Origin of the sequence: Streptomyces kunmingensis (assembly GCF_039533535.1) — a bacterium.
Taxonomy (GTDB): domain Bacteria; phylum Actinomycetota; class Actinomycetes; order Streptomycetales; family Streptomycetaceae; genus Streptomyces; species Streptomyces kunmingensis.
This window is the reverse complement of sequence record NZ_BAAATS010000010.1, coordinates 130,074-180,612: the sequence shown is the minus strand read 5'-3', so window position 1 is coordinate 180,612 and position 50,539 is coordinate 130,074. Positions and strand designations below refer to the sequence as shown.

Genomic DNA, 50,539 nt, shown 5'->3' with positions numbered 1-50,539 from the left:
GGGGGGGGGCCGGGACGTGAGCGGAGGGGCTGGGACGTGAGCGGCGGGGCCGGGGTGTCAGGCGGAAGGGCCGGGGTTCGGGCTCAGGGGTTGGGCTCGTAGTTCCTTGATGGCTCTGCGGCGGGCCAGGCGGTGTTGGCGGCGGATCTGGGCCTCCTGGTAGCGGCGGCGGTCGCGGTCGGTCTCCGGGATGACCGGGGGGACCGTGCGGGGCTTGCCGTCGGCGTCGACCGCAGCGAAGACCAGGTACGCGGAGCCGACCTGCTGGGCGGGCGTCGACTCGTTCCAGCGTTCGGCCAGGACCCGGACGCCTACCTCCATCGAGGTCCGGCCGACCCAGTTGACCTGGGCTTTCACATGCACGAGGTCGCCCACGCGGACCGGCTCCAGGAACGCCATCTCGTCCATGGACGCCGTCACGGCCGGGCCGCCCGAGTGCCGGCCGGCCACCGCGCCCGCCGCGTCGTCCACGAGTTTCATGATCACACCGCCGTGCACCGTACCGAGGAGGTTGGTGTCGTTGTGCGTCATGATGTGCGACAACGTCGTGCGGGAAGCTGCGGTCGGCTTGCCCGGAATGTCGGATTCCGCGCCGTGGGCCTGGTCTGTCATGCCGCCTACCCTATGCGCGGCCGGATTGTGTCAGCTCTGCAACAGCCATGGCCCGATTTCCCGACCGCTCTTGTAAGGCACACAGGCGTGCACGGCAAACTGGTTCCATGAGCGATTGGCCCGAGGGGCGGAGCGACCGGCAGGGCGGCGGCGGCCGTGGCGGCTACGGCCGTGGCAGCGCGAACGCACGCCCTGAAGGCGCGCGTGTCATGCCACATGTGCAGCGCCCCGTCCCGCAGCAGCAGCCCGGCTACGACAACGACGCGTACGAGCCGTCCTACGACAGCGGCTACAACACGGGGCAGGTCTACGGGCAGCCCAGCCGCGCCGGCGGTGGAGACGGGGGCGGTGACGGTTACGGGCCGCCCGGCGGGCGTCCCGCGCGCCCGGCGCCGAACTGGCGCAAGCGCATCAAGTGGACGGCGATCACCGTGGTCACCGTGGTCGTGGTGACGAGCGTCTCCACGTACTTCTGGGCCGACTCCAAGCTCCACCGGGACGTCGACCTGTCCAAGGTCATCGAGCGGCCCGAGGCGGGCGACGGCACCAACTACCTGATCGTCGGCACCGACAGCCGCGAGGGCATGTCCGACGAGCAGAAGAAGGAGCTGCACACCGGCTCCGCCGAGGGCAAGCGCACGGACACGATGATGATCCTGCACGTCGGGGGCAACGGGGACACTCTTGTCTCGCTGCCGCGTGACTCGAACGTCACGATCCCGAGCTTCAAGGGCGCCGAGTCCGGCAAGCTCTACCCCGGTACGGGCCGCCAGGTGAAGCTGAACGCCGCCTACGCGGAGGACGGGCCCGAGCTGCTTGTGCGCACCGTCGAGTCCAACACCGGGCTGCACATCGACCACTACGCGGAGATCGGCTTCGGCGGGTTCGCGAGCATCGTGGATGCGGTCGGCGGCGTGGAGATGAACCTGAAGGAAGGGTTCAAGGACAAGTGGTCCGGCGCCGACTTCAAGGCCGGCAAGCAGACCCTGAGCGGCCAGCAGGCCCTCGCCTTCGTCCGTACGCGCCATGCCTTCGCCGCGTCCGACCTTCAGCGCACCAAGAACCAGCAGGCGTTCCTCGCGGCCCTCGCCCACAAGGTGGCGTCGCCGTCGACGGTCATGAACCCGTTCAAGCTCTACCCGACGCTCGGTGCGGGCCTGGACTCGCTCGTCGTCGACAAGGACATGAGCCTGTGGAACCTGGCCTCCATGTTCATGGCGATGAAGTCGGTGTCCGGCGGCGACGGTGACGGCAAGTCCATGAACATGCCGACGAGCGGTTCGGTCGGCGGCAACCTGGTGTGGGACAAGACCAAGGTGAAGCAGCTCGTCGATCAGTTCAACAACGACGAGAAGGTCACCGTCTCCGGCAACTGACCTCTGGGGCCGTCACCCGTTCCCGTAGTCCTCGACGTAAGTGGCGATGAGGGCGAGGAGGGCGTCGGCCCTGTTCCGGTCCTCCTGTTGGGCAAGCAGGGCCTCGTCGGCGCCCCTGAGCCGGGCCACGGCGGCGGGCTCGCCGTCCACAAGGTCGTCGACCACCGGCTGCGTGACGAGGTCCAGGCACTCGCTGAGCAGCCGACGGGTGGCGGGCGCGGGCGGCCCGGGATCGGGATCGCGGTACGGGCTGGTCAGGTACCGCGCCGGGTCGGTGATGCTCCAGCCGACGACGGTGCCGTGCTGGACGAGAAGTGCCACGTCCGGTGCGATCCCGATGCGGGCCTCCAATGGCTCGTCGAGGACGTCGAGGTCGCGCAGGCAGGTGAGCACGGTGTCCCCCGGGCCACGGCAGAGGTCCTCGGTAACCTCCAGGCGGAAGTCCCGCGCCTCGTCCGCGCGCAGGCCGCCCGGACGGACGAGGGGCAGGTCCGGGACGCGGGCGCATTCCTCGGGGTCGGCGCTCTCGTGGGGCAACTGGAACTGCACACCGACCAGTTGTCGGTCGGCCGGGTCGAACTTCGCCTCGTCGGGCGCGTCCCACAGCCAGTCCTGGCTGCCGAAAGTGTCCAGCTGGAACTGTTCCTGCTCCCTGACGTCCCCGTACGGCGCGACGCGCACGCGCTGCCCCGCGAAATCAAAGCGCGGGGTGAGGGGCAAAGGTTCTCCCGTCACCGTCGCGGTCCAGTTGTCATCAAGGGTGAGTTTCACAGTGGATGCCGCCTCATCGAATCCGTTCGGCCGGAGCCACGAAGCCGTTCCAGCCCGGATCGCCTGGCCGAGCGGGTCGCGCTTGAAGAAGACAGTGCCGCCCAACGCGTCGGTGCGCGCGGCCGGTTGGCCACCACATCGTCGACGATGCGGGCGCCCAGCAGCGCCGCGTAGTCCATGGGTCGATCGCGACCTGTGCGCAGCTCCGCGAACCGGGCGAGTGCCGCCTCGTCCGTGAATCCGCACACCCACCGCACCCCACCCGACCGCGCCGACCAGAGTCCGCTTCCGGACATCGGGATCAGCAGAACCGACGTCCAAGGTGTCGGGTGAGGTTCCCGGGGCGGCCGGTGCCCGCCCCTCACACACACGCACGCCCCCGTCGGCATGGGCAGGGGCGTGCGTGCTCGTTCGACGGGTGCGGGTTACGGCAGGTTGCGGGCCATGACGATGCGCTGGACCTGGTTCGTGCCCTCGTAGATCTGGGTGATCTTCGCGTCGCGCATCATGCGCTCGACCGGGTAGTCGCGGGTGTAGCCGTAGCCGCCGAGGAGCTGGACGGCGTCCGTGGTGACCTCCATGGCGACGTCCGAGGCGAAGCACTTGGCCGCGGCGCCCTGGAAGGTGAGGTCCCCCTCTCGACCTCCGGCGGCGACGCGCTCGGACTTGGCGGCCGCCGCGTACGTGAGCTGGCGGGCGGCCTCGATCTTCATCGCCATGTCGGCGAGCATGAACTGGATGCCCTGGAAGTCGGCGATCGCCTTGCCGAACTGCTTGCGCTCCTGGACGTAGCCCTTGGCGTAGTCGAGGGCGCCCTGCGCGACACCGAGCGCCTGCGCGGCGATCGTGATGCGGGTGTGGTCGAGGGTCTTCATCGCCGTGGCGAAGCCGGTGCCCTCCTCGCCGATCATGCGGTCGGCGGGGATGCGGACGTTGTCGAAGTAGACCTCGCGGGTCGGCGAGCCCTTGATGCCGAGCTTCTTCTCCGGGGCGCCGAAGGAGACACCCGGATCCGACTTCTCGACGACGAAGGCGCTGATGCCCTTCGAGCGCTTGTCCGGGTCGGTGACGGCCATGACCGTGTAGTACTCGGAGACGCCCGCGTTGGTGATCCAGCGCTTCACGCCGTTCAGCACCCAGAAGTCGCCGTCGCGCACGGCACGCGTCTTCATGCCGGCCGCGTCCGAACCGGCGTCCGGCTCGCTGAGCGCGTACGAGAACATCGCGTCGCCCTTGGCAAGCGGGCCCAGGTACTTCTTCTTCAGCTCCTCGGAGCCGGAGAGGATGACGGGCAGCGAGCCCAGCTTGTTCACGGCCGGGATCAGGGAGGACGAGACGCAGGCGCGGGCGACCTCCTCGATCACGATGACCGTGGCGAGCGCGTCGGCGCCGGAGCCGCCGTACTCCTCGGGTACGTGCACGGCGTGCAGGTCGGAGGCGACGAGGGCGTCGAGCGCCTCTTGCGGGAAGCGGGCCTCCTCGTCGACCGCGGCGGCGTGCGGCGCGATCTTCGTCTCGGCCAGCGCGCGGATGGCCTCGCGGAGCATGTCGTGCTCCTCGGACGGGCGGTACAGGTCGAACTCCGGGGTGGAAGCCGATCCGGCCAAGGTGACTCACGCTCCAAGCGATGCTAATTACCGTTAAGTAACCCGAATTTTAGATCTCGCCGCACGCCAGGGATACGTGAGCTGTGCGACAGCGGGAAAGTTGCCCGCTGAGGGCCGTGCGCATGCCCCGGATATGCTCGTCCGGCGCACGCAGCACCGACCCCTCTGGAGCCCCCTTATGGCCCTCAAGATCACCGTGATCGGTACCGGCTACCTCGGTGCCACACATGCCGCGGCCATGGCCGAGCTCGGTTTCGAGGTGCTCGGCCTGGACGTCGTGCCCGAGAAGATCGAGATGCTCACGCGGGGCGAGGTCCCGATGTACGAGCCCGGTCTCGAGGAGTTGCTGCGCAAGCACGTCGCCGGGATCGAGGGCTCCACCGGGCGGCTGCGCTTCACGATGGACTTCGCCGAGGCCGCGGCCTTCGGCGACGTGCACTTCGTGTGTGTGAACACGCCGCAGAAGCACGGCGAGTACGCGTGCGACATGAGCTACGTGGACTCCGCCTTCTCCTCCCTCGCCCCGCACGTACAGCCGGGCGCGCTCGTCGTCGGCAAGTCGACCGTGCCGGTCGGCTCCGCGCAGCGGCTCGCCGCGCTGCTGCCCGAGGGCGTGGAGCTGGCGTGGAACCCGGAGTTCCTGCGCGAGGGCTTCGCCGTCAACGACACGCTGCACCCGGACCGCATCGTGATCGGCGTCGGCAGCGAGCGTGCCGAGAAGCTGCTGCGGGACGTGTACGCGACGCCGCTCGGCGAGGGCACACCGCTCGTGGTGACGGACTTCCCCACGGCCGAGCTGGTCAAGACGGCGGCGAACTCCTTCCTGGCCACCAAGATCTCCTTCATCAACGCGATGGCCGAGGTCTGCGAGGCCGCGGGCGGCGACGTCGCGAAGCTGGCCGAGGCGATCGGCTATGACGACCGGATCGGGCACAAGTTCCTGCGGGCCGGGATCGGGTTCGGCGGCGGCTGTCTGCCGAAGGACATCCGGGCGTTCATGGCGCGCGCCGGTGAGCTCGGCGCCGACCAGGCGCTGACCTTCCTGCGCGAGATCGACTCCGTCAACATGCGGCGGCGCGGGGCGATGGTGGAGATGGCCCGCGAGGCGCTCGGCGGCGGCGCGTTCCTGGGCAAGCGGGTCGCCGTGCTCGGCGCCGCGTTCAAGCCGGACTCCGACGACGTACGGGACTCGCCCGCGCTGAACGTGGCCGGGCAGATCCACCTCCAGGGCGGCCAGGTCACCGTGTACGACCCGAAGGGCATGGCGAACGCGCGGCGGCTCTTCCCGACGCTCGGGTACGCGGACTCCGCCCTCGAGGCGGTGCGGGGTGCGGATGTCGTGCTGCATCTGACGGAGTGGCGGGAGTTCCGGGAGCTGGACCCGGCGGAGCTCGGCGCTGTCGCTTCGGCGCGGGTGATGTTGGACGGGCGCAATGCGTTGGACGCTGCCGCTTGGCGGGAGGCCGGGTGGTCTTATCGGGCAATGGGGCGGCCCTCCGCGTAGGGATACGACCTCACGCTCTCGTCTGCCCTGTGCTGTCCGAGCGCGACCGGCCGTGCGTCGTGGCTGGTCGCGCAGTTCCCCGCGCCCCTGAAGGCGCGGCCCTACTTCGCTCGGTAGCGGCGCATTTTTGCCCGGGCTCCGCAGACCGCCATGGAGCACCAGCGGCCTCGGCCTGCCGGGCTGCGGTCGTAGAAGGCCCATCGGCAGTCCTCGGCCTCGCACGCCTTGAGGCGGGTCCAGGTACCGGCTGCCGTGGCTTCGGCGATGGCCGCCGCGACCCGGGAGAGCAGCGACGCGTCGTCGTGCAGCGGGACCAGGGCCGCCGAGCCGTCGCGGTCGTCGACCAGTACCCGCAGCGGGGCCTTCGCGAGCAGTTCGCCGAGCGGGGTCACCGCGCGGTGCGGCGGGTGGCCCGCGTGGGCCAGGCACGTCGCGCGCAGGGACTCGCGCAGTTCGCGCGCGTCGTCGACCCCGTCCGCCGTGATGCCGAAGCGCTCACGGACCTTCGCGGAGCCCAGCGTGTCGGCGCCCGTCGTGATGTCTTGCAACGTGTTCACCAGGGCCTCGATCAGGGCCAGGCCGCCCGGTGCCGACGCACGCTCATTCATGGTTGCGACGTTACCTGTTGTACGGCACCATGCGGTAACGGCGTTACCGGTAGAAGCCCTATAGGGGTAACTCAAGGAGAAACCATGGCCATCGCCAAGCTCGATGTCGTCGCCCTGGACTGTCCGGAACCGCGTGTGCTCGCCGATTTCTACGCGGCGGTTCTCGGCGGCACCGTCGCCCACACCGAGGAGGACGGTGACTGGCTCGTCCTGAAGGTGCCGGGCGGGCAGCTGGCGTTCCAGAGGTCGCCCGGGTACGTGCCGCCCGTCTGGCCCTCGACCGACCACGGGCAGCAGTTCCACCTGGACCTGACCGTCGAGGACCTGGACAAGGGGGAGAAGGAGGTCCTCGCGCTCGGTGCGACGGTCCTCGACAACGAGGACCGCTCCCGTTCCTGGCGGGTCTACGCCGACCCGGTCGGGCACCCGTTCTGCCTCTGCGCCGGCTGAGCCGGGCCGCGGCCGGGGGCCGTCAGTACGTCGCCGTCGACGGGCCCCGGCGCCGCCGCGCGGCCCGCGCGGTGAACTCGGTGCCGCGCAGCACCCGTTGGGCGTTGCCCCAGGTGAGCAGCGCGAGGTCCGTCTCGGGCCAGCCGCGGTCGGCGAGCTCCGCGATCAGCGCCGGGTAGCCGGCGGGGTCGGCGAGCCCTTCGGGGTGCGCGTCCCCGGTGTCGAACATCCCGGAGAGCCCGACCGTCTCGGGGCCCGCGACACGGCGTACGTGGTCCAGATGGTCCGCCACGTCGCGCAGGGCGGGCCCTGTCCGGTCCGCCGAGCAGGGCACCAGGCACAGGCCGCGGCCCTCGCGGAGCGCCACCAGGAGCTCGTCGGAGGCGTTGTCCGGGTGGCTGTTGAGGGCGCGGGCGCCGGAGCGCGTGAGGATCGCCGGGGCCTTGGAGATGTCCAGGACGCGGGCGGCGGTCGCCGGGTGCGCGCCGGTGAGGTCGATGAGCATGCCGAGCCGGTTCAGCTCCCGGACCATCTCTTCGCCGAAGCGCGTCAGGCCGGTGTCCTGCGGCGCCCACTGCGCGCCGCGCAGCGAGAGGATGCGCAGCCCCAGTGCGTGCAGACCGCGCAGGGTGCCGAGCGAGTCGCCCGCGGCGGCGGCCGGGGCCGGGCCGATGAGGACGGCGATCCGGCCGTGCGCGCGGGCGTCCGCGGTCTCCGAGGCGGAGCGGGCCAGGCGCAGACCCTCCGGGTAGCGGGCCACGACGTGGTTGACGAGGTCGATCTGTTCCAGCGCCGAGGTGACCGGCCGGTCGGCGGTGACGTCCAGCGCCCACAGCTGGGCGCCGGCCCCGCCCGCGTGCAGCCGCGGCAGATCGGTCTCGACGGCGCACTCGCCCAGTTCGAGGTCGAACCAGGACAGCCTGCGCAGGATGCCGGGCAGACCGCAGTAGCCGTCCGCCACCGGATGGCGGGCGAGCAGGCCGCGGACCGATACCGGAGCGGGTTCGTCGGCCTGCGATTCCGGTTCGTCGACGAGCAGAGCCACTTCGTCGACGTGCGGATCGGCACCGTCGAGGGGCGCGACCGGGGCGGACGGGCGGTCGAGGTCGCCCACTTCCGTAGTGGCGTTCAGTTCGTCCTGCAGGTCTGCCATGACAGGGCTCCGGCCAGAAATGGTGGGGACAGGCGTTGCCCCACCGTGGCACGCGGACGGATCCCCTACGCGGCGAGCGGCTCCGTTAGAGGGAGCTGGTGCGCCGAACGAGGCAGGCGCTCAGCCGTCCAACTGCTCCAGTGTCGCGTTCGACGGGCCGCGCTTCGCCTGGAGGTCCCGCGCCACGTCCTCCGCGTCGCCCAGGACCCGCACCGCGTTGCTCCAGGTGAGCTTCGCGAGGTCGGCCCTGGACCAGCCGCGGGTGAGGAGCTCGGCGATCAGGTTCGGGTAGCCGGAGACGTCGTCGAGGCCGTCCGGGGTGAACGCCGTGCCGTCGTAGTCGCCGCCGATGCCGAGGTGGTCGACGCCCGCGACCTCGCGCATGTGGTCGAGGTGGTCGGCGACCGTCGAGACGGTGGCGACCGGGCGCGGCGTGGCCTCCTCGAAGGCGCGGTGCAGCTTCATCGCCTCGGGCGAGGAGTCGAGGTGGTGGAAGCCGTGCGCGCGCAGGTTGTCGTCGGCGGCGGCGGTCCAGTCGACGGCGGCCTGGAGGACGAACTTCGGCACGAACGTCACCATCGCCACTCCCCCGTTGCCGGGGAGCCGCTCCAGGACGTCGTCCGGGATGTTGCGCGGGTGGTCGCAGACGGCACGGGCCGAGGAGTGCGAGAAGATCACCGGCGCCGTCGACGTGTCGAGGGCGGCGCGCATCGTCGAGGCTGCCACGTGCGACAGGTCGACGAGCATGCCCTCGCGGTTCATCTCCCGGACGACCTCGCGGCCGAACGCGGAGAGGCCGCCGACGCCCGGCTCGTCCGTCGCCGAGTCCGCCCACGCGATGTTGTCGTTGTGGGTGAGCGTCATGTAGCGCACACCGAGCGCGTACAGCGCCCGCAGCGTGGCCAGGGAGTTGTTGATCGAGTGGCCGCCCTCGGCGCCCTTGAGCGAGGCGATACGGCCTTCCGCGCGGGCCGCTTCCATGTCGACGGCGGTCAGGGCGGCCCGCAAGTCGTCCGGGTAGCGCGCGATCAGCTGGTCGACGCAGTCGATCTGTTCGAGGGTGGCGCTGACCGCCGCGTCCCCGGTCAGGTCGGTGCGTACGTACACCGACCAGAACTGGGCGCCGACACCGCCGGAGCGCAGCCGGGCCAGGTCCGTGTGCAGGTGGGCGCTCTGGTCGGCGGCGATGTCGCGTGCGTCGATGTCGTACGTGACCTGCTCGCGCAGCGCCCACGGCAGGTCGTTGTGCCCGTCGACGACGGGGAACTCGGTGAGTATCTCCCGGGCCCGCGTCAGTGCGTCCGTCATACCGCTCGTCCCCCCGCTCACTTGCCGAAGCCGAAACCGGCGCCGGCGCTCTCGACCTTGTTCCGCAGCCGCTTGCCCTTCTCGGTGGCCTGGTCGTTCAGCTCCTGCTGGAACTCCCGCATCCGGCCGAGCAGTTCCTCGTCGTGCGCGGCGAGCATGCGCGCGGCGAGCAGCCCCGCGTTGCGCGCGCCGCCGACCGAGACGGTGGCGACCGGGACGCCTGCGGGCATCTGCACGATGGAGAGCAGCGAGTCCATGCCGTCGAGGTACTTCAGCGGTACGGGCACGCCGATGACCGGCAGCGGCGTCACCGAGGCGAGCATGCCGGGCAGGTGGGCGGCGCCGCCCGCGCCCGCGATGATCGCCTTCAGGCCGCGCTCGGCGGCGTGCTCCCCGTAGGAGATCATCTCGTGCGGCATGCGGTGCGCGGAGACGACGTCGACCTCGTAGGGGATCTCGAACTCGGCGAGGGCCTTCGCCGCCGCCTCCATGACGGGCCAGTCGGAGTCCGACCCCATGACGATGCCGACGACGGGACCGGACTGGCTCGCGGCGCTCATTCGGTGATCGTGCCCTTCAGGTATCCGGCTGCGTGACGGGCGCGGTCGAGGACCTCGTCCAGGTCGTCGCCGTAGGTGTTGACGTGGCCGACCTTGCGGCCGGGCTTCACGTCCTTGCCGTACATGTGGATCTTGAGCTGCGGGTCGCGGGCCATGCAGTGCAGGTACGCGCTGTACATGTCCGGGTAGTCGCCGCCCAGGACGTTCGCCATGACCGTCCACTTCGCGCGCGGGCGCGGGTCGCCGAGCGGCAGGTCGAGGACGGCGCGGACGTGGTTGGCGAACTGCGAGGTGATCGCGCCGTCCTGCGTCCAGTGGCCGGAGTTGTGCGGGCGCATCGCCAGTTCGTTGACGAGGATGCGGCCGTCGGGGGTCTCGAAGAGTTCGACGGCGAGGTGGCCGACGACGTCGAGCTCCTTGGCGACGCGCAGCGCCAGTTCCTGGGCCTCGCCCGCGAGGGCTTCGTCCAGGTCGGGCGCCGGGGCGATCACCGTGTCGCACACGCCGTCGACCTGCTGGGACTCGACGACGGGGTAGGCGACGGCCTGGCCGTGCGGCGAGCGCACGACGTTGGCCGCGAGCTCCCGTACGAAGCCGACCTTCTCCTCGGCCAGGACCGGCACGCCCGCCTTGAACGGCTCGGTCGCGTCCGCCTCGGAGCGCACGACCCACACGCCCTTGCCGTCGTAGCCGCCGCGCACCGTCTTGAGGACGACGGGGAAACCATCGCCCTCAGCGGCGAACGCGGCGACGTCCGCCGCGTCGCGCACGATGCGGTGGCGGGGACACGGCACGCCGAGCGCGGTGAGCTTCGCGCGCATCTCGCCCTTGTCCTGGGCGTAGAGCAGCGCGTGCGGACCGGGGCGCACGGGGATGCCGTCCGCCTCCAGGGCCCGCAGGTGCTCGGTCGGCACGTGTTCGTGATCGAAGGTGATCACGTCACAGCCGCGCGCGAACTCACGCAGCGTGTCCAGGTCGCGATAGTCGCCTACGACGACTTCGCCGACGACCTGCGCCGCGGAATCCAGTGGGGTGTCACTGAGGAGCTTGAACTTGATGCCGAGCGGGATGCCTGCCTCGTGTGTCATACGAGCGAGCTGGCCGCCGCCGACCATGCCGACTACCGGGAACGTCACGCCCCCAGGGTATCGGCCGTTCGACCGGCACCCGCACGGCGCCTGTCTTGTAGGAACGTCCACAGACGCTGTCCACAGGCGCCTTCGGGAGTGCGTGGTTAGCATGGCTGAGTCGGTTCTCACGGGCCGCGCGACCACATTCACGGGGACGACGGGGGCTGAGGCGACCACTATGAAGGCGACCACCGGCCGACGATCCGGTACGGAGAACAGCGGTCCGGGCCGTATCGGGGCCCTGCGGCTGCGCTTCGACGCCCTGGCCCGCGAGATCGCCAAGTTCGGTGTCGTCGGCGCGCTGGGCGTCCTCGTGAACTTCGGCGTCTTCAACCTGATGCGGCACGGCACGGACCTCCAGGTCGTGCGGGCCAGCGTGATCGCGACCGTCGTCGCCATCGTCTTCAACTACGTGGGGTTCCGGTACTTCACCTACCGCGACCGCGACAAGAGCGGACGTGCGAAGGAACTCACACTGTTCCTCCTGTTCAGCGTCGTCGGCCTGGTGATCGAGAACGGTGTCCTGTACGTGGCGACGTACGCCTTCCACTGGGACAGCCAGCTGCAGAGCAACATCTTCAAGTTCCTCGGCATGGGCCTCGCGACCCTGTTCCGCTTCTGGTCGTACCGGACCTGGGTCTTCAAGGCGCTGCCCGCCCGGGAGACCGTGGCCCGTGCGGAATCGTTCCTGGACGAGTCGGACGCGCCGCCGCCCGTGCACCGAGTGAAGCCGTAGGGTCCTGCCCGGTCAGGGCCCGGTCAGGGCCCGGCCGGTCAGCGGATCGTGCCGGCGTCCTCGTCCTTCGCGGACTTCTTCAGCGGCGTCCGCGACAGGAACAGGCCGAATACCGGCGGGGCCGCCTGGAGCATTTCGAGGCGGCCGCCGTCGGCCTCCGCGAGGTCGCGGGCGACGGCGAGGCCGATGCCCGTCGAGTTGCGGCCGCTGATGGTCCGCTCGAAGATCCGCGAACCCAGCTCGGGCGGGACGCCCGGCCCCTCGTCCGTGACCTCGATCACCGCCTGGTTGCCGGTGACACGGGTGCGCAGGGCCACGGTGCCGCCCCCGTGCATCAGCGAGTTCTCAATCAGCGCGGCGAGGACCTGGGCGACCGCGCCCGGCGTGCCGACCGCAGTGAGATGCCGCTTGCCGGAGGAGACGATGGCGCGGCCCGCGCTGCGGTAGGCCGGACGCCACTCCTCCAGCTGCTGCTTGATGACCTCGTCCAGGTCGAAGGTGACGGCCGAACCGGTGCGCGGGTCACGGGAGTTGGTGAGCAGCCGCTCGACGACGTCGGTGAGCCGCTCGACCTGCGCGAGCGCGATCGTCGCCTCTTCCTTCACCTCGGCCAGGTCGTCGGTCATGGTGATCTCCTCGAGCCGCATCGAGAGCGCGGTGAGAGGCGTACGCAGCTGGTGCGAGGCGTCGGCGGCGAGGCGCCGCTCGGCGGTCAGCATGCGGGCGATGCGCTCGGCGGAGCCGTCGAGGACATCGGCGACGCGGTCCAGCTCGGGGACGCCGTAGCGCTTGTGCCGCGGGCGCGGGTCGCCGGAGCCGAGGCGCTCCGCGGTGGAGGCCAGGTCGGTGAGCGGGGAGGCGAGGCGGTTGGCCTGGCGGACGGCGAGCAGTACGGCGGCGACGACCGCGAGCAGCGCCACGCCCGCGATGATCAGCAGGGTCCGGCCGACCTCGCGGGTGACCGCGGAGCGGGGCTCCTCGACGGTGACCTTCTCGCCGCGCTCGCCGACGGCGGTGTACGTGATGACGTCGCCGTCGGGTTTGCCGCCGAGCTCGATGGGGCCGCGGCCGGGAATGTCGACGACCGCGTAACGGTCCTCGATGGCGACCTGGTCGGCGAGGATGCCGCCGTTGACCTGCTCGCCGCTGAGCAGTCGGCTGTCCACGATGGAGGCGAGGCGGACCGCCTCCGATTCGACGCGGTCCTGGGCGCTGTTGCTGATGGTGCGGGTCTCCACGATGACCAGGCTGACGCCGAATACGGCGATCACTACCAGGACCACGGCGAGGGTGGAGTTGATTAGTCGGCGGCGCATGCTTTTAGTGTCCCGGATCCGGGCTCGGCGCCTATGTCACCGTCACGGGGCGCCGCCCCGGACCCCGCTCCTCAAGCGCCGGAGGGGCTGAAGATGGCCTACCGCCGCAGGGGCTGAGGACGGCCGACCGCCGGAGGGGCTGAGAATGGCGGGCTGAAACGGGTCAGCTCTTCTCGAATCTGAAGCCGACTCCTCGTACCGTCGCGATGTACCTGGGGTTCGCCGCGTCGTCGCCCAGTTTTTTGCGGAGCCAGGAGATGTGCATGTCCAGCGTCTTGGTGGAGGACCACCAGGTCGTGTCCCACACCTCGCGCATCAGCTGGTCGCGCGTGACGACCCGGCCCGCGTCGCGTACGAGGACCCGCAGCAGGTCGAACTCCTTCGCCGTGAGCTGCAGTTCCTCGTCGCCCATCCAGGCGCGGTGCGACTCGACGTCGATGCGCACGCCGTGCGTGGCCGGGGTCTCCTTGGGCTCGGCGGAGCCGCGCCGCAGCAGGGCCCGGACGCGGGCGAGCAGTTCGGCCAGGCGGAACGGCTTGGTGACGTAGTCGTCGGCGCCGGCGTCGAGGCCGACGACCGTGTCCACCTCGTCGGCGCGCGCGGTGAGGATCAGGATCGGCACCGTGTGCCCCTCGGCGCGCAGCCGGCGGGCGACTTCGAGGCCGTCCATCCCGGGCAGGCCCAGGTCGAGGACGACGAGGTCGATGCTTCCCTGCAGTCCGGCGTCGACGGCCGTGGGGCCGTCCTCCCGGACTTCGACCTCGTAACCCTCCCGGCGCAGGGCGCGAGCCAGCGGCTCCGAGATGGACGCGTCGTCCTCGGCGAGCAGTACACGGGTCATGGAGTGATGGTAGTCCGCACCGGAGGACGCCTGTGGGGTGATCCGCCAGAGCGCCCGGCCGGACCGAGCGGAAGCTCTGCCTCCGGGTTCGCGTCCTGCGGCTGTGGGGTGCGATCCTTGGTAACTCCTTCGAATCAGCGCGACGGTTCCACGAAGGCCTGTGATCCATCTCTCAAGTCCTTCCATATGCGGCACTGTCGTGTCGTATGGTGACGGAACGCCTGATGCACTAATGGGGGACCTTAGGAGCGCACTGCGCACCGAAGGTCCCTTTCCTGTGTGAGCTGACCGCGGTCAGCGATGAAAGGAACGACCTGTGGCCGGGCCTCGCGTGTAAGGAAGCGCGCCGGGGTGTGGATCTCGGGTCCGCCGTACCGCGTCCCGTGCGACAACCTCGTACGGGCGATCCCCGTGGGCGTGGGGAGGACGGTAGGACTCCGGTGCCGGCCGACCCCCCACCCGGGCGCACGCTCCACCCCACAAAGGGAGCGGCGGCGTCCCGAGCGAGCAAGGAACCACCATGGCGTCCAGCCTGACGAAGGAAGCCACGGCGCCTGTCGCCGGCGGCAAGACCTTCCTTGGCCACCCCCTCGGCCTGGCCTTTCTGTTTCTGACGGAGATGTGGGAGCGCTACAGCTTCTACGGGATGCGGGCACTGCTCGTTCTGTACCTGTCGGCCGCTGTGATCGACGGCGGTCTCGGCCTCACGTTCGCGACCGCGACCGCGATCTACTCGGTCTACAACGCCATGGTGTACCTGCTCGCGCTGCCGGGCGGCTGGCTCGGCGACCGGGTCTGGGGCCCGCGCAAGACCACCGCGGTCGGCGGCGCGATCATCATGGTCGGCCACTTCACGCTGGCCCTGCCGTCGGCCGGGACGTTCTACGCCGGCCTGGCCCTCATCGCCATCGGCTCGGGTCTGCTCAAGGCCAACATCTCCACGATGGTCGGCCAGCTCTACCCGGACAAGAACGACCCGCGTCGTGACGGCGGCTTCTCGATCTTCTACATGGCGATCAACCTCGGTGCCTTCGTGGCGCCGCTGACGATCGGCACGGTCGGCCAGAAGGTCAACTGGCACCTCGGCTTCGCGATGGCGGGCGTGGGCATGGCCCTCGGCCTGATGTGCTTCGTCTTCGGCTTCCGTTTCCTGTCGTCCGAGTCCACCGTCGTCCCCTCTCCGATGTCCGCGGCCGAGAAGTCCGCGCTCTGGAAGAAGGCCGGCCTCTGGGCCGCTCTGGCCGTCGTGTTCTACGGCATCGTCGGTGGCGGCGGCTGGTTCACCGTGAACTGGATGCTGTGGCCGCTCACCGTCCTCGGTCTGGTGCTGCCGGTCTGGTACCTGGTCAAGATGAAGCGCGACCGCGAGCTGAGCAACACCGAGCAGTCCCGGGTCTCCGCGTACATCTGGTTCTTCATCGTGGCCGCCGTGTTCTGGGGCATCTACGACCAGACCGGTTCGACGCTGACGCTGTTCGCCAATGACCACACCGCGAACACCCTGTTCGGCTTCGAGTTCCCGTCGAGCTGGTTCCAGTCGCTGAACCCGCTGTACGTGATGGCGTTCGCGCCGGTCGCCGCGTGGGCGTGGATCGCGCTCAACAAGCGCGGCAAGGAGCCCAGCACCATCTCGAAGTTCGCCAACGGCGTCTTCCTGATCGGCCTGTCCTTCTTCGTGATGATGCTGGCCCAGGCGGCGGCCACCGGCGACACGAAGGTCACGCCGCTGTGGCTGTGCGCGGTCTACCTGATCCAGACCATCGGTGAGCTGACGCTCTCCCCGGTCGGCCTCTCGCTCACCACCAAGCTGGCGCCGCAGAAGTACAGCTCCCAGATGATGGGTGTGTGGTTCCTCGCCGTCACCGCGGGCGACTCCGTCATCGCGCTCCTCCAGCTGATCGGCGCCCCGACCGACAGCCAGTGGTGGTTCGCCTCGCAGGGTGCGATCGCGGTCCTCGCCGGTGTCGCGGTCTTCATGTTCCGCCGCAAGGTCAAGCCGCTGATGGGCGGCGTGCACTGACCGGATCCGCGCGGTCCGTCTGACAGCCGAAGGGGCCGGCCACACCGTGAGGTGTGACCGGCCCCTTCGGCTGTCCGCGCTGTGACAGAGGCTCTAGGCCTTGCAGTGCGTGTCGAACAGCCAGTGCGCCATGGAGCAGCCGAGCGCGTAACCGGTGCCGCCGCTCTGCCACTGGCCCGGGCTGTCCTCGCCATAGCCGGCCGCGCCGGCCGTGCCGGCCAGTCCGAACGTCAGTCCCGCCGTCAACAACGCGGCCACTCCGGCCTTCTGCAGCTTGCGCATCGCTGTTCCCCTTTGCCTTGCGCATACGTGTGGTCCCCCGCCGGGCACAGGCTCTGCCGTTCTCCCGTCGGGCCTGACGACATTCGCATACGCGCACGGTTTCAGGCAAGGGTGTTCGAGGAGTATTCGCAGGTCCAGAGCATGGATGCTCCGTTTCCAGAGTTGGCGATTCGCTCGTACCGCCTATGACAAGACGTCACCTTCCCCGTGCCGCGCGGCGCTTCGGCAGGAACGTGAAGACCGCTCCGCCCAGCAGGATCACCGTGCCGGCCACCAGGCCGAGGGCGCGCAGGGCGCCGTCGTTCGAGGCACCCGTCTCGGCGAGGCCCCCACCCGTGGCGTCGGAGCCGCCGGCGGAGTTGCCCGTCGAGCCGCCCGCGGAGCCGGAGCCCGAGCCGCCGGTCGCGCCGCCCTCCACCGCCGTCGTGTCGATCTCCAGGGAGACCTCCGTCTTGGTCGGCGTACAGGTGGTGGTCGTGCCAAGGGCCTTCACGGTGAGGACGCCCGGCGACAGGGTCGACTTGCCGTCGGCGCCCGGCTTGTACGTGCCCGTCAGGTCCGGGATCGTCATCGGGTCACCGGACTTGATGGGGTCCTTGTTGGTCGGGCCCTCCACGTTCACGGTGCCCTTGTCGGCGCCGCCCAGCTTGACCGCCATCGACGGTTTGACCGAGTCGGCCGGGATGTCGGCGGGGCTGTCCATCACGGACGCCCCGAACTTGACGGTCAGGGCGTAGTTCCCGCCGTCCTTCTTCGCGTTGATCTGCACCGGGGAGGTGGCGTTCTTGTCGCCGATGGGGGTCTTGCAGGCGTAGGGGATCGACACTTCCTTGCCGGTGAAGTCGGTCTTGCCGTCGCCACCGCCGGTGCTGCCACCCGCGCTGCCGCTGGTGCTGCCACCGGTACTGCCACCGGTACTGCCGCTGGTACTGCCACCGGTGCTGCCGCTGGTCGTGGTGCCGCCCGCTGTGGTGCCACCCGTGGCCGTGCCGCCCGCTGCCGTCCCGCCGGTGCTCGCGCCGCCGCCGTCCGTGACCTTGATGGTCACGGCGGGCTCGACCGTCTCCTTGGGCGTGCACTTGGTGTCGGTGGAGATCGGCTTGTTGACGTTGATGGTGTACGCGTCCGGGGTCAGCGTCACGTCCCCGGCCTTGGTCAGTTTCAGCTTGCCGGTCATGTCGGACAGCACCATCGGGCTGTTCTTCGGGATCGCCGGGTTCTTCCGCGGCCCTTCCATCTTGAGGTCGCCGGTCTGCGCGCCGCCCAGCTTCACCGTGCCGGTGGGCTGCACGGTGTCGGCGTCGAGGTCGAGGACGTCCGGGTTCTTCGAGGCGGCCTGGGTCGTCTTCCAGACCACGTCGATCTCGTCGCCGACCTTGGCGGTCGCCGGGGCCGTGATGTCGGCGACCGTGGTGCCCTCGACCGGGGGCAGCCCCGAGATGGCGGGCGGGATGCACTCCGTCTTGAAGGAGGACTCGGCCGCATGCGCCGGGGCGGCGGCCAGCCACAGGCCCGCTCCGGACAGGATCAGGGCGCAGCCGGCCGCACCGGCTCTCCGTTGCCTGCTCACGTGGTTCCTTTCGTCGTCTGGCTGTTGTCGGACGGTGCGGAGAGCTGACCGGCCGTGGGACCGCCCGGACCGGTGTCCGGGGTGAACCAGGGCAGGGTGTTCGTGGTGGACTCGGCAGGATCCGCGGGGCCCTGCCCGGGCGCGGACCGCGGCCGTACGGGACCGGGGGCGCCGGGTGCGCGCCGCGGGAGCCGGGCCCTCGGCAGGCGCTCGGTGGGTTCGGAGGGCCGCTGGGCGCCGCGGTGCCGTCCCTGTGCGTACCGGTCGCGCGGGCGCAGCCGGTCCACGACCGCCATGCCGATGCGGAAGACGGCGGCCGGGACGATGACGCAGAGCAGGATCCAGAAGAGCGTGACGCCCCAGGGGCGGCCGACGCCCCAGGGCTGTTCGGCCAGCACCTTGCCGCCGTACTTCAGCGAGACCAGGTAGCTGCCGTGGTCGCCGGCGCCCAGCTCGACGGGCAGCTCGATCCGCGCCTTGCGGCCGGGCTCGATGGTGCCGCGCCACTGCTGTTCCTCGTAGGCGGGCGCGAACACGCCGTGGGAGGTGCCGAGGTGGAAGACGGGGTCCCTGACCGGGGCCGGGCCGACGTTGCCCACGGTGAAGGTGAACGTCCGTGCGGGCGGGGCGCCGAACCATGTGAGGAGGCCGCTCGATCCGTCGAGCCGGGTGTCGGTGACCATGGACAGCTGCCCGTTGCCGGACTCGGCGGGCAGGGCCTTCACCGGGTGACCGGCGACCTTGAGCGCGGCGTCCTTCTGCGCCTTCGCGCTGCCGGTCACGGTCGCCACGTGGACGACGCACGGGCAGGGCGCGGGCGGTTCGACGACCGGGAGCTTCTTCTCGAACGTCCCGCGGGCGTCGGTGGTGACGGCTCGCCCGCCCGCGTTGGCGCAGGAGTTGGTGCCGCCGATGACGCCGCGGGCGGGGCTCGACCGGCCGCAGATCAGCATCATCAGCAGCGTCCTCGGACGCCAGCCGGCGCCCTTGACGGTGACCGAACCCCCGGTGCCCGCCTGGGACTTGGAGAGGGTGACGGTGGGGTCGTCGGCGGCCGCGGACCACGGTGCCGTACTCGCGAGGAGCGCGGCGAGCAGGGCGAGGACGGTCAGCAGGCGCGTGGCCGGTGCGCTGCGGCGGTTCATGGCGCACTCCTTGGGTTGCCGGTGCCTTGCCGCCCACGAGACAGACGTCGACGGCGTACGAGGAAGAGGGCGGCGCAGCCGGTGCCCGCGAGCGTGGCGAGGGCTCCGGCGAGCGGTCCCCAGGGCACGAACCGGGCCGTCGCCGTCGCCGTGTCCCGCGCGCCGCCGTCCGCGGTGACGGTCACCCGTACGTCGACGGCGTCGAGCGCGGGGGCGTCGTGCCAGGGCTCGGTGAGGCTGACCCGGCGGCCGGGCAGCAGCTCCACCGGCAGGGTGCGCGCTCTCCTGTCCAGGACACTGCCGAGGAGGCCGTCGGCTTTGACCGCGAGGCGGGGCGTGAGCGTCGTGTTGCCACGGTTCACGACGTCGTACGCGATCCGGTCCCCGGCGACGATCCGTACGTGCTCGACGGTGAGCGCCGAGAGGGTGGGTCCGCTGACCCGCAGGTGCACGCTGACCCCGGACGTGCGGCCGGCTCCGGACGCCACGATCGCGCCGGGGTGGTCACCCGGGGTCGCGCCCGCCGGCACGGTGACCGTGAACGGGACCTCGGCGCGGGTGCGGGCCGGGACCTTCACGGACTTCTCGGCGAACGTGATCCAGGCACCGGTGTCCTTGGCCTGCCTACGGCCCGCGTCGGCGCCGCGCAGGGTGATCCGCACGGGCTCGGCGCCCGGATTGGTGACGGCCACGTTGTCCTCCAGAACGGTGCCGGGGGCGCCCTCCGCGTAGATGTACGGCCGCCCGCCCCGAGCCTCGGCCCCCGCGGAGGGCGCAACCGTCCACGAGGCAGAAGCGGCAACCCCCTGCCCACCCCCACCGCCACCCGCAATGAGCAGCACAGCCCCCAAAATCAAGCCCCTCCGGCGCTTGAGGAGCGCGGTCCGGGGCAGAACCGGGGGCAGGGCCCGGAGCAGAGCCCCGCAACCTCCCCCGATCAAGCCCCTCCGGCGCTTGAGGAGCGGGGTCCGGGGCGGAGCCCCGTGGCCTGCACGCCAGCGGGCCCGAACTCTCCAGGGCGAGTGCAACGTCATCGTGGTTGCTCGCGCAAGTTCCCCGCGCCCCTCAGCGGGGCGCCCCCTGATGCCGCCGGGTCAGCCACAACACCCCACCCGCTCCGGCCAGGAGAACCGTTCCGCCCAGCGTGCCGAGCGCAATCGCCGAGTCCTCCGACCCGGTCTGCGGAAGCTGGCTGTCCCCCGACGGGCCCGACCGGGACCCACCCGAGCCACCGGCCCCGCCCGCACCCGCACCCTTCACGTCCAGTTCCAGCGACGGCTTCGGACTGTTGCCCGGCGTACACGTCGTCGTCGTACCCAGCGCCTTGATGGTGAGGACCCCGGCCGTGAACGTCACCTTCCCGCTCTTCTTCGGCGTGTACGTACCGGACAGGTCGCTGATCTTGATGGGGCTGTTGGCGGGGATGGCCTCTGAGTTGGCCGGCCCCGAGACCGCGAGGCTGCCGCTCTCCGCGCCGCCCAGCTTGATCACCGCGCTGGGATTCATCGCACCCTTGCCGAGCTCGACCGGGCTGGAGGAGACGCCCTTCTGGAAGGACATCGTGATCTTGTAGCCGCTGCCGCTCTCGACGCTCTTCATGTCGATCGGGGAGACGGCACTCTTGTCGCCGATCGGCGTTTTGCACTTGTAGTTGACGTCTTGGACCGTGGCGTGCGCTGCGGGGGCGGCCATCAGCACCGCCGAGCCGGCCAGTGCCGCGCTGAGCGCGAACGCGGCGGTTCGTTTCTGGTACGTCCGGTACGACACCTCGAGATCCCTTCGAGCCGACGGTTGCTGACGGTTCATCAGATGCGGGTGGCTCAAGGTACGCCCGGGGCCTTACCGAGGGAAGACAAAGAGCACGCCGGATCGAAGACGATCCGGCGTGCTCTGAACAGCGTGAAAAAAGGGGCCGTGGCCGGCCCGGCGAAGGCTCAGGCGGGGCTGCCCAGCTCCGCCCATACGGTCTTGCCCGCGACTCCGGGCGTGCGCACGACCCCCCAGTCCAGGCAGAGGCGCTGGACGATGAACATGCCGTGGCCGCCGGGGCGTCCCGCCCGGTGCGGGGTGCGCGGCTCGGGCTGACCGGCGCCGTGGTCGGCGACCTCGATGCGCAGCACCTTGTTGTCGAGGGAGACGGTCAGCATGTCCGGGCCCTCGGCATGCAGGCAGGCATTGGTGACCAGCTCGGAGACGACGAGCAGCACGTCCTCCGCGGCGGCACGGCGGTCCGCGCTCGGCGCCGGCAGCCACCCCCACTCGTGCAGCGCGTCACGGGAGAAGTCGCGGGCCAGCGGCACGATGCCGCTCGCCCCCGCGAGGCTCAGCGTGCGGACCTGACGGCCCCCGGGAGCCGGGACATCGCCGGACTCGGGGCCGTGGTCGCCCGGCGAGTAAGGCCGGGTGGCACTCATCAGCACTTCACCTCACCGATTTACCAATACAGCTTCAGGACTCAGGGTTGCAGGGGCGGTCGGGTGTCTCCTGCCCGGCCGAACGACGAGAACACCCATCGATTCGGTGCGGACCCTGTGACGCTGATAACGCCTCGATCACGTAGAGACAACTGGAGCGTAACTTCTACGGCCCGGGGGCAGGGGGTCATCCGCTCACTCCGCGGCGAGCGCCGCTGCCAGGGATTCGTGCACGGTGAAGACGGCCTCCGCGCCGGTGATCTCGAAGACCCGGGCCACCACCGGCAGCATCCCGGCCAGATGGACTCCGCCGCCCGCGGCCTCGGCCTTGAGGCGGGCTCCGAGCAGCACATTCAGACCCGTCGAGTCGCAGAACTCCAGGCCCGCGCAGTCCACCACCAGCCGGGAACACCCGCCGACCAGGCATTCTTCGAGGGGTTCGCGCAGCAGATCGGCGGTGTGGTGATCGAGCTCACCCACCGGAGTCACGACGGCGCTGGCGCCCTCTTGCCGCACCTCGACCAGAAGCCGGCCCCGATGCGCGCTGCCGACTGTCCCGCGGTCCATGACGTCTCTCTCTCGCTGCCTTCGACGTGCCGATTGACGCCCTCGAACACTACGCCTTCTCTACACCTCTTGGCACCCGAACAACCCCTAAGAATCGGACATTTAGGGACATAGCGCACTTGCGGCCCGGTGAGGAAAGCGGGTAGGCCTAGTAAGGACAGAAAACGAACTCGCGGGCTTTGGAGGCGCCGCACTCCCGACAGTGCACGTATTGGCATCGGCAGCCATATGCCGAGAACGATGGAGGACATCATGTCACCCCGGCTCGACGAATCGCGTACTGACCAGGCGACGTCGACAACCCCACCGGAACGCCACTCCGACCAAGAGTCCGACGCTCTGGAAGGACTTGACGGGCTCCCCGAGATCCCGCCGTTCGCCGAGGTGGGAGCGCTCGACGCCCGCGCCCTCTCCAAGACGCTCTTCGAGCGCCTTGAGTCCCTCGAAGAGGGCACCCACGAATACTCCTACGTCCGTAACACGCTGGTGGAACTGAACCTCGCCCTGGTGAAGTTCGCAGCCTCCCGGTTCCGCTCCCGCAGCGAGCCGATGGAGGACATCATCCAGGTCGGGACCATCGGCCTGATCAAGGCGATCGACCGCTTCGAGCTGAGCCGTGGCGTCGAGTTCCCCACCTTCGCGATGCCAACCATCGTCGGTGAGATCAAGCGCTTCTTCCGCGACACGTCCTGGTCGGTACGGGTGCCCCGGCGCCTCCAGGAACTCCGTCTCGACCTCGCCAAGGCGGGCGACGAGCTCGCCCAGCAGCTCGACCGGGCCCCCACGGTGGCCGAGCTCGCCGAGCGCCTGGGCCTGTCGAACGACGAGGTGGTGGAGGGCATGGCGGCGTCGAACGCGTACACCGCCAGCTCGCTCGACGCCCAGCCCGAGGAGGACGACTCCGAGGGTGCGCTCGCGGACCGCATCGGCTACGAGGACGTCGGCCTGGAGGGCATCGAGTACATCGAGTCCCTGAAGCCGCTGATCGCCGAACTCCCGCCGCGCGACCGCAAGATCCTCTCGCTGCGGTTCGTCGCCAACATGACTCAGTCCGAGATCGGTGACGAGCTGGGCATCTCGCAGATGCACGTGTCGCGGCTCCTGTCCCGCACCCTCGTCAAGCTCCGCAAGGGGCTGACGGTCGAGGAGTGAGTCCCCAAGGCTTCGAAGGGCCCGCCGGTTGTCGCTGACGACAACGGACGGGCCCTTCCCTTTTCCTGACCGGCTCTCCTGACCGGCTCTCCTGACCGACGCCAGTCTTCGTGACCGACGTCAGCCCGGTACGTCCATGCGCTGCGTGCCGATGACCGACAGCAGGCGCAGGGCCTCCTCCGACGGTGAGCCCGGTGCGGCGGTGTAGATGACCACCCGCTGGTCGCGGTCCGTGATGTCGAGGATGTCGCAGTTCACCGCGACGGGGCCGACCGCGGGGTGCTCGAAGGTCTTGCAGAGGGTGGGGCGCGCGGTCACCTCGTGGTCGGCCCACAGGCGGGCGAACTCCTCGCTGCCGTCGAGCAGTTCGGCGACCAGGGACCGCACCTCCGGGTCCTCGGGGTAGCGGGCCGCCGTGGCCCGCAGGTGATGGACCGCCGTCCTGCTGAACTCCTCCGCGTCCGAGACCCCGTACAGCCGCCCGCCGTCCTGGTACGGGCCCAGGAACGCCCGCCGTACGAGGTTGCGGTCCCTGCGGCCCAGGACGGAGAAGTCCTCCATCAGAGCGGCGGCCAGCGCGTTCCAGGCGATGATCTCGTACGTCGCCGACATCACCAGGGCCGCCGACACCGGGAGCCTGTCCAGCAGGTCGACGATGCTCTGCCGCACCTCGCGCGAGGGACCCGGCCGCGGTCCCGGCGGCGTACCGGCCAGGTGGTGCAGGTGATCGCGCTCCGTGTCCGAGAGGCGCAGCGCGCGGGCGAGCTGCGCGAGGACCTCGCGGGACGGGTGCGGGGCGCGGGCCTGCTCCAGGCGCGTGTAGTACTCCGTCGAGATGTACGCGAGCTGCGCCACCTCCTCGCGGCGCAGCCCCGGCGTGCGGCGGCGCGGCCCCACGGGGAGGCCGATGTCGGCGGGTGCGAGGCGCTCACGCCTGTTGCGCAGGAAGTCGGCCAGTTCGCGTCGGTTCACCGGCCCAGTGTGCGCGCGGGCCCGGCGCTCAGCCAGGTACCGCCGGTGCCTGGATCGGCTCGGCGGCCGGGCCCAGGCTCATCGGCATGGACACCAACACATCGACCCCCGCCGCCACCACCTCCGCCTCCGCCTCCGGCCTGCTCGCCGGCAAGGTGGCCTTCGTCAGCGGTGCCGGCCGCGGCATCGGCGCGGCGTCCGCCCGGCTCTTCGCCGCGGAGGGGGCCCGGGTGCTGCTCGCGGCACGGACGGAGAGCCAGCTGAAGAAGGTCGTCGCGGAGATCCGGGAGGCGGGCGGCACCGCCGACCACGTCGTGTGCGATCTCGCCGACGGTGACAGCGTCCGGGGCGCAGTCCAGCGGGCCGTGGAGCTGTACGGGCGCCTGGACGTCGCCTTCAACAACGGTGCCACGGGGCAGCGGCCCGGCCCGATGGACCAGCTCTCCGAGGCCGACTTCGACGACGTGTACACGGTGAATCTCAAGGGCCCGTGGCTCGCGATGACCGCCCAGGTCGCCGCCATCCGCGCCACCGCCGGGCGCGGCGCCATCGTCAACACCTCCAGTGTCGGCAGCCTGCTCGCCAACCCGGCGCTGCCCGCGTACGGCGCGGCGAAGCGGGCGGTCAACAGCCTCACCGCCTCGGCCGCGGTCACGTACGGCCCGGAGAACATCCGCGTCAACGCCGTCGCGCCCGGCACCACCCTCACGGAGATGATGCGCGAGTGGGACGACAGGTCTCCCGGCATCATCGACCACCTCAACTCCCAGACACCGCTGGGCCGCGCCGCCGCTCCGGACGAGATCGCCCAGGCCGCCGCGTGGCTCCTGAGCGACCGCGCCTCGTACGTCACCGGCACGGTCCTGCGGGTGGACGGGGGGATGTGGGCCTGAGCCGTGGCCCCGGGTTCAGCTGACGCGGGCGCCCCGGCGCCACACCTCGCTGACCAGCGGGACCCCCGGCCGGTACGCCAGGTGTACGTGGCTGGGGGCGTCCAGGAAGGCCAGGTCGGCGCGGGCCCCGGGTGCGAGGTGGCCCACGTCCGTGCGGCGGAGCGCCTTCGCGCCGCCCGCCGTGGCGGACCAGAGGGCCTCGTCCGGGGTCATGCCCATGTCCCGTACGGCCAGGGCGATGCAGAACGGGACCGACGACGTGAAGGACGAGCCCGGGTTGCAGTCCGTGGAGAGGGCGACCGTGGCGCCCGCGTCCAGGATGCGGCGGGCGTCCGGCCACTCGGCGCGGGTGGAGAACTCGGCGCCGGGGAGCAGGGTCGCCACCGTGTCGCTGTGGGCCAGGGCGTCGATGTCGTCGTCCGTCAGGTGCGTGCAGTGGTCCGCGCTCGCCGCGTCCAGTTCCACGGCCAGCTGGACTCCGGGGCCGTACGAGAGCTGGTTGGCGTGGATGCGGGGGTGCAGACCCTTCGCCTTGCCCGCTGTCAGGATCGCGCGGGCCTGGTCGCCGTCGAAGGCGCCCTTCTCGCAGAACACGTCGATCCAGCGGGCGTGCGGGGCGCAGGCGTCCAGCATCTCGCCGGTGACCAGGTCCACGTACGCGGCCGGGTCGTCGGCGAGGTCCGGGGAGACGATGTGCGCGCCGAGGTACGTGACCTCGTCGGTGTGGGCCGCCGCGATGCGCAGGGCGCGTTCCTCGTCGGCGGTCGTCAGGCCGTAGCCGGATTTGGTCTCGAAGGTCGTGGTGCCCTGGCGGAGCGCTTCCGCGAGGTAGTGGGTGAGGTTGGCTTCGAGGGCCTCGTCCGTCGCGGCGCGGGTGGCGGCCACCGTGGTGCGGATGCCTCCGGCGGAGTAGCTGCGGCCCTCCATGCGGGCGTTGAACTCGGCCGTGCGGTCGCCCGCGAAGACCAGGTGGGAGTGGCTGTCGACGAAGCCGGGGATCACTGTGCGGCCGGCCGCGTCGTGCGTCTTGTCCGTCGCCGGGACGTTCTTTGCCGGGCCCGCCCAGGCGATGGTGGAGCCGTCCAGCACCAGTGCGGCGTCTTTGATCTGGCCCAAGGGGCCCTCGCCCAGCTCGGGGTTGTTGGTGACGAGCGTGCCGATGTTGGTGATTGCCGTGGTGGTCATGGTTCCTCTCCGTCGCCGAGTGCGGGTCGATCGCCTGAACGGCTCGTCCTCAATCGCCGGACGGGCTGAGAATGCAGCCCCGCCGTCGGACGAGAGGCAGCGGGGTCCGGGGGCGGAGCCCCGTGTCAGTGCAGCGCTGCGAGGGCTTCCGACAGCGCCCTCGGCACGTCGCCGACCAACACATGCTGCCCGTCGCGGACGACCTCGCGGCCGGACGCGAGCACGTCCGTCACATCCTCCGCGCTCGCCGCGAACACCGCCGTCTCCGCGCCGAGGCGGGGCGCCGCCCCCGCCGTGCGGACCGAGTTCAGGTCCACCGTCACCAGGTCCGCCACCGCCCCGACCTCGATGACGCCCGCGTCCCGCCCGCCGAGGGCCGCGTGGCCGTCGACCGTGGCCGCGCGCAGAAGGGCCGCCGCCGTCCAGTGGCCGCGCGTCCGGGAACGCAGGCGCTCGTTGAGCTCCATCGCGCGTGCTTCCTCGAACGGGTCGATGACCGCGTGGCTGTCCGAGCCGAGAGAGAGCGGGGAACCCGCCTTCTGGAGGGCTACCGCGGGGCCGATGCCGTCCGCGAGGTCGCGTTCCGTCGTCGGGCACATGCAGGTGCCCGTGCCGGAGCCGCCGATGAGCGCGATGTCGGCCGGGGTGAGGTGGGTGTTGTGCACGCCGGTCGTGCGGGCGCTCAACACCCCGTGTTCCGCGAGAAGTTGCGTCGGTGTGCAGCCGTGGGCGGCCTGGCACGCGTCGTTCTCCGCGGTCTGCTCGGAGAGGTGGACGTGGAGGGGCGCCTGCCGGGCGGCGGCCCACTCCGCGACCGTCGCGAGCTGCTCGGCCGGGACCGCGCGCACCGAGTGGATCGCCGCGCCGATCCGGGCGTGCGGGCGGTCCTTGAGCAGCGACGCACGTTCGGCCCAGGCCTCGGTGGTGCCGTCGGAGAAGCGCTGCTGGTGCCGGTCCGGGGCCTTGCCGCTGTGCTTGTCTCCTATGGCCGAGGAGACGTACGCCGTGTCGAGGAGGGTGATGCGGATGCCCGCCTCGTCCGCCGCAGCGATCAGCGCTTCGCCCATCGCGTTCGGGTCCGCGTACGCAGTACCGCCGGGGGCGTGGTGCAGGTAGTGGAACTCGCCGACCGCCGTGATGCCGGCCAGCGCCATCTCCGCGTACACCGCCCGCGCGAGCGCGTGGTACGTGTCCGGGGTCAGCCGGTCCGCCACCGAGTACATGGTCTCGCGCCAGGTCCAGAACGTGCCGGAGCCGACCTGCACCGTCGAGCGCAGCGCCCGGTGGAAGGCGTGGCTGTGGGCGTTGGCGAGGCCGGGGAGGGTGAGGCCGCGTAGGACCACGGCGCCGGGCGGGGGCGTCGCGACCTCCTTGCGGACGGCCGTGATCCGGCCGACGCCGTCCGCGTCCGCTTCCGAGGGGTCCGACACGTCCACCGCCACGCCCGGCTCCACCGTGGGGTCGAGCCAGGCGTGCTCCAGCCAGTACGTCGTCACTTGCAGGCCAGCCCTTCCAGTACGTCGGCCAGTGCGTGCACGCCCGCCAGGCAGTCGTCCTCCGCCGCGGACTCGGCCGGCGAGTGCGAGACGCCCGTGGGGTTGCGTACGAACAGCATGGCGGTGGGGACGGACGAGGCCAGGATTCCCGCGTCGTGTCCCGCGCCTGTCCCGAGGACGGGGACCGTGAGGTCGGCGGACGCCGCCTTCGTACCGAGGATGCGGGCGAGTTCGTCGCGCAGCGCGTGGTCGAAGTCGACGACCGGGGTGAAGGATTCCCGTGTCAGCTCTACGTCGATGCCGTGCGCGTCGGCGTATTCACGGGCCGCCTTCTCGATGGCCGTGACCGTGCGGTCCAGGGCGTCCTGGTCGGCGGCGCGCGAGTCGAGCCAGCCGCGGACCAGGGACGGGATGGCGTTGACCCCGTTCGGCTCGACGGCGATCTTGCCGAACGTGGCCACCGCGCCCGCCAGTCGGGCTTCCTCGCGGGCGGCCAGGACCGTTTCCGCGTACGGGAGCATCGGGTCCCTGCGGTCGGCGAGGCGGGTCGTGCCGGCGTGGTTGGCCTCGCCGCGGAAGTCGAAGCGCCAGCGGCCGTGCGGCCAGATGGCGCTGGCGATGCCGACCGCGTCGCCGGACAGGTCGAGCGCGCGGCCCTGTTCGACGTGCAGCTCGATGAACGCGCCGATTCTGCTCAGGCGTTCGGGGTCGGGGCCGATGGACTCCGGGTCGTATCCGGCGCGCTCCATGGCGTGCGGGAGCGTGATGCCGTCGGCGTCCGTGAGGGCGTACGCCTGCTCGCGGGTGAGGTGGCCGCCGGTGAGGCGGGAGCCTACGCAGGCCAGGCCGAAGCGGGCGCCCTCCTCGTCGCCGAAGTTGGTGATGGCGAGGGGCTTGGTGAACTCGGCTCCCCGGTTGCGGAGTTCGTCCAGGGCCGCGAAGGAGGAGACCACGCCGAGGGGGCCGTCGAAGGCGCCGCCGTCCGGGACGGAGTCCAGGTGGGAGCCGGTGACCACGGCGTTGCCCGCTTCGGGGTCGCCGAGCCAGGCCCACTGGTTGCCGTTGCGGTCCAGTTCGTAGGTCAGGCCTCGGGATTCGGCCTGGGCCTTGAACCATTCGCGGCAGTCGGTGTCGGCGGCCGTCCAGGCGTGGCGGCGGTAGCCGTGGGTTTCGGGATGGCGGCCGATGGGGGCCAGGTCGCGCCACATCTCCAGGAAGCCCGCGCCTGAGGCTGAGGTCACGGGGCGCCGCCCCGAACCCCGCTGCCTCTCGTACGAAGGCGGGGCTTGATTTGCGGGGCTCGTCACTCGCCCTCCCGCATGGGAACCCGGATCCCGCGCTCCGTCGCCACCTCGGCCGCGTGGTCGTAGCCCGCGTCCACGTGTCGGATGACGCCCATCGCCGGGTCGTTGCTGAGGACGCGCTCGATCTTCTGGGCGGCCAGTTCCGTGCCGTCGGCGACGCAGACCTGGCCCGCGTGGATGGAGCGGCCCATGCCGACGCCGCCGCCGTGGTGCAGGGAGACCCAGGTGGCGCCGGAGGAGGTGTTGACCAGGGCGTTGAGCAGCGGCCAGTCGGCGATCGCGTCGGAGCCGTCCTTCATGGCCTCGGTCTCGCGGTACGGGGAGGCCACCGAACCCGAGTCGAGGTGGTCGCGGCCGATGGCGACGGGAGCCGACAACTCACCGCTCGCCACCATCTCGTTGAACTTCAGGCCCGCCAGGTGGCGTTCGCCGTAGCCGAGCCAGCAGATGCGCGCCGGGAGGCCCTCGAAGGAGATGCGTTCGGCGGCCATGTCGAGCCAGCGGTGCAGGTGCTTGTTGTCCGGGAAGAGTTCCTTGATCGCGGCATCCGTCTTGCGGATGTCCTCGGGGTCGCCGGAAAGGGCCGCCCAGCGGAACGGGCCGAGGCCCTCCTCGAAGAGCGGGCGGATGTGCGCCGGGACGAAGCCGGGGAAGTCGAAGGCGCGTTCGCAGCCGGCCTTGCGGGCCTCGTCGCGGATCGAGTTGCCGTAGTCGAAGACCTCGGCGCCCTTGTCGAGGAAGCCGATCATGGCCTCGACGTGCAGGCGCATGGAGTGGCGTGCCTTGTCGGTGAAGCCCGCGGGGTCCGCCTCGCGCTCCTTGTCCCAGTCCTCGACGGAGATGCCGAGGGGGAGGTAGGCGAGCGGGTCGTGGGCCGAGGTCTGGTCGGTCACGATGTCGATCGGGGCGTCGCGGCGCAGCAGTTCGGGGAAGACCTCGGCGGCGTTGCCGACGACGCCGATGGACAGGCCGCGGCGCTCGTCGCGGGCCTGGACCGCGAGCTCCAGGGCGTGGTCGAGGTTGTCGGCCTTGACGTCCAGGTAGCGGGTGCCGATGCGGCGGTCGATGCGGGTCTCGTCGACGTCGACGCAGATCGCGACGCCCTCGTTCATGGTGACCGCGAGGGGCTGGGCGCCGCCCATGCCGCCCACTCCGGCCGTGAGGGTGATCGTTCCGGCCAGCGTGCCGTTGAACTTCTTGCGGGCCACCGCGCCGAACGTCTCGTACGTGCCCTGCACGATGCCCTGCGAGCCGATGTAGATCCACGAGCCGGCCGTCATCTGGCCGTACATGGTCAGGCCCTCGGCCTCCAGCTTGCGGAACTCCTCCCAGTTGGCCCAGTCGCCGACGAGGTTGGAGTTGGCGAGGAGCACGCGCGGCGCCCACTCGCTGGTGCGCAGCACGCCGACGGGCTTGCCGGACTGGACGAGGAGCGTCTCGTCCGACTTCAGCGTCTTCAGGGTGCGCACGATCGCGTCGAACGCCTCCCAGGACCGGGCCGCCTTGCCGGTGCCTCCGTAGACGACCAGCTTGTCGGGGTGCTCCGCGACCTCGGCGTCGAGGTTGTTCATGAGCATCCGCAGGGCGCCTTCCTGCTGCCAGCCGAGCGTGTTGAGCTCGGTGCCGCGCGGGGCGCGTACGGGGCGGGGTCCTGACATCGGCGGCCTCCTGGGGTGCTCCATCGTGATGCGGTTATTCACATCCTCGGGGTCTGAATAGAACTAGTCAATAGATTCCCACGGACGCACTCCGAGTGGTTGTCTGGACCACATGGCATCCACGGACGCATCCACCGGCTCGAACACGGGCCTCTCCACCCGCCGCGACCAGGCAGTACACGCCGCCGTCGAGCAAGGCCTCGTCGGCCAGGCGGCCCCTGTCGCGGGGCTGCTCGACGTCACCGGCATCCGCGCGTCCGCCGCCTCGCTGCGCGCCGCCTTCGACGCGGTCACCGCCCCCGGCACGGAGGTCCTGCACGCCTTCGCCGTGAAGGCGACGCCGCTCGTGCCTGTGCTGCGGCTGCTGCACGAGGCGGGCATCGGGGCCGAGGTGGCGAGCCCGGGCGAACTGGCCCTGGCCCGCGCCGCCGGGGTGCCGCCGACCCGCACCGTCCTGGACTCCCCCGCCAAGACCGGCGCCGAACTGCGCGAGGCCCTCGCCCTCGGCATAGCGGTCAACGCCGACAACCCGCAGGAACTGGCCCGCATCGACGCACTGGTCGCCTCCGCGCCCACGCGCTCCCCGATCGGCGTCCGCGTGAACCCGCAGATCGGCGCGGGCTCGATCGGCGCCCTGTCCACCGCGACCGCCACCTCCAAGTTCGGCGTGGCGCTGCGTGACGAGGGCGCCCGCGACTGGGTCGTCCAGGCCTACCTCGACCGGCCGTGGCTGACCCGGCTCCACACGCACTCCGGATCGCAGGGCGTACCCCTGGAGCTGATGGCGCAGGGCGTGCGGGCCGCGTACGAACTCGCCGAGGAGATCAACCGGGCGGCCGGACGGCAGCAGATCGACACGCTCGACATCGGCGGCGGCCTTCCGGTCAACTTCGCCTCCGACGAGGAGACGCCGGACTACGCCACGTACGCCGGACTGCTCGCCGCGACCGTCCCCGGCCTCTTCGACGGACGCTACGGCCTGGTCACCGAGTTCGGCCGCTCGCTCCTCGCCAAGCACGGCACGATCCTCGCGCTCGTCGAGTACGCGAAGGAGAGCGGCGGCCGCCCGATCGCCGTGACGCACGCGGGGGTCCAGGTCGCGACGCGGACCGTGTACGCGCCCGCGTCCTGGCCGCTGCGGATCGCCGCCTACGACGCGAAGGGCCGGCCCAAGGCGGGTCCGGACGTCGCCCAGGACGTGGCGGGCCCCGCCTGCTTCTCCGGTGACCTGCTCGCCGAGAACCACGCGCTGCCGCTGCTCGAAGCCGGCGACTACGCGGCCGCGCTCGACACCGGCGCGTACTACTTCGCGCAGCACTACTCGTACAACTCGCTGGTGCGGCCCGGGGTCTACGGATTCACGGCGGGCGCCGACGGCGTCGGGGCGCGGTTCGCGACCGTGCGTGCGCCGCAGACCGTCGAGGAGATCGTCGCGGAGTCGGGCGGTGATCGCCGAAGCGCGCTCCTCGATCTCTGAGGTCGGCGAACGCCCCCCATTTGAGCCGGGGTTGGCGGATTTTAGCCCTCTTCTGAATGTTCCACCGGAAAATGCCAGAACGCTCACCAGGTCACCGTACGGTGCGTAGCTTCTTCGTCACACAAGCAACAGCTTTGCACGAACGTGGCGATCAGGTGGGGAGTTTCAGGCGTGCCCGGAATCGACGAGTGCCTGCTTGAGGCGATGCGGCTGCCGGGGGCGCGTGGCGCCTCCGTCGTCGACTGGACCAGCGGTCTCGCCCTGGGCACCGTCGGGGACTCGCCCAACGGGGACCACGAGGCCACCGCCGCCGAGGCCGCCGAACTCGCCCGGCTCGCCGCCGAGCACCGGGCCTTCTCCCCGGCCGAGGGCAGCGACTGGTCACAGGGGTCCGCCAGCGACAAGGCGCCGCCCGTCGAGGACGTCATCGTCACCAACCGCGACGGCTACCACCTGCTGCGGTTCGTCCGGACCAGCTTCGACAGCAGCGTCTTCCTGCACCTGTGGCTCGACCGGGACGAGGGCAACCTCGCGCTCGCCCGGCTGCGCCTCGCCGACATATCCGACCGGCTGGTGCTGGGATGAGCGTCATACCCGCGAGCGTCTCGCCGATGCTGGGCCGCCTCGCCGACGAGCGGGCCACCGGGGCGCTGATCCGTGAGCACGGCACCCTCTACCTGGCCGACGGCCGAATAGTGCACGCCGAGTCGCCCGCGACCCCCGGCATGGACGTGCTGCTCACCACGGGCGGCGCGGTCCAGGCCGACCGCTGGTGGGAGGCCGTGGACCGGGCGGGGGCCCGCCGACGCGTCGGCCGCTACCTCGTCGAGCAGGGCCGCCTCTCGGACGGCGCGCTCGAACTGTGCCATCTGGGCGCGGTGTTCGACGCCGCGTACTTCACCCTCGCGCCGAGCAGCGGCCCGACCCGTTTCCGCTACGGGGTCTCGCACTGGTTCGGAGCGGTGCGGCCGGTGCCGGTGGCGGCGGTCGAGCGCGAGACCCGGCGCCGGCGCGAACTGCTCCAGCGGATCTGGCCCGAGCCGGACACCGACACGGCGCCGCTGGCCAGGGCGACCGGCCTGGAACTGCCCGTACCGGCCCGCCGGCGCCGCGTCCTGGAGCTGGTCGACGGGGCGCGCACCGCGTCCGAGATAGCGCTCACCCTGGGCCGGCCCGCCTTCCACACCCTGGTCGATCTGCGCCGCCTGGCCGCGGGCGGCCTGGTGACCCCCGCTCTCCCGGAGCCCGCCACCACGCCCGCCGTACCGGAGTGGATGGCTCACGCCGCTGTCGAGGACCCCGACGTGGCGCTGTTGCGTCGACTGCGTGCCGCACTGGAGGCCCTGTGAAGCGCCTGCTACGCACCGGACGGGCCGGTTCCGAAACCCCCGCCACTTCCGGAAGGAGACCGCCGATGGCCGACGAGGCCGAAGTCCTCGGCGAACTGCAGAGGCTGAGAGTCCGGGTCCCCCAGGTCACCGGGGCGCTCGCGGCCAGCGTCGACGGACTCGTACTCGCCCGCGACACCCCCGGCGTCGAACCGGAGGGCGTGGCCGCGCTGACCGCCGCCGCGCTCGGCGTCGCCCAGCGGCTCTCGGACGCCACCGGGCAGGGCGGCTTCCGCGAACTCCTGGTGCGCGGCACGGACGGCTACGTCGCCACCTACGCGGCCGGGGACACCGCGATCCTCACCCTGCTCGCCGAGGACCGGGTCAACGTGGGGCGGCTGCACCTGGAGGGCCGCCGCTCCGGCACCCGGATCGGCGAGCTGGTCGACGCGGCCGCCGCCGAACCGCCGCCCCGGGCCCGCGGCCGCTCCCGGGCCCGCACGGCGCCGGCCCGCCCCACGGTCACGCCCGCCCTGCCCGCGTCCCCGCCCACCATGCCGGCGACGCCACCGGCTTCCGCGCCTTCGTCCACGACGGCTCCCACGACAGCTTCCACGACTGCTTCCACCGAGAGCGGGCTTCCGGTCCGCACTCCCAAGACCGAGCTCTCCGAGCCCAAGTTGCAACCCAGAACTGCCCGTTGAGGCAGCGCAGGAAAGGATCCACCACCATGGCCAACACCGAAGCCGCACTCAAGGACGCCGTAGCCTCCATCGAGGGCGCGAGCGCCGCGGCCCTCGTCGACTACAACAGCGGCATGGCCCTCGGCACCATCGGCGGCTCCAAGAGCTTCGACCTGGAGGTCGCCGCCGCGGGCAACACCGATGTCGTCCGCGCCAAGCTGCGCACCATGGAACACCTCGGTCTGAAGGACGAGATCGAGGACATCCTCATCACCCTCGGCACCCAGTACCACCTGATCCGCCTGCTGAAGGGCCGCGGTGGCAACGGGCTGTTCCTGTACCTCGTACTGGACTCCTCGCGCGCCAACCTGGCGATGGCCCGCCACCAGTTGAAGGCGATCGAGGCCGACCTCGACGTGTGAGCGACCGAGTTCGCGGCAGTGTCAGCGACGCCGTGCCCCACCGGGCGCGGCGTCGCCCGCTGCCGTCCCCGTGGCCCGGTACCCCTTGACCCGCTTGCCCACGGGCGCGCCCGCGCGCGGTCCGAGCCAGTCGACGCGCAGCCACAGCAGTGCGCTCTCGCGCTGCTCGCGCCGGCCCAGCCAGGCCGCCTTCAGCCACAGTCCGGCGCCGGCCCCGGCCAGCGCCATACCGCCCGCCGCGGGCACCGCGAAGGAGCTGCCGACCGCGGCGAGGAACGCGAGGGCCAGCCACCAGCGGTGACCGCGCCGCCAGTTCCGTACGGTCACCTGCCGGTCCTGGAGCACGTCGAACTTCCCGGCGCGGCTCGCTCCGCGCGTGAGCCGCACGTACCGCTGCCTGCGGCTGTACGCCACCGCCGCCGCGACCACGAGGAACAGCACAGCCCCGCCGAGCACGCCGATCCGCCGTCCGGTGAACCCGACGGGCAACACTCCGACGGCCGCCGCGACGACACCGAGCCACCACAGCGGGGCGGCTCCGGCGCGTACCACCACAGCGGTCCTGACCAGCCCTTGTGCTCCGCGCGTCACCCTCATGCCCTCCTCCGGCGTCGGTCCGTCCGGGCGGAGATTAGCGACGGTTTCTGAGGGTTGCGTGAGAGCGTCCGGCCGCGGGGCTCAGCGCGGTGCCGCCGCCCGGCTGCCGAGCATCCGCAGCCGTTCCTCGGTCACCGAGCCGGGTTCGGGTGTGTACACCACCAGCGCCTGTCCGGACTCGCCCGGCACCGTCAACGTCTCGTAGGGCAGGCGAGTTCGCCGACGAGGGGGTGCAGCATGCGCTTGGTGCCGTACGTCTTCGACTTCACCTGGTGGTCCGCCCACAGCCGCCGGAAGTCCGCGTCAGCCGACGACAACTCGCCGACCAGCGCCTCCAGTTGCGGATCCTGGGGGTGGGCTCCCGCGTCGAGGCGCAGGTACGCGACCGTCTCGGCGGCGACCGCGGGCCACTCCGGGTAGAGCTCGCGGGCCTCCGGGGTGAGGAAGATCTGGCGCGGCATGTTGCGGTCCTCCGGGGCCATCGCGGAGAAGCCGAGCAGCGCGTCACCGAGCGCGTTCCAGGCGAGGACGTCCATGCGGCGGCCGAGCACGAAGGCGGGGGCCCGGTCGATCGTGTCGAGGAGCAGACGCAGCCCCGGCCGCAGCTGTCGCGCGTCCGGCCGGCCGGACGCCTTGCGGCGGGTCTCGGCGGGGCGGGCGACCGTGAACAGATAGCTCCGCTCGGTGTCGTCCAGGCGCAGGACGCGCGCGACGGCGTCGAGCACGGCGTCCGAGACGGAGGTGCCCCGGCCCTGCTCCAGGCGGATGTAGTAGTCGACGCTGACCCCGGCGAGCTGGGCGACCTCCTCGCGGCGCAGGCCCGGTACGCGACGGCGGCCGTGCCCGGGCAGGCCGGCCTCCTCGGGTCGGATGCGGGCGCGCCGCGAGCGCAGGAAGTCCCCTATGCCACCGGGCTCGTTCATACGGCCGATCCTAGACACCGGCGGATCCGGGACACCGGCCGCGCCGCGATCCGGTACCGGCGCCGATCCCGGGACCGGCGCCGATCCTGGTACTGGCGGACCCAGGAAAAACTCCACCCTGGGGAGCGCGGCCGGCCCGGCGCAAGCTGCTGCCATGACCCAGACGACGTACGACAACCTCTCCGGCCGCACCGCCCTCGTCACCGGCGCCGCCAGCGGCATGGGCGAGGCCACCGCCCGGCTGCTCGCCGCCCACGGCGCCCGCGTCGCCCTCCTCGCCCGGCGCGCCGACCGCCTGACCGAGCTGGCGGCGAAGATCGGCGCCGACGGCGGGCAGTCCCTCGCGCTCCCCACGGACCTCACCGATCAGGACTCGGTCGACGCCGCCGCGGAGCGCGTGCACGCCGCGTACGGACGCGTCGACCTCGTCGTGAACGCGGCGGGCGTGATGCTGCCGAACCCGGTCACGGACGGCCGCGCCGACGAGTGGCAGCGCATGCTCGACACGAACGTCGCCGGCGCGCTGCGCGTCGTCCGCGCCTTCACCGCCGACCTGATCGCGACGGCCGCGGCGGGCGGCACCGCGGACCTGGTCAACATCTCGTCCATCGGCGCGCACGTCCCGTTCCCGAACTACGCGGTGTACGGCGCGACGAAGGCCGCTCTGACGTACCTCTCGCAGTCGCTGCGCACGGAGCTGGGCCCGCTGGACGTCCGTGTCACCAATCTCGAACCCGGCCTGACCGAGTCGGAGCTGGCCTCGCACGTCGACAACGCGGACCTCTCCGGCCAGTTGGACGGCATGTTCGAGGCGCTCACCGGACTCTCGTCCGACGACATCGCCGACCTCATCGCCTACACGACGAGCCGCCCCCGCCACGTGAACCTGCGCCACGCCGTCATCCTGCCGACCCGGCAGGCGTGAGTGCCCCGGGGCGGCTACTCCTCCCAGTCGGAGTCCTTCCGATCCCGCCGCCGCTCCCCGAAGCGCGGCATCGACCAGTGCCCCACGTGCAGGGCGTTCACGCCGACGATGCCGCCCCAGGCGATCAGCAGCCCGGGCAGACCGGCGTTGACCACGGCGATCGCGGAGAGCGGGATCGCGAGGACGAGGGTGACGACGGCGAAGCCGAAGCGTTCGCCCCAGCCGTCGCCGGGGGTGCGGCCGGCGCGGGAGTCGCGGGCGACGACCATCTGCTGCTCGGCCAGCTGCCTGCGCACCCGGCGGTCCACGCTGGAGTCCAGGCGCTGCTCGACCTTGTCGAGAAACGAGTCGACGAGCGCGGTCTCGTACTCTTCGCCGAGTTCCCTGCGGGCGTGCAGGGTGGCGTCGAGTTCCTTCTTGAGTTCGGCGTCACGTGCCTGTTCGCGGGCTTCCATACCGGTTCACGGTACGGAGCGAAGGCCCGCGGGGCAGTGGGGCTAACCCCCCTCTTGCACCTGGTGCTACTGGGCCGCTGCTACTGGGCCGCACCCGAGGCCACCGGCTCGGTGCCCGGCACGCCCGGCGCCTCCAGGATCGTCTCCGCCGGCACGTGCGCGGTGTCGCGCCGGGCCAGCAGCCAGTACAGGACGGCCGGGACGACGAGCCCGACGATCCAGGACACGTCGGCACCGCCGAGCGGGCCGACGAGCGGGCCCGTGTAGAAGGAGGTGGCCAGGAACGGGAACTGGGCGACGAGCCCGACCGCGTAGACCACGAGGGCGTTCCACCGCCAGGCGCCGTAGCGGCCGTCCGGGTCGGCGAGGGCCGGGATGTCGTAGCGCTCGCGCGAGATCAGGTAGTAGTCGACGAGGTTGATGGCGCTCCACGGCGTGAAGAACGTCAGCAGGAACAGCAGGAAGTCCTTGAACGAGGAGAGGAAGCTGTCCTTGCCGGCCAGGGCGACGGCCGTGCCCGCGACCATGATGACCGCGATGTAGAGGGCCCGGCCGCGCTGGGAGAGGACGCGCTGCCCGCGGAATCCGCTGACGCCGGTCACCATCGCCATGAAGCCGCCGTACGTGTTGAGGACGTTGACGGTGAGCTTGCCGAGCGCGATGACGAAGTAGAAGACGGAGGCGACCAGGCCCGCGCCGCCGAGCGAGACGACGTAGCCGACCTGGTTGTCGAGGAACGCCTCACCGGCGCTCGCCGCGACCAGCACACCGAACGTCATCGACCACTGCGAGCCGAGCGCCGAGCCGGACAGCGTCCACCAGAACGTGGCCTTGGCGCTGGTGTCACGCGGCAGGTAGCGCGAGTAGTCGGCGACGTACGGGCCGAACGCCAGCTGCCACGACGCCGAGAGCGACACGGCGAGCAGGAACATGGGGAGCGAGAAGCGCGCGTCGCCCAGCAGGTCGCCGAGGTCGACACGGTCGAGCAGACGCACACCCAGGTAGACGAAGGCGATGGCGCAGATGACGCTGGCGACACGGCCGAGGACGTGGATGACGCGGTAGCCGACGGCCGCCAGGACGGCCGTGACCAGCGCGAAGACGATGATGCCGGTCGTGTCGTTCGTGTGCGTCAGCTGGGCGGTCGCCTGCCCGGCCAGCACACTTCCGCTCGCGAAGAAGCCGACGTACATGAGGATCACGAGGAGCAGCGGTACGACGGCGCCCTTGACCCCGAACTGCGCCCGGGACTGGATCATCTGGGGCAGTCCGAGCTTGGGGCCCTGCGCCGAGTGCAGTGCCATGACGGCGCCGCCGAGCAGGTTGCCGAGCACGAGCCCGACCAGTGACCAGACCACGTCGCCGCCGAAGACGACGGCGAGCGCGCCGGTGACGACGGCGGTGATGTGCAGGTTCGCGCCGACCCAGAGCGTGAACTGGTTGAAGGCGCGCCCGTGCCGCTCGCTGTCCGGGACGACGTCGATCGAGTGCTTCTCCACTACCGCTGCCATGGAACGTTCCTCTGCTTCTTGCTGAGCTACTTCTTGCTGAGCCCGTGTTGGCGCGCGTAGTCGTTCGCGACGTCCTCGGGGTCTTTCTTGTCCTTGTCGACGAGCCGGTTCAGCTCGGTCAGCTGCTCGGTGGTGAGTACGTTGCCGAGCCGGGCCAGCGCCTTGCGGACGGTCGAGTCGGCCTTGCGGTCGGCGATCAGCGGGACGACGTGCTGACCGGGGACGAGGTTCTTGGGGTCGGTGAGGACGACCCAGTGGTTGGCGGCGATGTCGGTGTCGGTGGTGAACAGGTTCGCCACGTCGACATCACCCTTCTTCAGGGCGCCCTTCACCAGCGGCCCGGAGGAGTCGAGGGACTTGAACTCCTTGAACTCGACGCCGTACACGTCCTTCAGCCCCACGGCGCCGACCTGCCGCTTCTTCACTTCCGGGGCGGCGCCGATGACGAGCTTCCCGTTGTGCTTCGCGAGATCGGCAAGGGACTTGAGCCTGTACTTCGCGGCGGTCTCGCGGGTGACCGCGAACGCGTCCGAGTCCTCGGCCATCCCGTAGGGAAGGATCTGCAGTCCGGCCGGGAGCGCCATGGCGAGGGCGTTCTGCATCTCGCCCTCCTCGGTGGCGTCGGCCTTGGTGTCGAGGTAGTGCAGCAGGGCGCCCTGGTACTCGGGCAGCAGGTCGATGTCGCCGCCCTTGAGAGCGGGGATGAGGATCTCGCGGGTACCGAGGTTGGGGCGCACGGTCGTCTTCACGCCGGCCGCTTCGAGCACGGCGGCGTACAGGTAACCGAGGACCTGGTTCTCGGTGAAGTTGGCGGTGCCGATGGTGACGCCGCCCTTGCTGGAGCCGCCCCCCGAGCCGCCCGAGCCGCCTCCGTCGAGGGAGGTGATGCCGCTGGAGCAGGCGGCGAGCGCGGGGACGGAGGCCGCGGCGAACAGCCCGCCGAGAAGAGTACGTCGGTTCATCTGATCTGCTCCTAGGCCGACTTGAGAGCGGCGGGACGGTGACGGAAGAGGAGGCGCTGCAGCCCGGAGAGGGCCAGGTCGAGGACGACGGCGACGACCGCGACGAGGACGGCGCCGCCGAGCACCTGCACGAGGTCCCGCTGGGCGAGCCCGTCGAAGACGTAGCGGCCGAGCCCGCCGAAGGAGACGTACGCGGCGATGGTCGCGGTCGCCACGACCTGGATCAGCGCGAGACGAAGGCCCGTCATGATCAACGGCAGCGCGAGCGGCAACTCGACCTGGAAGAGGACCTGATGGGCGCGCATGCCCTGGCCGCGCGCGGCGTCGCGCACCTCCGGATCGACGGCGGTCATCCCCGCGTACGTGTTGGTCACGATGGACGGCACGGCGAGCGCGACGAGGGCGATGTAGACGGGCCACATGGACAGCCCGCTGGCGAGAAAGACGAGGACGACGAGCCCGACGGTCGGCAGCGCGCGCCCGAACGACGACAGGTTGATGGCGACGAAGGCGCCACGGCCGGTGTGCCCGATGAGCAGGCCGACGGGAAGCGCGATCGCGGCGGCGACGAGCGTGGCGATCAGCGAGTACTGGAGGTGCTCGGCGAGCCGGTGCCCGATGCCGTCGGCCCCGGTCCACTGCTCGCCGCTGACCAGCCAGGAGCCCAGGTTCTTGAAGAGTTCGTACATGGCGGTCAGGCCTTCCGGGTCCGGGTGCGGGCCCACGGCGTGAGCAGCCGCTGCACGACGACCAGCAGCGCGTCCGCGACGAGCGCCAGCAGGAGCGTGAGCACGACGCCGACGATCACCGGGGTCGGGAAGTTGCGCTGGAACCCGTCGGTGAACAGCTGGCCGAGCCCGCCGTCACCGATGTACGTGGCCACGGAGACGAGCGAGATGGACATGACCGTCGCGATCCGCACCCCCGCCATGATCACGGGCAGCGCGAGCGGCAGCTCGACGGTGAGCAGGGTGCGCATCGGCCGCGCCCCCATGGCCTTCGCGGCTTCCTTGGTCTTCTGCGGTACGGAGTCCAGGCCCTCGACGGTGTTCCGCAGCAGCACGACGAGGGTGTAGATCGTCAGCCCGATCACGGTGGTGGTCCGGGTGAGCCCCGAGACCGGGAGCAGCAGGACGAAGACGGCGATGGAGGGGATGGTGAACAGCACGTTGCTCATCCCGAGAAGGAACCCGCGCAGGGCCCGGACACGGTGGGCGAGGACGGCGAGGGGCAGGGATATGAGCAGGCCGAACAGGACGGCGCTGAGGGCGGCTTGAAGGTGGGCGAGGGTGAGGGTGGTGAGGTCGGACCCGTGGGATCCGATCCAGTCCCAGTCGATGGTCATGCGACGCCACGTCCGTCCTCAGCATTTTTCGGCTGCGCGCCACCGACTTCGCCTTCAAGCTCCGAGCCGCCCAACTCCGGCCCTGCCGGCGCTACATCCAGCCCCTCCGGCGCCACATCCAGCCCCTCCGGCGCTACATCCAGCCCCTCCGGCGATTGAGGAGCGGGGTCCGGGGCGGAGCCCCGCAACTCAAGCCCCTCCGGCGATTGAGGAGCGGGGTCCGGGGCGGAGCCCCGTGACGGCGAGCCGGACAGGGCCGCGGCATGCGCAGCCCCCGCCCGCGCATGAATATCGCCCCGGGACGAAACCCCGGTAAGCACCCCCTCCGCATCCACCCGAACCACAAGCCCGGAGGGCGAAGCGACGGACTCGTTCAACGCAGAGAGCAACGAATCCGCATCGCGAAGCCCCCGCACAGGCACCTCGGCCCCACCATCCCGCCCCCGCCAGCACACCGGCCTGCGACCGCCGTCCAGCACCAACTCCCAGGCGCCACCCTCCGGCGCGGCCCCTTGCCGTACATCCCCCAGCCCCGTCAGGGACAACAACTTCAACCCCCGCTCGGCCCCGAGGAAGTCCGCCACGAACCCATCGACAGGCCGGGCCAGAAGCTCCGCGGGAGCCGCACACTGCACCAGATGCCCACCCTCGCGGAACACGGCTATCCGGTCCCCGAGCCGCACCGCCTCGTCGATGTCGTGCGTGACGAAGACGATGGTCTTGTTCAGTTCCTTCTGCAGCCGCAGCAGCTCGTCCTGCAACTGCGCGCGCACGACGGGATCCACGGCCCCGAACGGCTCGTCCATGAGCAGCACCGGCGGATCCGCGGCGAGCGCCCGCGCCACCCCGACCCGCTGCTGCTGACCACCCGAGAGCTGATGCGGATACCGCTTCCCCATCCCGGCATCGAGCCCGACCCGCTCCAGAAGTTCACCGGCGGCGGCGCGGGCCTTCTTGCGGCCCCAGCCGAGCAGCAGCGGTACGGTCGCGACGTTGTCGAGGACGGTGCGGTGCGGGAACAGGCCGGCCTGCTGGATGACGTAGCCGATGGAGCGCCGCAGCTCGGCGGCGTCCTGGTCGAGGACGTCGCGGCCGCCGACGCGGATGGTCCCCGAGGTCGGGTCGACCATCCGGTTGATCATGCGGAGGCTGGTCGTCTTGCCGCAGCCGGAGGAGCCGACGAAGACGGTCACGCCCCCTTCGGGCATGGAGAGCGTGAGGTCGTGCACCGCTGTCGTGCCGTTCGGGAACCGCTTGTGGACCGCTTCGAACTGGATCATGGAGCGCCTCTGAAGTCCTCTTGCCCGGTCTGCATATCGTCATGCAGAGTTCTTGGTGCGTGAATAACTTGTCAATGCCCCCGCGTAAATCACCGGTAAATCCCCCCGGGCTGCCCGAAATGTGAGACGCGACCGCCCTGTCGAGGGTGATTGATGCCAGTTCGAGGAGGAGTAGGCCTTATGCCCCAAGTGGTGCGCCCGACGGACCCGACGCCGCCCCCGGTCCCCCCGGTCGTCGTACTCGACGGCCACGGCCTCCCGGTCGACGACGTGGTCCGCCTCGCCGACGCGAGCGCCCGCCCCGTCCCCGGCACCGAAGCCATGAAACGCGTCGAAGAGTCCTGGAACGCGGCCCGCGAGATCGCCGCCTGGGGCCGCGTCTACGGCCGCTCCACCGGCGTCGGCGCCAACCGCAGCGAGGACGTGCCCACCGAGGCCGCCGCCGACCACGGACTGCGCCTGCTGCGCAGCCACGCGGGCGCGATCGGCGACGAGCTGCCCGAGCGGGAGGTCCGCGCGATGCTCACGGTCCGCGCGAACCAGATCCTCGCGGGCGGCGCCGGCCTGCGCCCCACCGTCGTGACCGCCCTGTGCGAGGCGTTGCGGAACGGCGCGCACCCCGCCGTCAACGAACACGGCTCGGTCGGCACCGGCGACATCGCCGCCCTCGCCCAGATGGGCCTGGCCCTCGCCGGCGAACACCCCTGGCGCGGCAAGGGCACGGCCCCGGCCGCCCAGCCGCTCGACAACAACGACGCCCTCGCCCTGATCTCCAGCAACGCCCTCACCCTCGGCCAGTCCGCCCTCGCCCTGCACGAACTGCGCTCTCTGCTGACGGCCACCCAACTCGTCGCCGCACTCAGCCTCCTGGCGGTCGACGGCTCCTACGAGGCCTACGCGCTCCCCGTCCACGAGGCCCGCCACCACAAGGGCTCCTACGACGTGGCCGCCCGGATGCGCGCACTCCTCGGCGCCCCCGACCGCCCCACCCCACCGCTCGGCCGCATCCAGGACCCGTACGGTTTCCGCTGCGTACCGCAGATCCACGGCCCGGCCCAGGACGCGGCGGACGCCCTGGAATCCGTCCTCACCGTCGAGATCAACGCGGCGGCCGAGAATCCGCTGATCTCCCCCGAGGACATGACGGCGTACCACCACGGCGGCTTCTACATGGCCCAACTGGCCCTCGCCCTCGACCACTTCAGGCTCTCGGTCACCCAGGTCGCCCGCCTCTCGACCTCCCGCCTGTCCACCCTCAACGAACCGGCCTACACGCGCCTGCGCCCCTTCCTCGCGGACGGCGAACCGGGCGCGTCCGGCGTCATGATCCTGGAGTACGCCGCCGGAGCCGCCCTCGGCGACCTCCGCGCCTTCGCGGCCCCCGCCTCGCTCGGCCACGCGGTCCTCTCCCGCGGCGTCGAGGAACAGGCCAGCTTCGCGTCCCTCGCGGCCCGCCAGACCCTGCGCCTGTGCGCCGCCTACCGCCAGGTCGTCGGCTGCGAACTGGTCGCCGCGGTCCGCGCCCTGCGCCTGCGCGACCACCGCCCCGACCCGTCCCTGCCGGTGGGCCGCGCCTTCGAACTGGCCGACACGACCCTGGAACCGGACCTGACGGACCGCCCGCTCACCGTGGACGTGGAGCGGGCGGCGGCGCTCCTGAGCCGCTTCGACGAGTAAGGACGCCCCCGGGACCTACCTCACAACTTCCCGAACACCACTGCACGCCACGCCCAACCCGATGCCAGCACCGTGTCCCGCAGCGGATCCTTCATCTCCGCCGAGTCGAAGGAGAACGTCTCCTCCATGTGCCGCTCGCCGTCCGCTCCGCGCTCGTGGCTCCAGCGTCTGCTCACCGTGCGCGAGGGCCCCCGGCTGTACTCACGCGACCTGGCGAAGCGCGGGGTGCCGTCGCGCCAGGTGACCTCCCACTGCTCGTCGAGCGCCCGGACCTCGTACTCGTCCGGCACCAGACGCAGCCGGACCCGGACGGTGCGGTCGACGTGGCGGCTACGGAAGAACTCCTGCCAGGCGGGCTCGCGGACCCGCCACTCGGCGACCAGATCGGCACGCTCCTCAGGGGCGGCGGCGCGCACCGTCCAGGGCGCATCGGGCCCGGCCAGGGCGAGCAGCGCCTCCCGCACCTCCTGCGGGGGCCGGGGCTCGACCCCGTCGTCGGGACGCCGGGTGCCGGTCAACTTGTCGAAAAGACCCATCCGGGCAACGTACCCAGCCGAGCGACGTACCCACACGAGCGACGTTCCCATCCGCTCGGCCCGGCACCGCAGCCCCTGGCGCCCCCGCCCCCGGCCTGAATAACATCATGCACAGTCACGACGCGTTGAATGAATGGCCGGGTACGGGTACGGACGGGGAGACATGAGCGAGCACACGATCAACGGCACCGGGGGCAACGGCAACACGGGAACCAGCCCCGCCGCCCGCCTCCAGCACCTCTTCGAGGGCCACCGCCTCACGCCCACCCAGCGGCGCATCGCCCACTGCATGGTCCGACGGGCGGCCGACGTGCCGTTCCTGTCCTCCGTGGAGCTGGCCGAACTCGCCGGCGTCAGCCAGCCCTCCGTGACCCGGTTCGCCGTCGCCCTCGGCTTCGACGGCTACCCCGCGCTCCGCAAGCACCTGCGTGAAGTGGCCCCCGCCGAACCGGCCGCCACCACCGGGACCAACGAGTACCAGCAGGCCGTCGAGGCCGAGATCGCCAACCTGCGCCACCTCGCCGACCTCCTCGCCGACCCCGAGCCCGTCGAACGCGCGGGACGCCTCCTCGCCGCCTCCCAGCCCCTCCTCGTCCTCGGCCTGCGCGCGGCGGCTTCCCAGGCCTACGGCTTCTCCTACTTCGCCGCCAAGGTCCACCCCGACGTCCGCCTCCTCGACGAGGGCGGCACGATGCTCGCCGACCGCATCGACGCGGCCGTCCGCGCGGGCGCCACGACCCTGCTCTGCTTCGCGCTGCCCCGCCACCCGCGCGAGGTCGTCGACACCCTCGCCTACGCCAAGTCCGCCGGGCTGAACGTGGTCTCGGTGGCCGACTCCGCCTTCGCCCCCGTCGCCCGCCACTCCGACCTGCTCCTGCCCGCCGCCGTCGGCACGGGCCTCGCCTTCGACACGGCCTGCGCGCCCATGCTGCTGGGGCGGGTCCTCCTGGAAGCGATGTGCGACGGACTCCCGGCCGCCCAGGCCCGCCTCGAGGAATTCGACGTACGGGCGGCGGAGCGCGGCCTCTTCGTGGAATGAGCCCCGACGGGCACCGACGAGCACGAATGAGTTGCGCGGGGACCGCCGCACCCCCTGTTACGGGGGGCGGGACGACGGCGGTCCCCGCGAGCGGACGCGACACCGGGTCAGGACCGGGTACCGCGCCCAGGGGCGTCCATGGAGATCCGGGAGCCGCTCCGGAGATTCCTTGACGCCGCTCACTGCCGACCAGGGCGGGGAGCCGCTCCCGCCCCTGCCGACATCCACCAATGTGCCGGACCCGTGTTAAGCGGGTGCTGCGCGCACGTGACGTGCTCGTACCAGTTCGGCGACGGCCTCATCCTTCACGATGCGACCGCCGGTCACTCGATCGCATGAACCAGTCGGCCATCCACATACGCGCGTAGAGATCGACCGCCACGATGGGCCACGCCCCTCCGTCGTCGCCGGCAAGGAGACCACCGTGCCCGGATGGTCGCGAAGCTATCTCAACCCCCTCCTCATCACGGCACTCGAGGAAGGCCGCACCTTCGCACAGTGGCTCGACGGCAGAGTCCCCGGCATCGACTACGCACGGATCACCGCCGACCAGAGCACCAGGTCATCCATCCTCGCCATAGGACGTGAGCCCGGCACAGGGGTCCGGCACCAGCACGAGGAGAACAGCGAAACCGCCGAGGAATTCGGTGTGGCCATCGTCAAGTTTCATGAGGACAACGGGATCGGGGCGACCCACCCGGATGTCCCACGCCCATCGTTCAGCCAGGCCGTGCACGCGCTGCACTGCCGGCGCACACCCGAAGGCTTCCCGGTTCGCGCGCTCATCGCGACGGAGCACGAGCGGGTCTGGCGCCTTACCGAAGATTTCGGCCGGCTGCACCGCGCCCTGGCCGTGACCGACGACGGTCTCTTCATCGAACGCCGGGCGGTGCTCGACCTACGCTCGGTCGACCGCGCGGTATCCGACGGCGCAAGCGTCGATGAGGTCCGGCGCACCAGCGAGCGCATCGGGCGGCATGTCCGTCGACGCGCACTCGACGGAGGTACACCCGGCGGCCGCAGGCGGTTCGGCTGGCTCCCGCCCGACCCACGCTCAGGACGCAAGATGAACATGCGTCAGGACCCTGACGAGTGGCCGGTGCTGCGCGAGATGATCGAGTCCGCGCTGCAGGGGCGCGGCTGGAACACAATCGCTCGTGACCTGGACAACCGCGGGGTACGCACGGCAGCGGGGAAGCAGTGGAGCGGGGCCACCGTCCGGCAGGCACTGACCAACCCTGTGATGTGCGGGTACCGCTTCCTGCACGGCGAGTTGGTCACGGACCCGGCCACCGGCCGCCCTGTTCTCGGGACGTGGGATGCCGTCGCCACCGCCGACGAGTGGCGCGCTCTGGTGGACATCTCCCAACGCAACGGCGCGCGGCGCGGTACTCGACTCACCAGCGGCAGCAGGCCGCCCGAGGCGCCGCCCGAGCCATTGCGCAAGTACCTCTTCAGTGGCTTTCTTCGGTGCGGCGCCGCGAAGGGCGGGCGCCCCTGCCACTCCCGCATGGGCGGCTGCGCCAGATCGACGGCACACGACCCGGACAACGCGGTGTACACCTGCGCCGCGATGGACTGCGGCGGCAGCGCGCGCAACACGCGCGCCGTGGACGCCTACCTCACGGAGGTCGTACTCAAGCTCCTCGCGGAGCGCAACGCCGTCCACCCGGCGCCCCGCGCCGACTGGGAAGGGCAGGAACTGCTGCGGCAGTTGGTCCAGGAGCGTCATCTGCTCGTCGGAGCCGTTGCGGACGCCGACAGTTCGGCCGCGGTCGTCGATCTGTCGAGAAGGATCTCCGGTCTGGAAGCGACACGCGCCGAACACCTGGCGGCCGGCGCAGCACACCGGCCCTACCGGGATCCTGGCCAGTGGCCCGCCATGAGTCTTCTCGAGCGTCGCGCGGCCGTCGCCGACGTCATCGACGCAGTGATCGTCATGCCTCTGCGGCCCGGCACCTCGCGGCGCGCGCCGTTCGACCCGCACCTGTTGCGGGTGATCCCGAAACAGTTCTCGGCGGGGTAGGTGCAGCGTGCGGCCCCTTGCCCGGTCTCGGGTCGCGGGGCCGCACAGAGGTCACTTGCCGTCTCGCGCCATGTAGGCCAGCAGGTCCTGACGGCTCACCACGCCCGTCGGCTTGCCCTCGACCAGCACGATCGCGGCGTCCGCCGAGCCGAGCACGGCCATCAGGTCGGCCACCGGCTCGCCGGAGCCGACCTGCGGCAGCGGGGCCGACATGTGCTTCTCCAAGGGGTCGACGAGCGCCGCCCGCTTCGTGAACAGCGCGTCGAGCAACTCCCGCTCCACGACGGAGCCGACGACCTCGGCGGCCATCACGTCCGGATGCCCCGCGGCACGCTTCACCACGGGCATCTGGCTGACCCCGTACTCGCGCAGGACCTCGATGGCCTCGCCCACCGTCTCCTCCGGGTGCATGTGGATGAAGCCGGGGATGGCCTCCTCCTTGTGACTCAGCACGTCGAGGACACGCCCGGCCTCGGCCGGCTCCTCCAGGAAGCCGTACGAGGACAGCCACTCATCGTTGAAGATCTTGCTGAGGTACCCGCGCCCGCTGTCCGGCAGCAGTACCACCACGATGTCGTCCGGTCCCAGCCGCTCCGCCACCCGCAGCGCCGCCACGACCGCCATGCCGCAGGAGCCGCCGACCAGGAGGCCCTCCTCCTTGGCGAGGCGGCGGGTCATCTGGAACGAGTCCTTGTCGGAGACCGGGACGATCTCGTCGGCGACGTCACGGTCGTACGCGGTCGGCCAGAAGTCCTCGCCGACGCCCTCGACCAGGTAGGGGCGCCCGGAGCCGCCCGAGTAGACGGAGCCCTCCGGGTCGGCGCCGATGACCTGGACGCGGCCGTCGCTGGCGTCCTTCAGGTACCGGCCGGTGCCGGAGATGGTGCCGCCCGTGCCGACCCCGGCGACGAAGTGCGTGATGCGGCCGTCCGTCTGGTCCCACAGCTCGGGGCCGGTGGAGTGGTAGTGCGAAAGGGGGTTGTCGGGGTTGCTGTACTGGTCCGGCTTCCAAGCGCCCGGCGTCTCCCGGACCAGCCGGTCGGAGACGTTGTAGTACGAATCCGGGTGCTCGGGGTCGACGGCTGTCGGGCAGACGACGACCTCGGCGCCGTACGCGCGCAGTACGTTGATCTTGTCCGTGGAGACCTTGTCGGGGCACACGAAGATGCACTTGTACCCCTTCTGCTGCGCCACGATGGCCAGGCCCACACCCGTGTTGCCGCTGGTGGGCTCCACGATCGTGCCGCCGGGCTTGAGCGCCCCGCTCTGCTCGGCCGCCTCGATCATGCGCAGCGCGATGCGGTCCTTCACGGAACCGCCGGGGTTGAAGTACTCGACCTTGGCCAGGACGGTCGCCTGAAGCCCTTCGGTCACCTTGTTGAGCCTCACCAGCGGGGTGTTGCCGACGAGACTGATCATCGAGTCGTGGATCTGCACGTTGTCTCCGGGTCTCCTACAGAGGGTTGCGGTCAGGGTATGCCGCACATCGGCCCTTCATCTCCCGTTGCGATTGACCGACGGTGATTACGGGGCAAGGACTCAGGGAGCCGTAAAAGCGAAAGAGGTGGCCGCGGAACATGTCGAGCAGGGCAAGGGTGGCACGGCGGATCGCCGCGGGGGCGGCGTACGGCGGCGGCGGGATCGGGTTGCTCGGCGCGGCCGCGGTCGGGGTGGTGGTGGCGGAGGTGCAGTTCGCGCGGCGCCAGGTGGGCAATCACGGCACGGCGCCGGTCCATCTCCCGTCGGCCGACGGCCTGTACGGCAGGGCGTACGGCGATTCGGTTACGGAGCCGGTGCGGTTCGCGATGCTGGGTGATTCGACGGCGGCGGGACAGGGCGTGCACCGGGCCCGGCAGACGCCTGGGGCACTGCTGGCGTCCGGGCTCGCGGCGGTGGCGGAGCGGGCGGTGCAGTTGCGCAACGTGGCGTTGCCCGGCGCCATGTCGGACGATCTGGACCGGCAGGTGGCGCTGGTCCTCGCGGATCCGGACTGGCGGCCGGACGTCTGCGTGATCATGATCGGCGCGAACGATGTCACGCACCGCATCCCGGCCACCAAGTCCGTACGTCATCTCTCGTCGGCGGTACGGCGGTTGCGTACGGCGGGTGCGGAGGTCGTGGTCGGCACATGTCCGGATCTCGGCTCGGTCGAACCGGTGCAGCAGCCGCTGCGCTGGCTGGCCCGGCGCGCCTCGCGGCAGCTCGCCGCGGCGCAGACCATCGGCACGGTGGAGCAGGGCGGCCGGACGGTGTCGCTGGGCGATCTGCTCGGCCCCGAGTTCTCCGCGAACCCGCGTGAGCTGTTCGGCCCGGACAACTACCACCCCTCGGCGGAGGGCTACCAGACGGCGGCGATGGCGGTTTTGCCGACGCTGTGCGCCGCGCTGGGCGCCTGGCCGGACGAGGAGCGCCCGGACGTGTCCCGTGCGGAGGGCTTCCTGCCTGTGGCACGTGCGGCGGCGAAGGCCGTGGAGGAGGGCGGCACGGAGGTGACGGCAGCGATGCCGACGGGCCCGCGCGGCCCCTGGGCCCTCCTGAAACGCCGCCGCCGCCGTCGCACCCCCACCCAGGACCCGGTCCCCGCCCACACCAGCGACCTCCCAAGCCCCTCCAGCGACTGACCAAGCCCCTCCGGCGACCAAGGAGCAGGCCCCGGGCCCACCCCCCTTTCAAGCCCCTCCGGCGATCGAGGAGCAGGCCCCGGGCCCACCCCCCTTTCCAAG

Annotated in this window: 47 protein-coding genes and 2 pseudogenes; 17 read left to right on the top strand and 32 right to left on the bottom strand. The window is 71.2% G+C overall.

The genetic code is table 11. The annotated features are described in order from the left end of the window. Positions 1 to 57 precede the first annotated feature (57 nt). Positions 58 to 612, bottom strand: a complete 555-nt coding sequence (locus tag ABD366_RS14460) for an acyl-CoA thioesterase (protein WP_324771585.1) — start codon at positions 610 to 612, stop codon at positions 58 to 60. Between the two features lie 107 nt (positions 613 to 719). Between ABD366_RS14460 and ABD366_RS14455 the strand changes: the two genes are divergently transcribed. After that, positions 720 to 1,988, top strand: a complete 1,269-nt coding sequence (locus ABD366_RS14455) for an LCP family protein (RefSeq protein ID WP_324771584.1) — start codon at positions 720 to 722, stop codon at positions 1,986 to 1,988. Positions 1,989 to 2,000: 12 nt separating this feature from the next. Here ABD366_RS14455 and ABD366_RS14450 read toward each other — a convergent pair whose 3' ends face one another. Together ABD366_RS14450 and ABD366_RS14440 are read right to left on the bottom strand one after the other, a co-directional pair. Continuing rightward, positions 2,001 to 2,708 carry a hypothetical protein gene (locus ABD366_RS14450; protein ID WP_324771583.1) on the bottom strand — a complete coding sequence of 236 codons (708 nt, stop codon included), beginning with the start codon at positions 2,706 to 2,708 and terminating at the stop codon, positions 2,001 to 2,003. A gap of 476 nt (positions 2,709 to 3,184) precedes the next feature. Continuing rightward, complete coding sequence (locus tag ABD366_RS14440) at positions 3,185 to 4,366, bottom strand: acyl-CoA dehydrogenase family protein (RefSeq protein ID WP_324771582.1); 1,182 nt, start codon at positions 4,364 to 4,366, stop codon at positions 3,185 to 3,187. Positions 4,367 to 4,544: 178 nt separating this feature from the next. Here ABD366_RS14440 and ABD366_RS14435 point away from each other — a divergent pair, with 178 nt between their 5' ends. After that, entirely contained in the window at positions 4,545 to 5,870 is a 1,326-nt protein-coding gene (locus tag ABD366_RS14435) for a UDP-glucose dehydrogenase family protein (RefSeq protein WP_324771581.1), read from the top strand. A gap of 101 nt (positions 5,871 to 5,971) precedes the next feature. On the opposite strand, the gene ABD366_RS14430 is transcribed toward ABD366_RS14435, so the two are convergent. Next, on the bottom strand, positions 5,972 to 6,478 hold the full coding sequence (locus tag ABD366_RS14430) for a CGNR zinc finger domain-containing protein (protein WP_324771580.1): 507 nt from the start codon (positions 6,476 to 6,478) through the stop codon (positions 5,972 to 5,974). Between the two features lie 84 nt (positions 6,479 to 6,562). On the opposite strand from ABD366_RS14430, the gene ABD366_RS14425 reads away from it, so the two are divergent. Next, a complete protein-coding gene (locus ABD366_RS14425; protein WP_324771579.1) occupies positions 6,563 to 6,928 on the top strand; it encodes a VOC family protein in 366 nt (121 codons plus the stop codon). A 22-nt stretch (positions 6,929 to 6,950) separates the two neighbouring features. Here the strand turns inward: ABD366_RS14425 and ABD366_RS14420 are convergent, their stop codons facing one another. From ABD366_RS14420 to ABD366_RS14405, 4 genes are all read right to left on the bottom strand, one after another. Then, positions 6,951 to 8,081: a membrane dipeptidase gene (locus ABD366_RS14420; protein ID WP_324771578.1), complete on the bottom strand. Its 1,131-nt coding sequence runs from the start codon at positions 8,079 to 8,081 to the stop codon at positions 6,951 to 6,953. Between the two features lie 120 nt (positions 8,082 to 8,201). Further along, a complete protein-coding gene (locus tag ABD366_RS14415) occupies positions 8,202 to 9,389 on the bottom strand; it encodes a dipeptidase (RefSeq protein WP_324771577.1) in 1,188 nt (395 codons plus the stop codon). A gap of 17 nt (positions 9,390 to 9,406) precedes the next feature. Then, entirely contained in the window at positions 9,407 to 9,949 is a 543-nt protein-coding gene (gene purE, locus ABD366_RS14410; RefSeq protein WP_324771576.1) for a 5-(carboxyamino)imidazole ribonucleotide mutase, read from the bottom strand. Further along, the gene (locus ABD366_RS14405; RefSeq protein ID WP_411293783.1) at positions 9,946 to 11,064 is read right to left on the bottom strand and encodes a 5-(carboxyamino)imidazole ribonucleotide synthase; all 1,119 of its coding nucleotides are present in this window, start codon (positions 11,062 to 11,064) and stop codon (positions 9,946 to 9,948) included. Before ABD366_RS14405 ends, purE begins: the two co-directional genes overlap by 4 nt. Before the next feature lie 193 nt (positions 11,065 to 11,257). Between ABD366_RS14405 and ABD366_RS14400 the strand changes: the two genes are divergently transcribed. Continuing rightward, positions 11,258 to 11,815, top strand: a complete 558-nt coding sequence (locus ABD366_RS14400) for a GtrA family protein (protein ID WP_324771574.1) — start codon at positions 11,258 to 11,260, stop codon at positions 11,813 to 11,815. 38 nt (positions 11,816 to 11,853) lie between these two features. On the opposite strand, the gene ABD366_RS14395 is transcribed toward ABD366_RS14400, so the two are convergent. Then, the gene (locus ABD366_RS14395) at positions 11,854 to 13,131 is read right to left on the bottom strand and encodes an ATP-binding protein (protein ID WP_324771573.1); all 1,278 of its coding nucleotides are present in this window, start codon (positions 13,129 to 13,131) and stop codon (positions 11,854 to 11,856) included. A 163-nt stretch (positions 13,132 to 13,294) separates the two neighbouring features. After that, entirely contained in the window at positions 13,295 to 13,972 is a 678-nt protein-coding gene (locus ABD366_RS14390; RefSeq protein WP_324771572.1) for a response regulator transcription factor, read from the bottom strand. A gap of 520 nt (positions 13,973 to 14,492) precedes the next feature. Between ABD366_RS14390 and ABD366_RS14385 the strand changes: the two genes are divergently transcribed. Continuing rightward, positions 14,493 to 15,992 carry a peptide MFS transporter gene (locus tag ABD366_RS14385; protein ID WP_324771571.1) on the top strand — a complete coding sequence of 500 codons (1,500 nt, stop codon included), beginning with the start codon at positions 14,493 to 14,495 and terminating at the stop codon, positions 15,990 to 15,992. 93 nt (positions 15,993 to 16,085) lie between these two features. On the opposite strand, the gene ABD366_RS14380 is transcribed toward ABD366_RS14385, so the two are convergent. The 7 genes from ABD366_RS14380 to ABD366_RS14350 form a co-directional block, all read right to left on the bottom strand. After that, on the bottom strand, positions 16,086 to 16,274 hold the full coding sequence (locus ABD366_RS14380) for a hypothetical protein (protein WP_324771570.1): 189 nt from the start codon (positions 16,272 to 16,274) through the stop codon (positions 16,086 to 16,088). Positions 16,275 to 16,470: 196 nt separating this feature from the next. Then, a complete protein-coding gene (locus ABD366_RS14375) occupies positions 16,471 to 17,844 on the bottom strand; it encodes a hypothetical protein (RefSeq protein ID WP_324771569.1) in 1,374 nt (457 codons plus the stop codon). Further along, positions 17,841 to 18,989, bottom strand: coding sequence for a hypothetical protein (locus ABD366_RS14370; protein WP_324771568.1), 1,149 nt, complete (start codon positions 18,987 to 18,989; stop codon positions 17,841 to 17,843). Before ABD366_RS14370 ends, ABD366_RS14375 begins: the two co-directional genes overlap by 4 nt. Next, positions 18,986 to 19,681, bottom strand: a complete 696-nt coding sequence (locus ABD366_RS14365) for a COG1470 family protein (RefSeq protein WP_324771567.1) — start codon at positions 19,679 to 19,681, stop codon at positions 18,986 to 18,988. The genes ABD366_RS14370 and ABD366_RS14365 overlap by 4 nt, the downstream gene beginning before the upstream one ends. 373 nt (positions 19,682 to 20,054) lie before the next feature. Beyond that, positions 20,055 to 20,795, bottom strand: coding sequence for an LPXTG cell wall anchor domain-containing protein (locus ABD366_RS14360; protein WP_324771566.1), 741 nt, complete (start codon positions 20,793 to 20,795; stop codon positions 20,055 to 20,057). Positions 20,796 to 20,923: 128 nt separating this feature from the next. Then, the gene (locus tag ABD366_RS14355) at positions 20,924 to 21,403 is read right to left on the bottom strand and encodes an ATP-binding protein (protein ID WP_324771565.1); all 480 of its coding nucleotides are present in this window, start codon (positions 21,401 to 21,403) and stop codon (positions 20,924 to 20,926) included. Positions 21,404 to 21,598: 195 nt separating this feature from the next. Then, positions 21,599 to 21,970 carry an STAS domain-containing protein gene (locus ABD366_RS14350; protein ID WP_324771564.1) on the bottom strand — a complete coding sequence of 124 codons (372 nt, stop codon included), beginning with the start codon at positions 21,968 to 21,970 and terminating at the stop codon, positions 21,599 to 21,601. Positions 21,971 to 22,222: 252 nt separating this feature from the next. Between ABD366_RS14350 and ABD366_RS14345 the strand changes: the two genes are divergently transcribed. Then, the gene (locus ABD366_RS14345; protein WP_324771563.1) at positions 22,223 to 23,122 is read left to right on the top strand and encodes an RNA polymerase sigma factor SigF; all 900 of its coding nucleotides are present in this window, start codon (positions 22,223 to 22,225) and stop codon (positions 23,120 to 23,122) included. A gap of 120 nt (positions 23,123 to 23,242) precedes the next feature. Here the strand turns inward: ABD366_RS14345 and ABD366_RS14340 are convergent, their stop codons facing one another. Next, the gene (locus tag ABD366_RS14340; RefSeq protein WP_324771562.1) at positions 23,243 to 24,094 is read right to left on the bottom strand and encodes a helix-turn-helix transcriptional regulator; all 852 of its coding nucleotides are present in this window, start codon (positions 24,092 to 24,094) and stop codon (positions 23,243 to 23,245) included. An 86-nt stretch (positions 24,095 to 24,180) separates the two neighbouring features. Between ABD366_RS14340 and ABD366_RS14335 the strand changes: the two genes are divergently transcribed. Next, positions 24,181 to 24,987 carry an SDR family NAD(P)-dependent oxidoreductase gene (locus ABD366_RS14335; protein WP_324771561.1) on the top strand — a complete coding sequence of 269 codons (807 nt, stop codon included), beginning with the start codon at positions 24,181 to 24,183 and terminating at the stop codon, positions 24,985 to 24,987. Between the two features lie 15 nt (positions 24,988 to 25,002). On the opposite strand, the gene hutI is transcribed toward ABD366_RS14335, so the two are convergent. The 4 genes from hutI to hutU form a co-directional block, all read right to left on the bottom strand. Continuing rightward, the gene (gene hutI / locus ABD366_RS14330; RefSeq protein ID WP_324771560.1) at positions 25,003 to 26,172 is read right to left on the bottom strand and encodes an imidazolonepropionase; all 1,170 of its coding nucleotides are present in this window, start codon (positions 26,170 to 26,172) and stop codon (positions 25,003 to 25,005) included. A gap of 125 nt (positions 26,173 to 26,297) precedes the next feature. Next, positions 26,298 to 27,674, bottom strand: a complete 1,377-nt coding sequence (locus tag ABD366_RS14325) for a formimidoylglutamate deiminase (protein WP_324771600.1) — start codon at positions 27,672 to 27,674, stop codon at positions 26,298 to 26,300. Then, positions 27,665 to 28,876 (bottom strand): allantoate amidohydrolase, encoded by a 1,212-nt coding sequence (locus ABD366_RS14320; RefSeq protein WP_324771599.1) that lies wholly within the window; start codon positions 28,874 to 28,876, stop codon positions 27,665 to 27,667. The genes ABD366_RS14325 and ABD366_RS14320 overlap by 10 nt, the downstream gene beginning before the upstream one ends. Before the next feature lie 95 nt (positions 28,877 to 28,971). Continuing rightward, entirely contained in the window at positions 28,972 to 30,630 is a 1,659-nt protein-coding gene (gene hutU, locus ABD366_RS14315; RefSeq protein WP_324771559.1) for a urocanate hydratase, read from the bottom strand. A gap of 112 nt (positions 30,631 to 30,742) precedes the next feature. Between hutU and ABD366_RS14310 the strand changes: the two genes are divergently transcribed. From ABD366_RS14310 to ABD366_RS14290, 5 genes are all read left to right on the top strand, one after another. Beyond that, entirely contained in the window at positions 30,743 to 32,107 is a 1,365-nt protein-coding gene (locus ABD366_RS14310; protein ID WP_324771558.1) for a type III PLP-dependent enzyme domain-containing protein, read from the top strand. A gap of 171 nt (positions 32,108 to 32,278) precedes the next feature. Further along, positions 32,279 to 32,692, top strand: a complete 414-nt coding sequence (locus ABD366_RS14305) for a hypothetical protein (RefSeq protein ID WP_324771557.1) — start codon at positions 32,279 to 32,281, stop codon at positions 32,690 to 32,692. Beyond that, positions 32,689 to 33,456, top strand: coding sequence for a transcriptional regulator (locus tag ABD366_RS14300; RefSeq protein ID WP_324771556.1), 768 nt, complete (start codon positions 32,689 to 32,691; stop codon positions 33,454 to 33,456). The genes ABD366_RS14305 and ABD366_RS14300 overlap by 4 nt, the downstream gene beginning before the upstream one ends. Positions 33,457 to 33,521: 65 nt before the next feature. Then, positions 33,522 to 34,139 carry a roadblock/LC7 domain-containing protein gene (locus ABD366_RS14295; RefSeq protein ID WP_324771555.1) on the top strand — a complete coding sequence of 206 codons (618 nt, stop codon included), beginning with the start codon at positions 33,522 to 33,524 and terminating at the stop codon, positions 34,137 to 34,139. Between the two features lie 26 nt (positions 34,140 to 34,165). Continuing rightward, positions 34,166 to 34,540: a hypothetical protein gene (locus tag ABD366_RS14290; RefSeq protein WP_324771554.1), complete on the top strand. Its 375-nt coding sequence runs from the start codon at positions 34,166 to 34,168 to the stop codon at positions 34,538 to 34,540. Between the two features lie 21 nt (positions 34,541 to 34,561). Here the strand turns inward: ABD366_RS14290 and ABD366_RS14285 are convergent, their stop codons facing one another. Both ABD366_RS14285 and ABD366_RS14280 read right to left on the bottom strand, forming a co-directional pair. Next, positions 34,562 to 35,137, bottom strand: coding sequence for a hypothetical protein (locus tag ABD366_RS14285; protein WP_324771553.1), 576 nt, complete (start codon positions 35,135 to 35,137; stop codon positions 34,562 to 34,564). Between the two features lie 81 nt (positions 35,138 to 35,218). Next, a pseudogene (locus tag ABD366_RS14280) lies at positions 35,219 to 36,060 on the bottom strand (helix-turn-helix transcriptional regulator). A 154-nt stretch (positions 36,061 to 36,214) separates the two neighbouring features. Between ABD366_RS14280 and ABD366_RS14275 the strand changes: the two are divergent. Further along, positions 36,215 to 36,985 (top strand): SDR family oxidoreductase, encoded by a 771-nt coding sequence (locus ABD366_RS14275; RefSeq protein ID WP_324771552.1) that lies wholly within the window; start codon positions 36,215 to 36,217, stop codon positions 36,983 to 36,985. A gap of 14 nt (positions 36,986 to 36,999) precedes the next feature. Here ABD366_RS14275 and ABD366_RS14270 read toward each other — a convergent pair whose 3' ends face one another. From ABD366_RS14270 to ABD366_RS14245, 6 genes and pseudogenes are all read right to left on the bottom strand, one after another. Further along, positions 37,000 to 37,440, bottom strand: a complete 441-nt coding sequence (locus tag ABD366_RS14270; protein ID WP_324771551.1) for a hypothetical protein — start codon at positions 37,438 to 37,440, stop codon at positions 37,000 to 37,002. An 80-nt stretch (positions 37,441 to 37,520) separates the two neighbouring features. Beyond that, entirely contained in the window at positions 37,521 to 38,951 is a 1,431-nt protein-coding gene (locus ABD366_RS14265) for a purine-cytosine permease family protein (RefSeq protein ID WP_324771550.1), read from the bottom strand. Positions 38,952 to 38,977: 26 nt separating this feature from the next. Next, positions 38,978 to 39,913, bottom strand: a complete 936-nt coding sequence (locus tag ABD366_RS14260) for an ABC transporter substrate-binding protein (protein ID WP_324771549.1) — start codon at positions 39,911 to 39,913, stop codon at positions 38,978 to 38,980. Between the two features lie 11 nt (positions 39,914 to 39,924). Further along, a complete protein-coding gene (locus ABD366_RS14255) occupies positions 39,925 to 40,602 on the bottom strand; it encodes an ABC transporter permease (protein WP_324771598.1) in 678 nt (225 codons plus the stop codon). Between the two features lie 5 nt (positions 40,603 to 40,607). Then, positions 40,608 to 41,258 carry an ABC transporter permease gene (locus ABD366_RS14250; RefSeq protein ID WP_324771548.1) on the bottom strand — a complete coding sequence of 217 codons (651 nt, stop codon included), beginning with the start codon at positions 41,256 to 41,258 and terminating at the stop codon, positions 40,608 to 40,610. A gap of 254 nt (positions 41,259 to 41,512) precedes the next feature. After that, a pseudogene (locus tag ABD366_RS14245) lies at positions 41,513 to 42,538 on the bottom strand (ABC transporter ATP-binding protein); the annotation flags it as partial. A 180-nt stretch (positions 42,539 to 42,718) separates the two neighbouring features. Here ABD366_RS14245 and ABD366_RS14240 point away from each other — a divergent pair. Then, a complete protein-coding gene (locus ABD366_RS14240) occupies positions 42,719 to 44,215 on the top strand; it encodes an aromatic amino acid ammonia-lyase (protein WP_324771547.1) in 1,497 nt (498 codons plus the stop codon). A 20-nt stretch (positions 44,216 to 44,235) separates the two neighbouring features. On the opposite strand, the gene ABD366_RS14235 is transcribed toward ABD366_RS14240, so the two are convergent. Further along, the gene (locus tag ABD366_RS14235; RefSeq protein ID WP_324771546.1) at positions 44,236 to 44,751 is read right to left on the bottom strand and encodes a hypothetical protein; all 516 of its coding nucleotides are present in this window, start codon (positions 44,749 to 44,751) and stop codon (positions 44,236 to 44,238) included. 163 nt (positions 44,752 to 44,914) lie between these two features. On the opposite strand from ABD366_RS14235, the gene ABD366_RS14230 reads away from it, so the two are divergent. Beyond that, positions 44,915 to 45,790 carry a MurR/RpiR family transcriptional regulator gene (locus ABD366_RS14230; RefSeq protein ID WP_324771545.1) on the top strand — a complete coding sequence of 292 codons (876 nt, stop codon included), beginning with the start codon at positions 44,915 to 44,917 and terminating at the stop codon, positions 45,788 to 45,790. A 424-nt stretch (positions 45,791 to 46,214) separates the two neighbouring features. Beyond that, positions 46,215 to 47,816, top strand: a complete 1,602-nt coding sequence (locus tag ABD366_RS14225) for a recombinase family protein (RefSeq protein WP_324771544.1) — start codon at positions 46,215 to 46,217, stop codon at positions 47,814 to 47,816. Between the two features lie 51 nt (positions 47,817 to 47,867). On the opposite strand, the gene ABD366_RS14220 is transcribed toward ABD366_RS14225, so the two are convergent. Next, on the bottom strand, positions 47,868 to 49,253 hold the full coding sequence (locus ABD366_RS14220; protein WP_324771543.1) for a cystathionine beta-synthase: 1,386 nt from the start codon (positions 49,251 to 49,253) through the stop codon (positions 47,868 to 47,870). Between the two features lie 140 nt (positions 49,254 to 49,393). Between ABD366_RS14220 and ABD366_RS14215 the strand changes: the two genes are divergently transcribed. Further along, on the top strand, positions 49,394 to 50,437 hold the full coding sequence (locus ABD366_RS14215; protein WP_324771542.1) for an SGNH/GDSL hydrolase family protein: 1,044 nt from the start codon (positions 49,394 to 49,396) through the stop codon (positions 50,435 to 50,437). Positions 50,438 to 50,539: the final 102 nt, after the last annotated feature.

Coding starts and splice junctions, on each gene's coding strand:
- ABD366_RS14430 (WP_324771580.1), bottom strand. CDS start 6,478: ATGAATGAGCGTGCGTCGGCACCGGGCGGCCTGGCCCTGATCGAGGCC.
- ABD366_RS14360 (WP_324771566.1), bottom strand. CDS start 20,795: ATGAACCGTCAGCAACCGTCGGCTCGAAGGGATCTCGAGGTGTCGTAC.
- hutU (WP_324771559.1), bottom strand. CDS start 30,630: ATGTCAGGACCCCGCCCCGTACGCGCCCCGCGCGGCACCGAGCTCAAC.
- ABD366_RS14370 (WP_324771568.1), bottom strand. CDS start 18,989: ATGAACCGCCGCAGCGCACCGGCCACGCGCCTGCTGACCGTCCTCGCC.
- ABD366_RS14320 (WP_324771599.1), bottom strand. CDS start 28,876: ATGTGGCGCGACCTGGCCCCCATCGGCCGCCATCCCGAAACCCACGGC.
- ABD366_RS14395 (WP_324771573.1), bottom strand. CDS start 13,131: ATGCGCCGCCGACTAATCAACTCCACCCTCGCCGTGGTCCTGGTAGTG.
- ABD366_RS14380 (WP_324771570.1), bottom strand. CDS start 16,274: ATGCGCAAGCTGCAGAAGGCCGGAGTGGCCGCGTTGTTGACGGCGGGA.
- ABD366_RS14240 (WP_324771547.1), top strand. CDS start 42,719: ATGCCCCAAGTGGTGCGCCCGACGGACCCGACGCCGCCCCCGGTCCCC.
- ABD366_RS14435 (WP_324771581.1), top strand. CDS start 4,545: ATGGCCCTCAAGATCACCGTGATCGGTACCGGCTACCTCGGTGCCACA.
- ABD366_RS14310 (WP_324771558.1), top strand. CDS start 30,743: ATGGCATCCACGGACGCATCCACCGGCTCGAACACGGGCCTCTCCACC.
- ABD366_RS14460 (WP_324771585.1), bottom strand. CDS start 612: ATGACAGACCAGGCCCACGGCGCGGAATCCGACATTCCGGGCAAGCCG.
- ABD366_RS14390 (WP_324771572.1), bottom strand. CDS start 13,972: ATGACCCGTGTACTGCTCGCCGAGGACGACGCGTCCATCTCGGAGCCG.
- ABD366_RS14400 (WP_324771574.1), top strand. CDS start 11,258: ATGAAGGCGACCACCGGCCGACGATCCGGTACGGAGAACAGCGGTCCG.
- ABD366_RS14350 (WP_324771564.1), bottom strand. CDS start 21,970: ATGGACCGCGGGACAGTCGGCAGCGCGCATCGGGGCCGGCTTCTGGTC.
- ABD366_RS14215 (WP_324771542.1), top strand. CDS start 49,394: ATGTCGAGCAGGGCAAGGGTGGCACGGCGGATCGCCGCGGGGGCGGCG.
- ABD366_RS14415 (WP_324771577.1), bottom strand. CDS start 9,389: ATGACGGACGCACTGACGCGGGCCCGGGAGATACTCACCGAGTTCCCC.
- ABD366_RS14425 (WP_324771579.1), top strand. CDS start 6,563: ATGGCCATCGCCAAGCTCGATGTCGTCGCCCTGGACTGTCCGGAACCG.
- ABD366_RS14355 (WP_324771565.1), bottom strand. CDS start 21,403: ATGAGTGCCACCCGGCCTTACTCGCCGGGCGACCACGGCCCCGAGTCC.
- ABD366_RS14285 (WP_324771553.1), bottom strand. CDS start 35,137: ATGAGGGTGACGCGCGGAGCACAAGGGCTGGTCAGGACCGCTGTGGTG.
- ABD366_RS14405 (WP_411293783.1), bottom strand. CDS start 11,064: ATGGTCGGCGGCGGCCAGCTCGCTCGTATGACACACGAGGCAGGCATC.
- ABD366_RS14230 (WP_324771545.1), top strand. CDS start 44,915: ATGAGCGAGCACACGATCAACGGCACCGGGGGCAACGGCAACACGGGA.
- ABD366_RS14265 (WP_324771550.1), bottom strand. CDS start 38,951: ATGGCAGCGGTAGTGGAGAAGCACTCGATCGACGTCGTCCCGGACAGC.
- ABD366_RS14290 (WP_324771554.1), top strand. CDS start 34,166: ATGGCCAACACCGAAGCCGCACTCAAGGACGCCGTAGCCTCCATCGAG.
- ABD366_RS14235 (WP_324771546.1), bottom strand. CDS start 44,751: ATGGGTCTTTTCGACAAGTTGACCGGCACCCGGCGTCCCGACGACGGG.
- hutI (WP_324771560.1), bottom strand. CDS start 26,172: ATGACCACCACGGCAATCACCAACATCGGCACGCTCGTCACCAACAAC.
- ABD366_RS14270 (WP_324771551.1), bottom strand. CDS start 37,440: ATGGAAGCCCGCGAACAGGCACGTGACGCCGAACTCAAGAAGGAACTC.
- ABD366_RS14250 (WP_324771548.1), bottom strand. CDS start 41,258: ATGACCATCGACTGGGACTGGATCGGATCCCACGGGTCCGACCTCACC.
- ABD366_RS14335 (WP_324771561.1), top strand. CDS start 24,181: ATGGACACCAACACATCGACCCCCGCCGCCACCACCTCCGCCTCCGCC.
- ABD366_RS14275 (WP_324771552.1), top strand. CDS start 36,215: ATGACCCAGACGACGTACGACAACCTCTCCGGCCGCACCGCCCTCGTC.
- ABD366_RS14455 (WP_324771584.1), top strand. CDS start 720: ATGAGCGATTGGCCCGAGGGGCGGAGCGACCGGCAGGGCGGCGGCGGC.
- ABD366_RS14255 (WP_324771598.1), bottom strand. CDS start 40,602: ATGTACGAACTCTTCAAGAACCTGGGCTCCTGGCTGGTCAGCGGCGAG.
- ABD366_RS14420 (WP_324771578.1), bottom strand. CDS start 8,081: ATGGCAGACCTGCAGGACGAACTGAACGCCACTACGGAAGTGGGCGAC.
- purE (WP_324771576.1), bottom strand. CDS start 9,949: ATGAGCGCCGCGAGCCAGTCCGGTCCCGTCGTCGGCATCGTCATGGGG.
- ABD366_RS14385 (WP_324771571.1), top strand. CDS start 14,493: ATGGCGTCCAGCCTGACGAAGGAAGCCACGGCGCCTGTCGCCGGCGGC.
- ABD366_RS14300 (WP_324771556.1), top strand. CDS start 32,689: ATGAGCGTCATACCCGCGAGCGTCTCGCCGATGCTGGGCCGCCTCGCC.
- ABD366_RS14345 (WP_324771563.1), top strand. CDS start 22,223: ATGTCACCCCGGCTCGACGAATCGCGTACTGACCAGGCGACGTCGACA.
- ABD366_RS14260 (WP_324771549.1), bottom strand. CDS start 39,913: ATGAACCGACGTACTCTTCTCGGCGGGCTGTTCGCCGCGGCCTCCGTC.
- ABD366_RS14295 (WP_324771555.1), top strand. CDS start 33,522: ATGGCCGACGAGGCCGAAGTCCTCGGCGAACTGCAGAGGCTGAGAGTC.